Annotated in this window: 64 protein-coding genes (2 of these 64 cut by a window edge); 53 read left to right on the top strand and 11 right to left on the bottom strand. The window is 40.7% G+C overall.

Annotated features, from left to right (window positions below):
- From LF817_RS03555 to LF817_RS03475, 17 genes are all read left to right on the top strand, one after another.
- Positions 1-730, top strand: the 3' portion of a protein-coding gene (locus LF817_RS03555) for a cysteine desulfurase family protein (RefSeq protein WP_253934392.1). The gene continues 410 nt to the left of window position 1, outside the view; only the last 730 of its 1,140 coding nucleotides appear in the window; the start codon falls outside the window, past its left edge; it ends in the stop codon at positions 728-730.
- Between the two features lie 14 nt (positions 731-744).
- Positions 745-1,857, top strand: a complete 1,113-nt coding sequence (gene mnmA / locus LF817_RS03550; RefSeq protein ID WP_253934391.1) for a tRNA 2-thiouridine(34) synthase MnmA — start codon at positions 745-747, stop codon at positions 1,855-1,857.
- A gap of 60 nt (positions 1,858-1,917) precedes the next feature.
- A complete protein-coding gene (locus tag LF817_RS03545) occupies positions 1,918-2,580 on the top strand; it encodes a tetratricopeptide repeat protein (RefSeq protein WP_253934390.1) in 663 nt (220 codons plus the stop codon).
- Between the two features lie 20 nt (positions 2,581-2,600).
- Complete coding sequence (gene recD2, locus LF817_RS03540; RefSeq protein WP_253934389.1) at positions 2,601-4,931, top strand: SF1B family DNA helicase RecD2; 2,331 nt, start codon at positions 2,601-2,603, stop codon at positions 4,929-4,931.
- Between the two features lie 54 nt (positions 4,932-4,985).
- Positions 4,986-5,162 carry a hypothetical protein gene (locus LF817_RS03535; protein WP_253934388.1) on the top strand — a complete coding sequence of 59 codons (177 nt, stop codon included), beginning with the start codon at positions 4,986-4,988 and terminating at the stop codon, positions 5,160-5,162.
- Positions 5,162-6,229: an AI-2E family transporter gene (locus tag LF817_RS03530; protein WP_253934387.1), complete on the top strand. Its 1,068-nt coding sequence runs from the start codon at positions 5,162-5,164 to the stop codon at positions 6,227-6,229. The genes LF817_RS03535 and LF817_RS03530 overlap by 1 nt, the downstream gene beginning before the upstream one ends.
- 322 nt (positions 6,230-6,551) lie before the next feature.
- Entirely contained in the window at positions 6,552-9,188 is a 2,637-nt protein-coding gene (gene alaS / locus LF817_RS03525; protein ID WP_253934386.1) for an alanine--tRNA ligase, read from the top strand.
- Positions 9,189-9,253: 65 nt separating this feature from the next.
- Complete coding sequence (locus LF817_RS03520) at positions 9,254-9,523, top strand: IreB family regulatory phosphoprotein (RefSeq protein WP_253934385.1); 270 nt, start codon at positions 9,254-9,256, stop codon at positions 9,521-9,523.
- Positions 9,523-9,939 carry a Holliday junction resolvase RuvX gene (gene ruvX / locus LF817_RS03515; protein ID WP_253934384.1) on the top strand — a complete coding sequence of 139 codons (417 nt, stop codon included), beginning with the start codon at positions 9,523-9,525 and terminating at the stop codon, positions 9,937-9,939. Before LF817_RS03520 ends, ruvX begins: the two co-directional genes overlap by 1 nt.
- A 13-nt stretch (positions 9,940-9,952) precedes the next feature.
- Entirely contained in the window at positions 9,953-10,237 is a 285-nt protein-coding gene (locus tag LF817_RS03510) for a DUF1292 domain-containing protein (RefSeq protein WP_253934383.1), read from the top strand.
- A 172-nt stretch (positions 10,238-10,409) separates the two neighbouring features.
- Positions 10,410-11,555, top strand: coding sequence for an endolytic transglycosylase MltG (mltG, locus tag LF817_RS03505; RefSeq protein ID WP_253934382.1), 1,146 nt, complete (start codon positions 10,410-10,412; stop codon positions 11,553-11,555).
- Positions 11,556-11,656: 101 nt separating this feature from the next.
- Complete coding sequence (locus LF817_RS03500; protein ID WP_253934381.1) at positions 11,657-12,289, top strand: O-methyltransferase; 633 nt, start codon at positions 11,657-11,659, stop codon at positions 12,287-12,289.
- A 36-nt stretch (positions 12,290-12,325) separates the two neighbouring features.
- Complete coding sequence (gene udk, locus LF817_RS03495) at positions 12,326-12,979, top strand: uridine kinase (protein WP_253934380.1); 654 nt, start codon at positions 12,326-12,328, stop codon at positions 12,977-12,979.
- Between the two features lie 148 nt (positions 12,980-13,127).
- On the top strand, positions 13,128-13,607 hold the full coding sequence (gene greA / locus LF817_RS03490; RefSeq protein ID WP_253934379.1) for a transcription elongation factor GreA: 480 nt from the start codon (positions 13,128-13,130) through the stop codon (positions 13,605-13,607).
- Positions 13,608-13,769: 162 nt separating this feature from the next.
- Positions 13,770-14,552: a YrrS family protein gene (locus LF817_RS03485; RefSeq protein ID WP_253934378.1), complete on the top strand. Its 783-nt coding sequence runs from the start codon at positions 13,770-13,772 to the stop codon at positions 14,550-14,552.
- 19 nt (positions 14,553-14,571) lie between these two features.
- Positions 14,572-15,264, top strand: coding sequence for a 5'-methylthioadenosine/S-adenosylhomocysteine nucleosidase (gene mtnN, locus LF817_RS03480; RefSeq protein ID WP_253934377.1), 693 nt, complete (start codon positions 14,572-14,574; stop codon positions 15,262-15,264).
- Between the two features lie 66 nt (positions 15,265-15,330).
- Positions 15,331-15,558 carry a YrhC family protein gene (locus LF817_RS03475; RefSeq protein WP_253934376.1) on the top strand — a complete coding sequence of 76 codons (228 nt, stop codon included), beginning with the start codon at positions 15,331-15,333 and terminating at the stop codon, positions 15,556-15,558.
- 238 nt (positions 15,559-15,796) lie between these two features.
- On the opposite strand, the gene sigK is transcribed toward LF817_RS03475, so the two are convergent.
- From sigK to sda, 8 genes are all read right to left on the bottom strand, one after another.
- Positions 15,797-16,510 carry an RNA polymerase sporulation sigma factor SigK gene (gene sigK / locus LF817_RS03470; RefSeq protein WP_253934375.1) on the bottom strand — a complete coding sequence of 238 codons (714 nt, stop codon included), beginning with the start codon at positions 16,508-16,510 and terminating at the stop codon, positions 15,797-15,799.
- 127 nt (positions 16,511-16,637) lie between these two features.
- Positions 16,638-16,988 carry a monovalent cation/H(+) antiporter subunit G gene (gene mnhG, locus LF817_RS03465; RefSeq protein WP_253934374.1) on the bottom strand — a complete coding sequence of 117 codons (351 nt, stop codon included), beginning with the start codon at positions 16,986-16,988 and terminating at the stop codon, positions 16,638-16,640.
- Entirely contained in the window at positions 16,969-17,280 is a 312-nt protein-coding gene (locus tag LF817_RS03460) for a monovalent cation/H+ antiporter complex subunit F (protein WP_253934373.1), read from the bottom strand. The genes mnhG and LF817_RS03460 overlap by 20 nt, the downstream gene beginning before the upstream one ends.
- Entirely contained in the window at positions 17,280-17,756 is a 477-nt protein-coding gene (locus LF817_RS03455) for a Na+/H+ antiporter subunit E (RefSeq protein ID WP_253934372.1), read from the bottom strand. The genes LF817_RS03460 and LF817_RS03455 overlap by 1 nt, the downstream gene beginning before the upstream one ends.
- Positions 17,757-17,763: 7 nt before the next feature.
- On the bottom strand, positions 17,764-19,251 hold the full coding sequence (locus LF817_RS03450) for a Na+/H+ antiporter subunit D (RefSeq protein ID WP_253934371.1): 1,488 nt from the start codon (positions 19,249-19,251) through the stop codon (positions 17,764-17,766).
- A complete protein-coding gene (locus LF817_RS03445; RefSeq protein WP_253934370.1) occupies positions 19,244-19,582 on the bottom strand; it encodes a Na(+)/H(+) antiporter subunit C in 339 nt (112 codons plus the stop codon). Before LF817_RS03445 ends, LF817_RS03450 begins: the two co-directional genes overlap by 8 nt.
- Before the next feature lie 3 nt (positions 19,583-19,585).
- Positions 19,586-21,919 carry a Na+/H+ antiporter subunit A gene (locus LF817_RS03440; protein WP_256558175.1) on the bottom strand — a complete coding sequence of 778 codons (2,334 nt, stop codon included), beginning with the start codon at positions 21,917-21,919 and terminating at the stop codon, positions 19,586-19,588.
- A 242-nt stretch (positions 21,920-22,161) separates the two neighbouring features.
- Positions 22,162-22,314 carry a sporulation histidine kinase inhibitor Sda gene (gene sda / locus LF817_RS03435; RefSeq protein ID WP_253934557.1) on the bottom strand — a complete coding sequence of 51 codons (153 nt, stop codon included), beginning with the start codon at positions 22,312-22,314 and terminating at the stop codon, positions 22,162-22,164.
- 334 nt (positions 22,315-22,648) lie between these two features.
- Between sda and LF817_RS03430 the strand changes: the two genes are divergently transcribed.
- From LF817_RS03430 to LF817_RS03395, 8 genes are read left to right on the top strand one after another with little or no spacing between them, the layout of a single operon-like run.
- Complete coding sequence (locus LF817_RS03430) at positions 22,649-23,185, top strand: YqeG family HAD IIIA-type phosphatase (RefSeq protein WP_253934369.1); 537 nt, start codon at positions 22,649-22,651, stop codon at positions 23,183-23,185.
- On the top strand, positions 23,172-24,272 hold the full coding sequence (gene yqeH / locus LF817_RS03425; RefSeq protein WP_253934368.1) for a ribosome biogenesis GTPase YqeH: 1,101 nt from the start codon (positions 23,172-23,174) through the stop codon (positions 24,270-24,272). Before LF817_RS03430 ends, yqeH begins: the two co-directional genes overlap by 14 nt.
- Positions 24,273-24,282: 10 nt before the next feature.
- Positions 24,283-25,119 (top strand): shikimate dehydrogenase, encoded by an 837-nt coding sequence (aroE, locus tag LF817_RS03420; protein WP_253934367.1) that lies wholly within the window; start codon positions 24,283-24,285, stop codon positions 25,117-25,119.
- Position 25,120: 1 nt separating this feature from the next.
- Positions 25,121-25,411: a ribosome assembly RNA-binding protein YhbY gene (yhbY, locus tag LF817_RS03415; RefSeq protein WP_253934366.1), complete on the top strand. Its 291-nt coding sequence runs from the start codon at positions 25,121-25,123 to the stop codon at positions 25,409-25,411.
- A gap of 12 nt (positions 25,412-25,423) precedes the next feature.
- Positions 25,424-25,996: a nicotinate-nucleotide adenylyltransferase gene (locus LF817_RS03410; RefSeq protein WP_253934365.1), complete on the top strand. Its 573-nt coding sequence runs from the start codon at positions 25,424-25,426 to the stop codon at positions 25,994-25,996.
- Positions 25,980-26,540 carry a bis(5'-nucleosyl)-tetraphosphatase (symmetrical) YqeK gene (yqeK, locus tag LF817_RS03405; protein ID WP_253934364.1) on the top strand — a complete coding sequence of 187 codons (561 nt, stop codon included), beginning with the start codon at positions 25,980-25,982 and terminating at the stop codon, positions 26,538-26,540. Before LF817_RS03410 ends, yqeK begins: the two co-directional genes overlap by 17 nt.
- A 40-nt stretch (positions 26,541-26,580) precedes the next feature.
- Complete coding sequence (gene rsfS, locus LF817_RS03400; protein WP_253934363.1) at positions 26,581-26,934, top strand: ribosome silencing factor; 354 nt, start codon at positions 26,581-26,583, stop codon at positions 26,932-26,934.
- The gene (locus tag LF817_RS03395) at positions 26,931-27,674 is read left to right on the top strand and encodes a class I SAM-dependent DNA methyltransferase (RefSeq protein WP_253934362.1); all 744 of its coding nucleotides are present in this window, start codon (positions 26,931-26,933) and stop codon (positions 27,672-27,674) included. The genes rsfS and LF817_RS03395 overlap by 4 nt, the downstream gene beginning before the upstream one ends.
- A gap of 47 nt (positions 27,675-27,721) precedes the next feature.
- On the opposite strand, the gene comER is transcribed toward LF817_RS03395, so the two are convergent.
- A complete protein-coding gene (gene comER / locus LF817_RS03390) occupies positions 27,722-28,525 on the bottom strand; it encodes a late competence protein ComER (protein ID WP_253934361.1) in 804 nt (267 codons plus the stop codon).
- A gap of 75 nt (positions 28,526-28,600) precedes the next feature.
- On the opposite strand from comER, the gene LF817_RS03385 reads away from it, so the two are divergent.
- The 3 genes from LF817_RS03385 to LF817_RS03375 all read left to right on the top strand — a co-directional run bounded on the left by LF817_RS03385 (position 28,601) and on the right by LF817_RS03375 (position 32,113).
- Positions 28,601-29,215 carry a helix-hairpin-helix domain-containing protein gene (locus LF817_RS03385; protein WP_253934360.1) on the top strand — a complete coding sequence of 205 codons (615 nt, stop codon included), beginning with the start codon at positions 28,601-28,603 and terminating at the stop codon, positions 29,213-29,215.
- 68 nt (positions 29,216-29,283) lie between these two features.
- On the top strand, positions 29,284-29,868 hold the full coding sequence (locus LF817_RS03380; protein WP_253934359.1) for a ComE operon protein 2: 585 nt from the start codon (positions 29,284-29,286) through the stop codon (positions 29,866-29,868).
- Positions 29,858-32,113, top strand: coding sequence for a DNA internalization-related competence protein ComEC/Rec2 (locus tag LF817_RS03375; protein WP_371924991.1), 2,256 nt, complete (start codon positions 29,858-29,860; stop codon positions 32,111-32,113). The genes LF817_RS03380 and LF817_RS03375 overlap by 11 nt, the downstream gene beginning before the upstream one ends.
- A 41-nt stretch (positions 32,114-32,154) precedes the next feature.
- Here the strand turns inward: LF817_RS03375 and LF817_RS03370 are convergent, their stop codons facing one another.
- A complete protein-coding gene (locus tag LF817_RS03370; RefSeq protein ID WP_253934358.1) occupies positions 32,155-32,289 on the bottom strand; it encodes a YqzM family protein in 135 nt (44 codons plus the stop codon).
- A 334-nt stretch (positions 32,290-32,623) separates the two neighbouring features.
- Here LF817_RS03370 and holA point away from each other — a divergent pair, with 334 nt between their 5' ends.
- Positions 32,624-33,634, top strand: coding sequence for a DNA polymerase III subunit delta (holA, locus tag LF817_RS03365; protein ID WP_253934357.1), 1,011 nt, complete (start codon positions 32,624-32,626; stop codon positions 33,632-33,634).
- A 193-nt stretch (positions 33,635-33,827) separates the two neighbouring features.
- On the opposite strand, the gene rpsT is transcribed toward holA, so the two are convergent.
- The gene (rpsT, locus tag LF817_RS03360) at positions 33,828-34,088 is read right to left on the bottom strand and encodes a 30S ribosomal protein S20 (RefSeq protein WP_253934356.1); all 261 of its coding nucleotides are present in this window, start codon (positions 34,086-34,088) and stop codon (positions 33,828-33,830) included.
- 154 nt (positions 34,089-34,242) lie between these two features.
- On the opposite strand from rpsT, the gene gpr reads away from it, so the two are divergent.
- The 24 genes from gpr to era form a co-directional block, all read left to right on the top strand.
- A complete protein-coding gene (gpr, locus tag LF817_RS03355) occupies positions 34,243-35,340 on the top strand; it encodes a GPR endopeptidase (RefSeq protein WP_253934355.1) in 1,098 nt (365 codons plus the stop codon).
- Between the two features lie 81 nt (positions 35,341-35,421).
- Positions 35,422-36,582, top strand: a complete 1,161-nt coding sequence (spoIIP, locus tag LF817_RS03350) for a stage II sporulation protein P (protein WP_253934354.1) — start codon at positions 35,422-35,424, stop codon at positions 36,580-36,582.
- Positions 36,583-36,594: 12 nt separating this feature from the next.
- A complete protein-coding gene (locus LF817_RS03345; RefSeq protein WP_253934353.1) occupies positions 36,595-36,843 on the top strand; it encodes a hypothetical protein in 249 nt (82 codons plus the stop codon).
- A gap of 95 nt (positions 36,844-36,938) precedes the next feature.
- Positions 36,939-38,753, top strand: coding sequence for a translation elongation factor 4 (gene lepA, locus LF817_RS03340; RefSeq protein WP_253934352.1), 1,815 nt, complete (start codon positions 36,939-36,941; stop codon positions 38,751-38,753).
- Between the two features lie 63 nt (positions 38,754-38,816).
- Positions 38,817-39,953, top strand: coding sequence for a radical SAM family heme chaperone HemW (hemW, locus tag LF817_RS03335; RefSeq protein ID WP_253934351.1), 1,137 nt, complete (start codon positions 38,817-38,819; stop codon positions 39,951-39,953).
- A gap of 101 nt (positions 39,954-40,054) precedes the next feature.
- Positions 40,055-41,077 (top strand): heat-inducible transcriptional repressor HrcA, encoded by a 1,023-nt coding sequence (gene hrcA / locus LF817_RS03330; RefSeq protein ID WP_253934350.1) that lies wholly within the window; start codon positions 40,055-40,057, stop codon positions 41,075-41,077.
- A gap of 129 nt (positions 41,078-41,206) precedes the next feature.
- Complete coding sequence (gene grpE, locus LF817_RS03325; RefSeq protein WP_253934349.1) at positions 41,207-41,761, top strand: nucleotide exchange factor GrpE; 555 nt, start codon at positions 41,207-41,209, stop codon at positions 41,759-41,761.
- A gap of 36 nt (positions 41,762-41,797) precedes the next feature.
- Positions 41,798-43,627: a molecular chaperone DnaK gene (dnaK, locus tag LF817_RS03320; protein WP_253934348.1), complete on the top strand. Its 1,830-nt coding sequence runs from the start codon at positions 41,798-41,800 to the stop codon at positions 43,625-43,627.
- Between the two features lie 151 nt (positions 43,628-43,778).
- The gene (gene dnaJ / locus LF817_RS03315) at positions 43,779-44,906 is read left to right on the top strand and encodes a molecular chaperone DnaJ (RefSeq protein WP_253934347.1); all 1,128 of its coding nucleotides are present in this window, start codon (positions 43,779-43,781) and stop codon (positions 44,904-44,906) included.
- A 109-nt stretch (positions 44,907-45,015) separates the two neighbouring features.
- Entirely contained in the window at positions 45,016-45,948 is a 933-nt protein-coding gene (prmA, locus tag LF817_RS03310; protein WP_253934346.1) for a 50S ribosomal protein L11 methyltransferase, read from the top strand.
- A gap of 13 nt (positions 45,949-45,961) precedes the next feature.
- Positions 45,962-46,714, top strand: coding sequence for a 16S rRNA (uracil(1498)-N(3))-methyltransferase (locus LF817_RS03305; RefSeq protein WP_253934345.1), 753 nt, complete (start codon positions 45,962-45,964; stop codon positions 46,712-46,714).
- A gap of 137 nt (positions 46,715-46,851) precedes the next feature.
- Positions 46,852-47,523 (top strand): deoxyribose-phosphate aldolase, encoded by a 672-nt coding sequence (gene deoC / locus LF817_RS03300; protein ID WP_253934344.1) that lies wholly within the window; start codon positions 46,852-46,854, stop codon positions 47,521-47,523.
- Positions 47,524-47,658: 135 nt separating this feature from the next.
- Positions 47,659-47,832, top strand: a complete 174-nt coding sequence (gene rpsU / locus LF817_RS03295; protein WP_079530318.1) for a 30S ribosomal protein S21 — start codon at positions 47,659-47,661, stop codon at positions 47,830-47,832.
- A gap of 20 nt (positions 47,833-47,852) precedes the next feature.
- Positions 47,853-48,299 (top strand): GatB/YqeY domain-containing protein, encoded by a 447-nt coding sequence (locus LF817_RS03290; protein ID WP_253934343.1) that lies wholly within the window; start codon positions 47,853-47,855, stop codon positions 48,297-48,299.
- 155 nt (positions 48,300-48,454) lie between these two features.
- Positions 48,455-49,765, top strand: coding sequence for an NfeD family protein (locus LF817_RS03285; RefSeq protein ID WP_253934555.1), 1,311 nt, complete (start codon positions 48,455-48,457; stop codon positions 49,763-49,765).
- A gap of 4 nt (positions 49,766-49,769) precedes the next feature.
- The gene (gene floA / locus LF817_RS03280; RefSeq protein ID WP_253934342.1) at positions 49,770-50,759 is read left to right on the top strand and encodes a flotillin-like protein FloA; all 990 of its coding nucleotides are present in this window, start codon (positions 49,770-49,772) and stop codon (positions 50,757-50,759) included.
- Positions 50,760-50,789: 30 nt separating this feature from the next.
- Positions 50,790-51,293, top strand: a complete 504-nt coding sequence (locus LF817_RS03275) for a hypothetical protein (protein WP_253934341.1) — start codon at positions 50,790-50,792, stop codon at positions 51,291-51,293.
- A gap of 69 nt (positions 51,294-51,362) precedes the next feature.
- Positions 51,363-51,662, top strand: coding sequence for a sporulation protein YqfC (yqfC, locus tag LF817_RS03270; protein ID WP_253934340.1), 300 nt, complete (start codon positions 51,363-51,365; stop codon positions 51,660-51,662).
- Positions 51,662-52,843, top strand: a complete 1,182-nt coding sequence (gene yqfD, locus LF817_RS03265) for a sporulation protein YqfD (RefSeq protein ID WP_253934339.1) — start codon at positions 51,662-51,664, stop codon at positions 52,841-52,843. The genes yqfC and yqfD overlap by 1 nt, the downstream gene beginning before the upstream one ends.
- A gap of 2 nt (positions 52,844-52,845) precedes the next feature.
- On the top strand, positions 52,846-53,805 hold the full coding sequence (locus LF817_RS03260; RefSeq protein ID WP_253934338.1) for a PhoH family protein: 960 nt from the start codon (positions 52,846-52,848) through the stop codon (positions 53,803-53,805).
- Positions 53,806-53,876: 71 nt separating this feature from the next.
- The gene (locus LF817_RS03255) at positions 53,877-55,997 is read left to right on the top strand and encodes an HD family phosphohydrolase (protein WP_253934337.1); all 2,121 of its coding nucleotides are present in this window, start codon (positions 53,877-53,879) and stop codon (positions 55,995-55,997) included.
- A 2-nt stretch (positions 55,998-55,999) separates the two neighbouring features.
- Positions 56,000-56,464, top strand: coding sequence for an rRNA maturation RNase YbeY (gene ybeY / locus LF817_RS03250; protein WP_253934554.1), 465 nt, complete (start codon positions 56,000-56,002; stop codon positions 56,462-56,464).
- Entirely contained in the window at positions 56,439-56,813 is a 375-nt protein-coding gene (locus LF817_RS03245; protein ID WP_253934336.1) for a diacylglycerol kinase family protein, read from the top strand. Before ybeY ends, LF817_RS03245 begins: the two co-directional genes overlap by 26 nt.
- A gap of 29 nt (positions 56,814-56,842) precedes the next feature.
- Positions 56,843-57,671, top strand: partial view of a GTPase Era gene (gene era / locus LF817_RS03240; RefSeq protein WP_253934335.1) — the 5' portion only. 77 nt of this gene lie beyond the right edge of the window; 829 of the gene's 906 nt are visible here — the first part of the coding sequence; it begins with the start codon at positions 56,843-56,845; its stop codon lies off the right edge, out of view.

Raw genomic sequence — 57,671 nt, 5'->3', positions numbered from 1 at the left:
AAGAGAAGATACGATTTTAGTGACGATCATGATGGTGAATAATGAAACAGGTGTCGTTCAGCCTATTCGTGAATTAAGCGACGCTCTCAAAGATCATCAAGCTTACTTTCATTCAGATATTGTACAGGCTTATGGTTTGATTTCCATCGATGTCAGGGAACTTCCTGTTGATTTACTGACTGTGTCCAGTCATAAAATCAACGGACCTAAAGGGGGCGGCTTTCTCTATGTGAGAGAAGGTACGAACTTAAATTCCCAGCATTTTGGCGGAGAACAAGAAAGAAAAAGGAGAGCTGGCACAGAAAATCTTCCAGCCATCGTCGGATTTCAGAAAGCAGTTCAACTGGCTGACGAATTTCGTTCATCCAGAAGAACTGAATACGCTCGTTATAAACAATTATTCCTGGAGACACTGGAAAAGGAACATGTCGATTTTAAAATAAATGGTTCAGTCGAGCATCAGGTAGAAACGATCGTGAACCTTAGTTTTCCCGGAATGAATGTGGAAACTTTATTAACTAATTTTGATTTGTCTGGTCTAGCCGCCTCAAGCGGCAGTGCCTGTACGGCTGGTTCAGTTGAACCTTCACACGTACTGTCCGCAATGTACGGGGGAAATGACCCGAGAACGATTAACTCGATTCGATTTAGTTTTGGAATGGCCAACACCGAGGAAAATATCGTTGCGGCCGCAAAGCGCATCAGCCAAATCATCGAAAGGCTGAGTTAGGAGGTAAAAATACGATGAAAGAGAATAAAGATACAAGAGTTGTCGTCGGTATGAGCGGGGGAGTCGATTCATCCGTATCTGCCCTGCTGCTAAAAGAGCAAGGGTATGATGTCGTTGGTATCTTCATGAAGAACTGGGATGATACCGACGAAAACGGTGTATGCACCGCGACAGAAGATTATGAAGATGTTATACATGTATGTAATCAGCTGGATATTCCCTATTACGCCGTGAATTTTGAAAAGCAGTACTGGGATAAAGTGTTCACTTACTTTTTAGACGAATATAAAGCTGGCCGAACCCCGAACCCTGATGTCATGTGTAACAAAGAAATCAAATTCAAAGCTTTCCTGGATCACGCGTTAGCTCTAGGTGCTGATTATCTCGCTACGGGACATTATGCTCAAGTACGTGAGGTCGATGGAACTTACGAAATGCTTAGAGGGGTCGATCAAAATAAAGATCAAACCTACTTCTTGAATCAGCTGTCACAGGAAGTTCTTTCTAAAGTTATGTTTCCTCTAGGTCATATAGATAAAAAAGAAGTACGTAAAATTGCGGAGGATCATGAGCTTGCAACCGCTAAGAAAAAAGATTCCACAGGCATATGCTTCATTGGAGAACGTAATTTCAAAGAATTTTTAAGTGAGTACATCCCTGCCCAGCCAGGAGAGATGCAGACTTTAGACGGTGAAGTAAAAGGTCAGCATGATGGTTTGATGTACTACACATTAGGTCAGCGCCAGGGGCTTGGTATTGGTGGAGCAGGTGAACCGTGGTTTGTGGTTGGTAAAAATGTAACAGACAATATCCTTTATGTTGGTCAAGGCTACCATCATGAAGCGCTGTACTCTGATGGTCTAATTGCAGTAGATGCAAATTGGACGAGTAATGACCCTCCTTTAGAACCATTTGAATGTACGGCTAAATTCCGATATCGTCAAGAAGATAGCCCTGTCACTGTCATCCCTAAAGAGGGCGGAACCTATGTTGTGAAATTCCATGAACGTGAACGAGCTGTCACTCCCGGTCAGGCTGTTGTCCTTTATAAAGGTGAAGTTTGTTTAGGCGGTGCAACGATTGACCAAGTAGTGAAAGAGAATGAATCATTGACTTACGTTGGATGAAAAACAAGCCATGTCCATTTGCTTTTGGGCATGGCTATTTTTAAGCAGGAGGTATGAAAAATGGATAAATTGAATCAAGCGATCGAACATATGAAGAAGCAAAACTTCGAGGAAGCTACTAAACTTTTCACGGAAACGATAGAAGAGAATCCTGACGATCCTGTAGGTTACATTAATTTCGGGAATTTATTAGTTCATGTGAACGAATGGGAACGAGCTGAACGATTTTTTAATCGGGCTATTGAGCTTGACGAGCAGGCTGCCACTGCTTATTACGGTTTAGGCAACGTTTACTATGAGCAAGAAAACTATACAAAAGCACAAAACCAGTTCCTATTAGCCATTGAAAAAGGCTTAGAAGAGGCTGATGTTCACTTTATGCTTGGGATGACGTTAGTTCATCAGGAGTATATGAAGCTGGCTCTTCCTTATTTGCTGAGAGCTTCTGAACTTGAACCGAAGGATATCGATATTCAATTTCAATACGGTTTATGTTTAGCTCAAACCGGTCAAATAGAAGAAGCTGAAGAAACGATGAAAACTGTGCTACAATTAGAAGAAAATCACAGTGATGCTCATTATAATTTAGGGGTTGTCGCTCTTCATAAAGAAGATGCAGGTCTAGCCCTTGAACACTTTAACAAAGCTTTAGAGTGTAATGGTGATCATACGTTAGCGGCCCATGCAAAGGCACAAATCGAACAAGCTTTAAGTGGAGAATAATCTAAAGGGGAAAGATGATCATGGAAGAACATACACTTTTTTCTGAATCAACAGAAGAAAAACGTCCTTATATTATTGGTGAATTGAACCGGATGATTTTTCATAAAGAATCCGAGCACTTTTCGATTGCCAGCATAAACGTGACGGATACGAATGAAGACTTCTCAGAAAAAAGTTTAGTCATTAAAGGATATTTCCCTCCTTTAGAAGAAGGAGAATCCTACGTTTTCCATGGTGAATTTCAAGAACATAAAAAATTCGGACGCCAATACCAAGTGGATTTTTATAAACGTGTCATGCCTGAAACGAAAGATGGGTTAATCGTTTATTTAGCGAGCGATCTATTCCATGGGATCGGGCAAAAGACGGCAGAGAGGATTGTCGATGAGCTTGGCGAACAGGCTATCTCAATGATTCTTCAAAACCCGGATGTACTTGACCGAGTGCCGAAACTGGCTAAGGAAAAGAAGAAGCAATTACATGAAGCTCTAAAGGAGCATCAAGGTTTTGAACACGTGATGATCCATCTTAACCAGTACGGATTCGGACTGAAAATGTCACAAAAAATATATGAAGCTTTCAAAGATCAGACCCTATCGATCATAGAGGAAGACCCTTATCAGCTGGTGTTTGAAGTTGAAGGGTTTGGTTTCCACCGGGCCGATGAGATTGCAAAAATGCAGGAGCTCCCGGATGACCATCCGACAAGAGTACGGGCGGCTTGCCTATATATCATGCAGCAAAGCCTATCATCTGGTCATGTGTATCTTCCGACTGAATTATGTCTTTCCCAGGTGGAAAATCTTTTGAACAATGGAAATATGAACGCAGTAACCTTTGAGCAATTATCGGAACAAATCGTCCATTTGGCAGAAAATCGTTATGTTTTCATAGAAGAGGATCATGTCTATCTGCCTTCGCTTTTTCATGCTGAAAATGGGCTCTGCCATCAATTGGAGCGCATCACGGAAGAAAGCTTGGACATCGAACATACACAGGCGGATTTAATGAAAATCATAGGTGATGTGGAAGAGAAAGAAGCCATGAGTTATGGCGAAGACCAATTCCAGGCGATTGAGAAAGCTCTTCATTCCAAGGCTATGATATTGACCGGCGGTCCAGGTACGGGGAAAACGACTGTGATAAAAGGGATCATACAATCCTATTCGAAACTTAATGATGTATCGATTGACCCAGGTGACTATGGCAGTGGAGATCCGTTTCCTTTTATTTTGACAGCTCCTACAGGAAGAGCTGCAAAAAGAATGACAGAATCGACAGGATTGCCTGCTAGAACCATTCACCGTTTATTAGGCTGGGATGGCCACAATAGTTTTGAAAAAAATCAGGATAACCAGTTGGAAGGCAATGTGCTGATTATTGATGAATTTTCTATGGTTGATATATGGCTGGCCAACCAATTGTTTCGAGCGATTCCCTCAGGCATGCAAGTATTGATTGTCGGAGATGAAGACCAGCTTCCATCGGTTGGACCCGGTCAAGTATTAGCTGACCTATTGCGTTCGGACTATATACCTTCTATTCAATTAACAGAAGTCTACCGACAAAAAGAAGGATCAAAAATCATCCAGCTGGCCCATGAAATAAAAAATGACCAGTGTACATCAAAATCATTAGAAAAAGACCATGATTTCAATTTTATACCTGCCGGAGAGCACCAAATAAAAGAGTTGGTCACGAATATTGTAAAAAAAGCGATCGATAAGGGGATTGAACTGCGTGAAGTTCAAGTACTCGCCCCGATGTACCGCTCGGAAACGGGAATCCATAAGCTTAACGAAGAGATCCAGCAGGTCGTTAACCCGAAAAGTAAACAAAAAAGGGACTTGACCTTTAAAGAAGTGACCTATCGAAAAGGAGATAAAGTCATTCAATTGGTCAACCAGCCTGAAGACGGTGTATATAACGGAGACATAGGAGAAATCGCAGCAATCTTCCGTGCTGAAGAAAACGTGGATCAAATCGAACAGGTGGTTGTGGAATATGACAGCAAAGAAGTGGTTTATCCAAAGAAAGACCTGAACAACATCATGCACGCGTATTGTACATCGATCCATAAATCCCAAGGTAGTGAATTCTCTATTGTCATTCTTCCAATTGTAAGAGGCTACCGAAGAATGCTTAGGAAGAATTTGATTTATACAGCGATTACCAGGTCGAAACAATCGCTGATCATTTGTGGGGATCAGCAAGCATTTTTAGAAGGAATCCAGACGAGAGACACGAATTTAAGGTATACTGGTCTGGCTGAAAAGCTTCAAGAACATCGTATCCCTGCAATAGAGGAAGAAGCGGAAGAGGAAGGTCTATCACCTTATGACTTTATGTAAGGTATAAATTGTAAAATCAAGGGGCAAACTAGCAGTAAAAAGGAGTTTGCCCTTATGAAATGTCCGAACTGTAATGGCAAGAACTTGGGACGGATAGGCAATGAACAATACTATTGCTGGAACTGCTGTTTAGAACTTTCTGTAGAAAAAGGCATAGTCAATGTCCATCAAATCGAAGAAGATGGCAGTTTAAGTTCCTTGAATGATTTATTCTATCAATCAGGTTCCTAATGGATAAAAAACTGATAAAATGGACGGTCCGTCTGTCCATCTTTTTCATTGTTCTATTACTTCTTCTTTTTCTTGCCTGGTTATTTCCACATTATGATCATGTAGTTATTTTACTAGGGAGAATCGTACTTCCTTTTTTAATTGCAATTATTTTGGCGATGCTGCTACATCCTTTGGTCAAATATTTAGAGGAAGTGGGTTTAAAGCGCTCAATAGCTATATTACTCATATTTCTCGTGTTCTTTTCTTTAGCGGGGTATGGGGTTTATCGTGGATATCCTCATTTAATAGATCAAATTAAAATGCTTAATGAGCAGCTTCCTCATTTAATAGAGGCGTATCAGAAGTGGACGAAGCAAATGTATGAACAGACCGAGCGGTTTCCAGACGGAATTCATGAGAGGCTGGAGCAAAGTTTCAGCAGATTGGAATCATGGATGGATGAGCGAATGATGGCAGTTGTTTCAGGTATGAGCGGTCTTTTCAATGTGATTGTACTCATTGCAGTCATACCTGTCATGACGTTTTATTTTTTGAAAGACCATCATTACATTATGAATGCTCTGCTTTTTTTAGTTCCAAGGAAGTGGAAAAGAGAGGCCGTCCATTTGACGAAAGAGTTAAGCCATTCCCTGGGCGGATATATTAGAGGTCAACTGTTAATCAGTCTGTTTGTAGGAGTTTTGGCTGGCATAGGTTTCTGGATCGCAGGGCTTCCTTATCCATTGGTGCTCGGTGTTGTGGCAGGGATTACGAATATCATTCCTTATTTCGGTCCGCTGTTCGGTGCTGTACCCGCATTGATTGTGGCTTTGACTATTTCTGTGAAAACTTTGGTTATTGCGGTGGTCGTCATCGTCATCATACAAATCATTGAGGGTAACTTCCTTTCACCTTATATTATGGGGAAAAGCATTCATATCCACCCTTTGCTTATTATCTTCGCTTTGCTAGCCGGAGGTGAACTTGCAGGAATCGCAGGGATGGTGTTAGCTGTACCTGTACTCACCTGCTTGAAAGTCATTTCAGAAGAAGTTTACCGATCGCGTATGAACGTTGACAGATAAGCACAAATTATCTATAATTGCGCTATCTATTACTATATGAACGCATAACACTTTGAAGAAAAAGAGTAAACAGACAGCCGGTCATAAGAGAGGTACCTCCCCGGGCTGAAAGAGGAACTAACCTGGCGCTGTTGAAAGCTATTTCTGAGTGCGGCTAATACCCGCCGGTTTCACGTACCGTTACAAGCGTCCAAGGTGATAGGCTGATCAGTCTATAATCAGGGTGGTACCGCGGATTATAATCCCGTCCCTGCCAGAGTGCAGGGGCGGGATTTTTATGTTCATATAGCGAAATACATGAAATTAACAGGAGGCACGTAGCATGAAATCATTAACTTCAGCAGAGGTCCGACAAATGTTTTTAAATTTCTTTACAGAAAAAAGTCATACAGTGGAGCCGAGCGCATCGCTTGTTCCCCATGAAGATCCTTCCCTTTTATGGATCAACAGTGGAGTGGCTACACTGAAAAAATATTTTGATGGACGCGTGGTTCCGGATAACCCGAGAATTGTAAACGCTCAAAAATCTATCCGTACGAACGATATAGAAAATGTTGGGTTCACTGCGCGTCACCATACATTTTTTGAAATGCTGGGTAACTTTTCCATTGGCGACTATTTTAAAGAAGAAGCGATCGCCTGGGGATGGGAGTTTCTTACGAGCAAGGATTGGATTGGATTCGATCCTGAGAAATTATCAGTAACCGTGCATCCCGAAGATGATGAAGCTTATGAAATTTGGCGGGATAAAATCGGTGTGAATGAAGAGCGGATCATACGCTTGGAAGAGAATTTCTGGGATATCGGAGAAGGCCCAAGCGGTCCGAATACGGAAATCTTCTATGATCGCGGAGCTAAGTATGGAGCGGATTCTTCTGACCCGGAGCTATATCCAGGTGGAGAAAATGAACGCTATTTAGAAATCTGGAATCTTGTGTTCTCCCAGTTCAATCACAATCCTGATGATACGTATACGCCGCTTCCTAAGAAGAACATTGATACAGGAATGGGTTTGGAGCGGATGGTGTGTGTCATTCAAGATACACCTACTAATTTTGAAACAGATTTGTTTTTACCGATCATCAAATCGACAGAAAAGATATCAGGGCGCACTTACGGCGATACAGTCGACCAGGATGCTGCTTTTAAAGTTATTGCGGATCATATGCGTACAGTAAGCTTTGCTGTAAGTGATGGAGCCCTTCCTTCTAACGAAGGTCGAGGATACGTTCTAAGACGCCTCCTGCGCCGTGCAGTGCGTTTTGCCAAGCAAATAGGTATAGACGAACCATTCATGTATAAACTAGTGCCAGTAGTCGCTGAGATCATGAATGATTTCTATCCTGAAGTCAGTAAAAAACAAGACTTTATTCAAAACGTAATCAAAACGGAAGAAGAACGTTTCCATGAAACATTGAATGACGGGCTATCCATCCTTAATAAGATCATGAATCAGGAATCAGAAAAAGGCAGCAATGTATTTCCTGGGGTAGAAGTGTTCAGATTGTATGATACATTTGGTTTTCCAAAAGAACTGACAGAAGAATATGTTTCTGAAGCTGGCTTCTCTATTGATGAGGAAGGGTTCCAGCAGGAAATGAAAAAGCAAAGAGAACGTGCAAGAAGTGCCCGCCAGAAATCTGACAGTATGCAAATCCAAGATGGTGTACTCGGGGACGTTCAAGTTGCCAGTGAATTTGTAGGGTACGACCAATTGAAGGCTGATGGTGAAATCGTCGAATTGATTAAAGGAAATCAATTTGCAGAAGAAGCGAATGAAGGAGATACTGTGTATTTCTTCCTCGACCGCACTCCTTTTTATGCGGAAAGCGGAGGACAAATCGCTGATAAAGGATTAGTGAAAAGCAATGAAGCTGTTTTAAATGTGAGCAATGTCCAAAAAGCACCGAATGGACAGCATATGCATGAAGCGGTCGTAACTAAGGGTACGATACAAAAAGGTGATAAAGTCGTTGCGGAAGTAAACAAAGAGACGAGATCGTATATCGTTAAAAATCATACGGCTACTCACTTGCTGCATCAGGCTCTTAAAGATGTTCTTGGTGATCATGTCAATCAAGCTGGATCTATGGTTTCTCCTGATCGGCTGCGTTTCGATTTCTCTCACTTCGGATCGGTGACTGAAGCAGAATTTGAACAAATTGAAAAAATCGTCAATGAAAAGATATGGAATTCGATTCCTGTCAGCATAGAGTATCATTCTCTCGAGCAGGCAAAGGAGAAAGGAGCTATGGCTCTTTTCGGTGAAAAATACGGCTCTGAAGTTCGGGTTGTTGAAGTCGGAGATTACAGTATGGAATTATGCGGAGGTTGTCACGTAGGAAATACTGCTGAAATCGGAATGTTCAAAATTATAACCGAGACAGGTATTGGTGCTGGTACGAGAAGAATGGAAGCTGTTACTGCAAGAGGCGCTTACGAGTTGATGACCAATAAAGAAATGATCCTAAAAGAATCGGCTCAATTGCTGAAAACTAAACCTGATCAAGTGCCAGAGCGTGTGCAAGTCCTTCATCAGGAATTAAAAGAATTACAGCGCGAAAACGAGTCATTATCAACCAAATTATCTAACTTGGAGGCTTCCTCCATTTTAGATGAAGTAGAGGATATCGATGGTGTTCATGTACTGGCAAAGCAAGTCGACGTCAAGGACAGTAATGCCCTACGGACCATGATGGATGACTTGAAGCAGCAAATCGGTTCGGCCATTGTCCTGCTGGCAACTACAAACGGGGATAAAGTTCAATTGATTGCGGGTGTTTCTAAAGATTTAATCGATGAAGGGTACCATGCAGGGAACTTGATTAAACAGGCGGCTGCCATATGCGGTGGAGGCGGTGGAGGCCGACCTGATATGGCTCAAGCAGGTGGTAAAGATTCTTCGAAAATATCTGAGGCTTTGAATTTCGCAAAAGATTACGCTAGAAAGACGGGTTGATTTTTACAAACTCGAAAATAAGTATATAATGGAACAAAGACTAACAATGTGCGAGGTGACAAATAATGAGTTCGATGGATAAAACGATGCGCTTCAACTTTTCGGAAGAACCGTTTGACGAGGATGTCAGAACCCTCTTGCTCTCGGTTCATAACTCCCTCCAAGAGAAAGGGTATAACCCTATCAATCAAATTGTCGGATATTTACTATCAGGGGATCCTGCTTACATTCCTCGCCATAATGATGCCAGAAATTTAATCCGTAAAATGGAACGGGACGAGCTGATTGAGGAATTAGTTAAGTACTATTTGGAAAACAATAAAGAGGACGTTTAATGAAAAAAATAGGTTTAGATGTAGGAGAAAAAACTATCGGAGTTGCCATTTCTGACGCACTGGGGTGGACAGCTCAAGGTCTCACGACACTTCATTGGGACGAAAATAATTATACGACAGCGAAAGGACCGCTTCGTGAGATGATTTCTGAACACGATGTGAGTGAAGCAGTCATCGGGTTACCTAAGAATATGAATGGAACGATTGGTCCACGTGGAGAAGCAAGTTACAGGTTTGGAAAGTGGCTAGAAAAGGAATTCAAACTAAACGTCCAATATTGGGATGAGCGCTTGACGACCATGGCGGCGGAACGAGTATTACTGGATGCTGATGTAAGTCGTCAAAAAAGAAAAAAGGTCATTGATAAAATGGCTGCGGTCATCATTTTACAAAGTTATTTGGATTCTAAACAATAAAGGAGGCAACATCATGGCATTAGAGAAAGAAGAACGAATTATCATCCCTGATGAAAACGGGGAAGAGCATTTATTCGAGGTATTATTTACGTTCGATGTGGAACAGACAGAACAATCATATATTGCAGTCGTACCTGCTGAACAAAAAGAGGGCGATGAGGTAGAAGTCTTTGCCTTTAGGTATGAAGAAAAAGGCAATGAAGAAGATGACCTAGCTTTATATCAGATAGACTCTGACGAAGAATGGGAAATGGTTGAAGAAATGTTGAATACGTTAACGGAAGAAGATCTCACGTAAGAGGGATTGAACTTGCAGGCACCCGCCTGCAAGTTTTTTTATGGTTTTTTAACAACAAAAACTGGGATATCGTCACTGGTTAATGGCGGAAGATATGAGGGCAAATGTCTAATGGCGTAGAAATAGCCAGGTAATTTGTAGTATAATGTAGCGGGTGGAAGGAGGAGTACTTTTGTCAGGTTATAAAAAAGGACATAAAGAGCGGTTGAAGAATCGCCGCAAAGAAGCGGGAACGGTGAGAAAGATCGTTATGATCGTATTAGCCGCCATAGGTATTGGATTGATTGTTTCTTTAATCGCAGGATATCTATATATTAAATCATCCATAGAACCCGTAGACCCAAATGACGAGTCAAATGTCGATGTGGATATCCCACTAGGGTCCTCTACGTCTGAAATAGCTGCTATCCTTGAGAATGAAGATGTAATAAAAAGTGCGATCATCTTCAGGTTATACACAAAATTTAATAATGAAACAGGCTTTCAAGCAGGGAGTTACAGTTTTTCTGCTTCAATGACATTGGATGAGGTCATCGAATCGCTTCAAACCGGGAAGACAAAAGGTGCGGCCGTTAGAATTACTATTCCTGAAGGGCGTAATATGGAGCAAATAGCAGAAATCTACAGTGAAAAGCTTGAATTTACAGAGGAAGAGTTTCTGAATAAAGTAAATGATGAAGATTACTTAAATGAATTGATAGAAGATCACCCATCACTTCTTACGGATGATATTTTACAAGAAGACATCCGTTATCCCCTAGAAGGTTATTTATTTGCGGGAACGTATGATTATGATGTGGAAGACCCAACAATAGAAGAAATAGTCGAGGTAATGGTTTCACGGACAGAGGGAGAAGTTATGGAATACGGTGATGAAATCGAGGACTCCGATATGAGTATCCATGAAGTAATCACGATGGCTTCGCTTGTAGAAAACGAAGCCCCCAATGAAGAGAGCCGCAGAGAAATCGCAGGGGTCTTTTATAACAGGTTGAACGAAGATATGATGTTGCAAACGGATCCCACTGTTCTCTATGCATTAGGCGAGCATAAAGACCGTGTGTTATATGAGGATCTGGAAGTAGAATCACCGTACAATACTTACCAGAATAAAGGGCTGCCCGTAGGTCCTATTTCAAGCTTCAACATCAATTCACTTCAGGCTGTTTTTAATCCGGTAGAGTCAGATTACCTTTATTTCTTAGCGAACAGTGAAGGTGAAATTTTCTATTCTGAGACTTTAGAGGAACATAATGAGTTAAAAGAAGAGCATATTTCTAGTGACGAGGGTCATAATTATATACCCGAAGATGAATGATTTATAAGGAATGCGTAATATATCTCGCATTCCTTGTTTTTTTTATGTTAAAATAATAGGGTTGTAAAAGAGAAGTTCTATAGATGAAAGGGGATTCCATCATGAAGCAGGAAGAATATCTGCATAGTTTACTTCATCCGGCCTCGAACGACGTGAGGGAACTGGAAAAGTATGCAAAGGAGCATAATGTGCCGATCATGGAACCTTTAGGTATTGAATTTCTCATGCAGTTGTTGAGAGTCCACAGACCAAACAACATTCTTGAAATAGGGGCAGCGATTGGTTATTCTGCTTTAAGAATGGTGGAAGCTTTACCTGAAAGTCAAATAGTTACGGTTGAAAGAGATGAGAAAAGGTACGAAGAAGCCAAGCAAAACATCAGGTTCTTCGGTAAAGAACAACAGATCCATTTATTAGCTGGAGATGCTCTTCATATAAAAGAACAAATAGAAGCATATGGGCCGTTCGACTTTCTATTTATAGACGCAGCTAAAGGGAAATATGAAGATTTCTTTCGTTTATATTCTCCTTTAGTGTCAGAACATGGAATCATCGTTTCAGATAATGTATTGTTTAAGGGGTATGTAGCAGATCCTTCCAAGGCGCCTGAGAGGCTTGAGAAAATGGTTTCTAAAATCATCAAATTTAATCAGCTGCTCAATGAGCATCCAGATTACAATACAACGATTGTACCCATAGGCGATGGAGTAGCTATTACAACTAGAAAATCATAGATAAATTTGGAATTGGTGAAAGGAGAACCAGAACGAATGACTGATAAACCTGTAGTAATTGGAGTAGCGGGGGGGACCGGATCGGGGAAAACGAGTGTAACCCGATCTATTATTCAACGTTTTGCGGATAAATCGATTTTGATGGTGGAACAAGACTATTATTATAAAGATCAGAGTCATCTGCCTATGGAAGAGAGACTGAAAACCAATTATGATCACCCACTCGCTTTTGATAACGATTTACTTATTGAGCATTTAAAAGAGCTGATTGCAGAGCGGTCGATCGAAAAACCAGTGTATGATTATAAAATTCATACCAGATCGGATGAAACAATTACAGTAGAGCCGAAAGAAGTCATTATTATTGAGGGAATTCTCGTTTTAGAAGATGAAAGACTTCGTGACCTTATGGATATCAAGGTTTTTGTAGATACGGATGCAGATGTGCGGATCATTCGCCGATTGATGAGAGATATAAATGAGCGGGGCCGAACTTTGGATTCAGTCATAGAACAGTATATTAATGTTGTTAGACCTATGCACCTCCAGTTTGTTGAACCGACGAAACGTTATTCAGATATAATTATTCCAGAAGGCGGGCAGAACCACGTGGCCATCGACTTAATGGCGACGAAAATTCAGACAGTTCTCCGCGAAAAAGGTCAGCTCGTAAGCAGAGAAAATAGTTGAAAAGTTTAAACAAATCTGGCATAGTTTTTGATAGAAGTTCTAGGAAACCTCACTCCGGTATACATTATATTAATAAAATGGAGTAGGATCTTCTTAGTAGTAAGAATTTTAATCGTTTATTATTGGCGGATATAAGGAGTGTATGAATATGGCAGAAGAAAAGAATTTTTACATGACCGACGAGGGAAAACGAAAACTTGAGGAAGAACTTGAATATTTAAAAAACGAACGTAGAAAAGAAGTAGTAGAACGAATTAAGATTGCTAGAGGTTTTGGTGACTTATCCGAGAACTCGGAATACGATGCGGCTAAAGATGAGCAAGCCTTCGTAGAGGCAAGAATTCAAACGGTTGAGAATATGATTCGCAATGCAGTGATTATTGAAAGTGATAACGATAATCCTGATCGCGTATCTATGGGGAAATCAGTCACTTTCCAAGAATTGCCTGATGGAGATGAAGAGACATATACAATCGTAGGCAGTGCAGAAGCCGACCCCTTTGAAGGAAAAATCTCTAATGATTCTCCGATGGCCCAGAGCCTGATCGGCCATGAAGTAGGAGATAAGGTTACTGTTGTAACCCCTGGCGGCGAGATCAACGTGAAAATAGTTACGGTTACATTATAATGGGGAAGGCAGGGAAAAACTCCCTGCCTTTTTATCTAGCTGTATATACTTATCAATCAGCGTGTAAGGTAGAAATGAATTTTTTTGTGAAACTTTTATTTCCTGTGTTTTGTAAATTATAGAAAATGTATGTCTTATATGCTTGTAAAGGAGGAACAAGGAATGTCTAAAAATAACTCTGGATTTTCCAGAGAAGGCCGTTTTGCGAAAAGAAAGAGATCAAAAATAATAGCAACGATTTTGGCTAGTGCAGCGGCTTTATTAATAATCGTTTATATAATCCTGTTCACAGCTGGCGGAGGTGTTGCGCCAGATGAGACTCAAGATTCCGAAACCCAGTCTGAATCAGCAGAACAGAATGATAGCAGTGGTGACTCAGAAGAACCAACTGAAGAATTAGAAGTGAGAGAAATAGAAGAGGAAAATGAAGACTCAGATGAGGAAAACTCCGAAAATGATTCTTCAGAAGAAGATGAAAAAGAAGAGTCAGAAGAGAGTGAAAACGAATCTTCAGAAGAAAATGAGGATGAAGAATCCGAAGAAGAGGAATCGGAAGAAGAATCTTCTGAGGAGGAGGAGTCCAGCGAAGACGAAGAAAATGATGATCGTCAAGTGGAAGAGAGTTCTGAAGAAAACGTGGATAGAGTAATCACAGGGGACTGGAGCCCTGTACAAACCGAACAAGACATATCTGGAGAACATAGAACAACTTATGATCCAAACTCCCAAGACTGGCAGGAAATCCTGCAGGCGGCAAGTAAGGCTACAGGTGTAGATGTTGGAGCTATGACGGTTTGGAGAATAGAGAATGCAGGAAATGGACAGGTTCATGCAGCGATTTCAGATGGAGGGCAAGGAAAGGTCCAGAGGGTGTTGATTGATTGGGAAGACGGAGAAGGATATCAACCACTTCAAGTAGAAGAATTAAATAACAATCCTTATTAATAAGTTAGGAGTTAGACTAATGGCAATAGGTATTATCGGCGCAATGGATGAAGAAATAGAATTACTGAAAAGTAAAATGAAAATAAGGGAAGTCCATCATGTGGCTGAAAGCACCTTTATTGAAGGTGAATTGGCCGGACATTCTGTCGTTTTATTAAAATCCGGAATAGGTAAAGTAAATGCGGCTATTGCTACTACAATTCTGCATGAACGTTTTGATATCGGTAAAGTGATCAATACAGGCTCAGCTGGCGGTTTTGCAAAAGAGTTAGAAGTTGGGGACCTGGTCATTTCAACTCTCGTGACGCATCACGATGTAGATGTAACTGCATTTAAGTATGAATATGGCCAGGTACCTGGCTTGCCAGCGATGTACCCCGCCGATGGGGAACTTATTAATAAAGCAATGGAAGCAGTTAAAAAAACAGATGCAAATGCTAAAAAAGGAATAATAGCAACAGGTGATTCCTTTATGCAGGAGGAATCACGTGTAAGTTTTGTACGAGGAAAATTTCCTGAGATGATAGCAGCAGAGATGGAAGCAGCAGCCATTGCCCAAGTGTGTTACAAGTATGAAACACCCTTTGTAGTCATTCGAGCTCTCTCTGATATTGCTGGGAAAGAATCTTCTATATCATTTGATCAATTTCTGCCTAAGGCTGCTGACAATGCAGCTTCCATGATCTTCTCTATGCTAGAGTCGATAGACTAGTAGAAATTACCATCTCAAGGCACCTCTAACTTATGTTACAATCATTCAAGTATAGGAGGTGGCTTGATGGACGCTAACAAGGTATTGGAAGGTAAATTAGCTGACTACAGAAGGTTCACCATGACATTGATTATACTGAGCGGTTATTTATATATCGGGGTGCTGATCAGCATATATGAGTATCATTCAACTTCATACTATTATTTGTTCGTACTCATCACTTTGCTATTATCCACCGCCTTCTATTTTGTGAAAAAATTGAAGGTGCTCCAGCAAAAATTAAGGGAAGAATAGTCAAATCCACTGTGTTTCATATACACAGTGGATTTTTTATGTTTAAACCATTTCAAATTAGTTCTAAAACAAGATAAATTGGTGTTATGCCTTCTGTATATATCTTCTTGGGCAGGGCTGGCCCCTCTTTATGGATGTGCGCTTGAATGCTAGTAAGCCTCTTTTTAGTTCTTTTTATTGCACACTCATAACGACCGGATTAACTTCAGTAGAATTTATCCTTAAACAGGGTTTATACTCAAGGAGAATTTCCATATTTACTCTGCTTATAAAATTCATGAAATATCTTCATTAAAGCTCTCTTTTCAATTCTCGATACGTAGCTTCTTGAAATGCCTAATTCTTTGGCAATTTCTCTCTGAGTTTTTTCGTCTTCATCATGTAAACCATACCTGAAAACGATTACTTCTTTTTCTCTTTCATCAAGTACCGAAATATATTGTCTAATTTGTGCTATTTCCATATGAAGTTGAATTTCTTCTACAATATCAACGACATCTGCTTGCAAAATATCGAGCAGATTAAGTTCATTACCTTCTTTATCATGACCGATGGGATCTTGCAAAGAGATGTCTTTATTCATTTTTTTCGTAGATCTCAAATGCATAAGTATTTCATTTTCAATACAACGTGCAGCATAAGTGGCGAGCTTCGTTCCTTTACCCGTGGAATAGCTTTCTATTCCTTTGATTAAACCGATTGTACCGATAGATATCAGGTCTTCAAAGTCCTCTTTTGTGTTTTCAAACTTTTTAACGATGTGAGCGACAAGCCTTAAATTATGTTCAATCAGCTTATCCCGGGCTTCTCTGTTCCCTTCCTTCATCAATTGTAGCTGCTTAGCTTCTTCTTCTTTGGATAAGGGGTTAGGAAACGCCTGATTCTTTACATATGATACAAAGAATATAGCTTCTTTGAAGAAATATAAGATGGAAGCTAACAAACTGCTCAAAAAAACACACCTCCTCGTGTATTGGGCAACTGCCTACCACAAGTGTATGTCGAAAGAAACCTGACCGTGCCTGTACTAAAGCAAATAAAAAAGCAGCCAGGAGAATGGCTGCTTTTCTGCTTCATTATTAATTTTGTTTATAATCATCCTGTATGCTCTCTTCCCATAAAGGAACGCCGCTTTTGTAAGCTGCTCTGCCGATCATGTGACCTGAAACAGGAGCAGTGAGTAGGATGAACAGAACACCCAGCAGTAGTTTACCGCTGATGATGTCATGTTCCACGTACATGAAGATGAAGGCACCTATCAATATCCCTGCGACACCTAAAGTGGCACTTTTTGTAGCCGCGTGCAGGCGGGTGTAAACATCCGGAAATCTTAACACTCCGATAGAACCGGAAATCAAGAAAAAGGTGCCTGATAATAAGAAAAAACATATGAGCAAATCAAAAACAATATTAATCCATGTCCCGCTCAATGATAACACCCTTTTCAATGAATTTCGCCAGCGCTATGGTTCCGATAAATAATAGTATACCAATCAATAAAATAACATCATTGAATTGTGTAGAAACCAGCAGGATGGCGATGATGCCTGCTAAGCCCATGATGTTCACTCCAAATATATCTAATGCGACCGCTCTATCAGGATTGGTCGGTCCTTTGATGACCCGATAAAGCAAGATCATTACAGACAAGGATACACCGATAATTGAGATAATTGCAGAGACTTGGATTAGTGATTGGGTAATTTCTAAAGTTTGCTCCATTACCGTGTCACCTCCATGATAGCTTTTTCAAACGTTTCTTTGATTTCCGTAACTGAGGCTTCAACATCTGGAATGTCCATAGCGTGGACGTAAATTTTTGAGTAATCCTCACTCACATCTAAAGAAAGAGTTCCGGGAGTCAATGAAATCAAATTGGCAAGCAAGGTGATCTCCCAATTACTTTTCAGATCAATGGGAAGTTCAAAAATTCCCGGTTTCATATCTAATTTTGGTTTGTAAACGAGTTTTACGATATCGATGTTTGAAAGTAATAGTTCTCGGACAAAGAGTAAGATCAGCTTAATTACACTGAAAACCCTCTGCATGTAAAACGTGTCAGGGATGAACCTCTGTAGTACTACCAACATCAGAATACCAATCAGGTAACCTACTAAGAAAGTAGTAAAGTTATACGTCTCACTTAGAAACATCCACATGACAGCAATGATAATGTTGAGGACAATTTGATAAGGCATTAGCTGTCTACTCCTTTATTACAGAATCAATATAGATTTGCGGGTTCATTAAATATTCTCCCATTTCTTCTACGGAAGGATAAAACCATTCAGCTCCAACACCCAGAAGAACAGTAATTGATAGCAGGACCGCGATCGGCCAAGTCATACGGCGAGCTGCTCCGCTTCTTTCAGGGTGAGGGGGAGCATCCTGCTTTTCACCCCAAAATCCACGAATAAAGATTCTGATCATAGAGAATAAAATGAGCAGGCTCGATACGAGTGAAGCGATAACTACCATTATTTCTTCTTGCGCCAACCCGCCCTGGATAAGAAGCAGCTTTCCTACAAAACCACTGAACGGTGGAATACCCGCTAAAACAAGAGTAGCGATGAAAAAGAACCATCCGAGGACTGGGTAATGGTGAATCAGTCCATTCATTTTTCTTAAGTCAGAAGTTCCCGCTACATAAGCGATGAGGCCAACGAGCAGGAAGAGTGCTGCTTTAATTACCATATCATTAATTAAATAATAAATCGTGCCGCTGAGCGCTGTTTCTGAAAATATGCCTATTCCCATCATCATAAAACCGACAGCAGGAATAATGTTATAAGCTACGATCAGTTTGATATTGTTGGTAGATAATGCGCCGATTACTCCAAAAATCATAGTAAATGCAGCTAAATATATGAAAATAGTGTGAGTAAGGTCGGTTTCGCCTACGAAGATCAAGGTGAACACTCTAAGGATCGAATAAATTCCAACCTTAGTAAGCAAGGCCCCAAAAAGGGCGGAAACGACTGGGTTCGGAACTATATAAGGCCTTGGCAGCCAATAATACAAGGGGAAAACTGCTGCTTTCGTTGCGAAAACAAAGAAGAACAGCATGGCAATTGTTGTAAGGATCCCTTGTTGTTCGACTTCCTGCACCCTCTGAGAAACCTGAGCCATATTTACCGATCCAACGACGGAATATAAAAAGGCAATGGTCGTTACAAACAGCATGGATGAGAATAAGTTAATTAGTACATATTTCAAAGATTCTCTTAGCTGCGCTTTTCCATTTCCGAGTACGATCAACCCGTATGAAGCCATGAGCAGTACTTCAAAGAATACGAAAAGGTTGAATAAGTCTCCTGTAAGAAATGCACCGCTGACTCCACTGATCAGCATGAAAAAGAAGCTGTAAAAGAAGAAAGATTCTTGCTGCTCGGTCAGTGACTTTGGTGCATAAAATACACAAGCAGCAGCCACTATATTCGTGGTCAATACTAAAGTGATAGACAGCATATCTCCAACTATCACAATGCCGAACGGAGCTTCATAGCTTCCCGTTTCAAGGATGATCGTTCCGTTTGTTGAAATCAGAAAAAGAACGACACTTACAAGAGCTAAATTGATCAGTGTAAACATTTGAGACATGACTCGAACTGTATTTTTCTTATTATTGAAAAAGGCCGTAATGATTGCTGCCAATAACGGCCATATAATTGTTAAAGCTAATAAATTACTCATAATCGTTTCCCCTCAATTGCTCCATATTGTCTGTGCCGTTAATCTTGGAGGCTCGATAAGCTAATACGAGCAGTAAGCTCGTCACCCCGAAACTAATAACGATAGAAGTCAAGATCAAGGCTTGCGGAAGCGGATCTGTATATTGGTCAATTCCATCCGTCAGAATCGGCGGCGCTCCTCTTTTAAGCTCTCCCATCGTCAAAATGAACAAGTGGGCACCGTGAGATATTAATGCGGTACCGATTACGATTCGGAGGAGCTGCTTTTGGAGGAGGTTATATACTCCTGTTGTGAATAAAGTACCGGCAAGGACTGCCATAATGATCTCCATGAGTTACTCCTCCTTATTCTTTCCGCGTAATCGAATCAATCCGAAAATAGCCATCGCAGCAATTCCTAACACAGCAATTTCAAACAACGTATCTAACCCACGGAAGTCGACAAGAATGACGTTTACTATATTATCTCCACCGCCGAGCTTATAGGAATTATCTACAAAGTAACTTGACATAGTATCGAACATCTTATGGCTGTGGGCAGAAATAGCAACCATTGTCATCAATAAGCCGTAGCCGACCGATATGATCAAATTCATCGCTTTTGTTAATGATGATTCATGGTGCGGCTCAAGATTAGGCAAGTGGTAAAACACGAGTAAGAATAGAGCTACGGTTACTGTTTCGACGATAAGTTGGGTCAAGGCCAAGTCAGGTGCTCTGTAGAGCACAAACAACATCGCTAACCCGTAACCGACAACACCTAAGATCAGAATGGCAGCAATTCTGTTTTTAGCTATGATCGTACCTATTGCAGCAATGACCATGACGACTGCGATCAGTACTTCGTGCAGGGTCACCTCTGACACGTTACCGAAATCAAGAGTAAACCCGCCTGTAAGAGCCATGGTGCCGAAAGTTACTACAACTATAGCCACTAGTATCAAACGGACATATCGCCCCAGTGAGCCGTTCATATAGCTGTTAGTAATGATAGTTGAATATCTTTCTGTGCGCTCGACAAGCCCGTCATAAAATGTGTTTAAACTTAGACGGCCTGGGACTGCGTTGTAAATGGAAGCCCACTTCGGAATAGACAGGTAAAGAATCGTTCCGAATACCAGTACAGTAATCGACATAATGAATGCCGGTGATAATCCGTGCCAGTAATATATATCTTTCACATTTTCACTTCCATAAGCCGCTGAAGCCGCATGCTCTATGAAAGGTTTGTTGATCAAATCTGGGAACAATCCGATGATGATGACGCCAAGTACTAAGATAGCTGGAGAAACCAACATTCCCGCCGGTGCCTCGTGGGGCTTCTTGGGAAGCTCATCAATGTTCGCTTTTCCTCGGAAAGTGCCGAAGAAGAAGTACATAGAATATACAAATGTGAAAATGCTTCCTAGTACGGCCAAGTAAGGGAATAAAGTCTGCAATGTTGCTGCAATGCCAGTAACAGACAAGTCCATAGTCACGGCAGCATCAAAAAACATTTCCTTACTATAGAATCCGTTAAGGAACGGAAACGGAACACCCGCCATCGAAAATGAAGCGATGACAGCTAAAGTAGCCGTAATCGGGAGGAATGTCATGAGCCCTCCTAATTTCCTAATGTCCCTCGAACCGGTTTCGTGATCTACTATTCCAGCAATCATGAACAAGCTGCCTTTAAAGGTCGCATGGTTCAAAATGTGGAAAACTGCAGCAAAAATAGCTGCTTTTGTACCGAAACCAAGCATAGCCATGATCATCCCGAGCTGACTGATTGTTGAAAAGGCAAGGATTCCTTTTAAGTCAGTCTGTCTTACAGCCATATAGGATCCCCAGCATAACGTGGCTATTCCGACTGCAGATACGATAATAAAGAACCACTCTGAAACAGAAAGCATAGGAAGAAAGCGCGCAACTAAGAAAATTCCGGCTTTAACCATAGTTGCCGAGTGTAAATACGCACTGACAGGTGTCGGCGCTTCCATTGCATCTGGAAGCCAAATGTGGAATGGGAACTGAGCAGATTTCGTAAATGCTCCTAATAGAATCAAGGTCAGGATGAGTGGGAAGAAGTCATGATTTAAAATCAATTCTTGCTGACTCATCATTTCCTGAATACTTGCAGTTCCAGTAATTCCGCTCATGAACACTAAGCCACCAAGTAGACTCAGCCCTCCAAAGACTGTAATCAGCATGGATTTCAGAGCCCCATACCGAGAACCTTCCCTGTGATTCCAAAATCCGATAAGAAGGAATGATGATAGGGAAGTGAATTCCCAGAACGTATATAAAACGTATACGTTATCAGATAATACGATTCCCAGCATGGAACCCATGAATAATAAAAAGTAAACATAAAAATGTCCCAGTTGCTCCGATTTATGTAGGTAATAGATCGAATAAAATGCAACTAGGGAGCCTATTCCACTTATAAGTAAAATGAATAGTAAGCTCAAACCATCAAGATAGAATAAAAAGTTCATATCCAATGATGGTATCCAGGAATATTCTCTTTCAACAGGCTCGAATCCCGGTCCTATAAATCGTGCAAAATAAATAAAGATCACAACAGGTACAGCAGTAACGAAAAAACCCGTGTGAAGCTTGTGTTTCCACTTACTTAAAAATGGAATGAAAATAGCGATAATAAAAGGCAATAGTACAGCCAGTAGCATCTGGTTGATCCTCCCTCGAACTAAGATCCAGCATATTGTTATAGTTGGTTCACTCAATTGTAATCAAAAAACAGTCAAAGATTCAACTGAATACTCCTATAAACCATTTTATTGTTGTCCTTTTTCTCAAAATATATAAATATGAAGAAAATCGGAAGCAGGTTATGAAAAAAAAATATTAAAAAAAAACGTCAAATCTGATTTGACGTTTTTCAACTAGGCCTATTTTCCTGATTTTGCTATCAACCAACCATTGGGTTCGTTCGGTCTAATAAATGATAGAGTTTTCTATCAATGATTTCCCTTTCTATTTGGTTAATGAAATCTTTAGAAAGATTGAGTTGTATGGCTTTGTGGTAAGATTGTAATAACAGGGTATCAGATAATTGTTTCATCTTATTCTGCCGAATGGCAGCCACCTCCTGTTTAATATAGAGCTCGGAAGTTTTACTACTTTCCAACCATATCACGAGTTAATCATAGCCACAATAACCACCTTATCAACAGTGAAATGTAGATAAGTTTTCATGTTGAAGGAGGATGTTCCTGTTCTATAGAGTGTTAGGATGTGTGGAATGTGTGCATAAAGTTATCCACAAGGTCATTTATGTCGCGAATTGTCGAACGATTCTTGTAATAAGTTAGAGAATATCAGGATTCTTTTGAAACACTGAAGGTTTTTGTATATGATAGGTAAGGGAATTTGTCGTTAAAGATGGGGTGAATAGAATGTTGAAAAATTTTCTTCCGAACGAACACGTGGATAGTGTGTATGACATTAATCCTCTCGTTTTGAAAGATAAAGGTATTAAGGGTGTCATTACAGATTTGGATAACACTCTTGTGGCTTGGGACAAGCCTGATGCTACTGAGGAGATTGTTGAATGGTTTCAACTTATGAACCGTCATGGCATTCAAGTGATCATAGCATCGAATAATAATGAAAATAGAGTCAAGTTATTTTCTGAGCCATTGGATACGACTTTTATCCATAGTGCAAGGAAGCCATTATCCAAAGCTTTTAAAAAGGCTCAGAAGGAAATGAATGTTAAAAAAGATGAACTTGTAGTAGTAGGCGATCAAATAATGACCGATGTCTTAGGCGGTAATTTGGCAGGTATTCACACGATTCTTGTTGTGCCGATCGTTGAAACCGATGGCTTTATCACAAAATTCAACCGTAAAATAGAGCGGAGAATTCTTAAATGGATGAAACGTAAAGGCAAGATTGAATGGGAGGAGAATTCTAAAGATGACAACAGTTAAATGCCAGGGGTGCGGGGCAGTCATCCAAACCAGCGATCCGAATCTTCCGGGTTATGCTCCCGAATCTGCTTTAAGCAGAGAAGACATCATTTGCAAGCGCTGCTTTCGTTTGAAGCATTACAACGAAGTACAGGATGTACCTTATCAAGATGATGAATTTCTTGAGATGCTTAATCAAATCAGCGACAGCCGGGGTTTAGTCGTTCAAATTGTAGATATATTTGATTTTAACGGCAGCTTTATACCGGGTATGAAGCGGCTGACAGGTCAAAATCCTGTCCTCCTCGTAGGTAACAAAATGGATGTGCTGCCTAACTCTGTCAATCCGAAAAAAGTTAAACAGTGGTTAAGATCAGCTGCCAAAGACCAGGGTTTGATCGTGGAGGATGTTTTTCTCATCTCTGCACAAAAAGGAGAAGGAATCGAAGCTTTATCTCTGGCAATTGAAAAGCATAGGAATGAGCAGGACGTCTACGTAGTAGGGACGACGAATGTAGGAAAATCTACATTCATAAATAAATTGATCCAGCAGACTTCCGGGGTTAAGGACGCTATTACTACCTCTTACTTCCCAGGAACTACGTTAGGTTTTATTGATATACCACTTGATGAACGCACTTCTTTATACGACACACCAGGGGTTATCCATCGACATCAGATGGCTCATTATGTTTCAGACCAGGACCTTAAAACGATAACGCCTAGAAAAGAAGTAAAGCCAAAAGTGTATCAACTTAACGAAGGACAAACATTGTACTTCGGCGGACTGGCTCGTCTTGATTTTGATTCAGGTGAACGGTCTTCGTTCATTTGTTACCTCTCCAATGAATTGGATATCCATCGGACAAAGCTAGAGAACGCGGATGAATTGTATAGAAATCACTTAGGTGGCCTTCTTTCACCTCCAGACGAGGAAACGATGAAGTCCCTTCCTGAATTGAAAGCACAAACATTCAGGTTACCTGAGGGTAAGACAGATATTGTATTTTCAGGTTTAGGATGGGCTACTGTGCCGGAGGGGAATATTACGGTTACAGCTCACGTGCCTGCAGGAGTTAAAGTATCCCTGCGCCAATCATTAATTTAGGAGGCGAAAGATGATGAAACTCGGTCTTATTGGTTATCCTATTGGCCATTCTTTATCGCCATGGATTCACAACCAGCTTTTAGAATCTCAAAATTTAGAAGGTAGTTATCAGCTTTACGAAATAGAACCTGATAAATTTGAGGAGAATATAAAAAGTTTAAAGAAAGAAAACTTAGACGGCTTCAATGTGACTGTACCTTATAAAGAACAAATCATCCCGTTTTTGGATGAAATGGATCAGGCAGCTGAATTTCTAGGGGCTGTAAATACAGTTAAAGTGGAAGACGGGAAATGGGTCGGATACAATACTGATGGAATAGGCTATTTCAGTTCAGTAACTTCCAGATTCGAAAATACGTTAAAGGATACGTCTAAGGTACTAATATTGGGCAGTGGAGGAGCAGCCCGTGGTATCTACCATGCTTTTCTTCAAAAAGGTGTGCGTCAGGTTGATATTGCGAATCGCACAGTTCAAAAAGCTGAACAGATTATAAAAGAATTGAATGGAGAAGAATTTTCTGAGCCATTAACCATTCAAGAAGCTGGTGATAGAATCAGTGAGTACGAGGTCGTCATCCAAACTACTTCAGTCGGGATGTCACCAAATGAAAATCAATCCATCATTGATTTCGACGACATAAAGGAAAATGCATTATTCAGTGACATCGTCTACCGGCCCATGAATACCAAATTTCTTAAACGAGCAGATGAGCTAGGTGCTTTTCTCCACTATGGGCATGAAATGCTGCTTCATCAAGCCATTTATGCGTTTAAGATTTGGACCGGCAGAGAACCAGAAGCTAGTGAGCTTATAGAGAAATTCGAAAACGTATTAAAAGGAGAATAGAATGTTAACAAGTAAAGGCAAGAAATATTTACGTAAGCAATCCCATGACATCCAGCCGATCTTTCAAGTAGGAAAGGCAGGAGTCAACGACAACATGACTACACAAATAAGTGAAGCTCTTGAAAAAAGGGAGCTGATCAAAGTAAGCATTCTACAAAACAATTTTGATGATAATCAAGCTGTGGCAGATGAAATCGCCAGCCAAACGGGAGCTCACATTGTACAGGTGATCGGAAATACCGTTATCCTTTATAAAGAATCTGTCAATAATAAACAAATCAATCTACCATAGAGGAGATTTAAAATGAAAAGGATTGGATTGTTAGGAGGGACTTTTGATCCGCCCCATCTAGGTCATATGATTATAGCTGAACATATCAGGGAAAATCTGGAATTAGATGAGGTCTGGTTCATTCCTTCCCATCTTCCACCCCATAAACAAGAAGCTGCGGTATCAGCTGAAGATCGCTTGCAAATGGTGAGGAAAGCCACTGAAGGAAACCCTCACTTTTTCGTTTCCGAAATTGAACTGAATCGTGAAGGCAAGTCTTATACAATTGATACGATGAAAAGTTTATTGAAAGAATACCCTTCAGACGAGTTTTGCTTTATTATCGGCGGCGATATGGTCCAGTATTTAGACCGCTGGCACAAAATAGAAGAATTAAATGAACTCGTACAGTTCGTAGGTGTCGGCCGGGAAGGGATTGCACTCGATTCTCATTTCAATGTGAAAATGGTGGAAATACCTCGTATTGATATTTCGTCCTCTATGATAAGACAAAGGTTGACCGATAAAAAATCAATACGTTACCTTATTCCTGAAGGAGTTTTTCACTTTATAAAGGAGAACGCTTTGTATGAATTTAAACCGTGATCAGCTACTGGAATTCGTAAAACCTCATTTGAAAAAGTCTCGATACGAACATACGATTAGAGTGACTGATACTGCTTTGGAACTTGCCAGGAAATATGGAGCTGATCTGGCTCGTACAGAAAAAGCTGCTATTTTACACGATTTTGCAAAAAATAAGAGTAAAGATGAGTTGAAACAATGGATTTTAAAAGACCAGCGACTTTCAAAGGACCTTTTGTATTATCATCATGAACTATGGCATGGTCCTGTAGGGGCCTTAATGCTTGAAAAGGAAATCCAGCTTAAAGATAAGGAAGTCCAATCAGCTATTGCCTGTCACACGAGTGGTAAGAAAGATATGAGCATATTAGATAAAGTCGTATTTTTAGCTGATTATATCGAGCCGGGACGTAAATTTTCAGGCGTGGAAGAAGTAAGGGAGTTAGCTGAACAAGACTTGGATAAGGCATGTCTGCAAGCTATGATCAACACGATACAATTTTTAATGAATAATAAAAGTTCAGTTTATCCAAATACGTTTCATGCATATAATCAATTAGTATAAGGATGTTTTAAAGAACCTGAATGAAAACGGGAGGAATAATATGGAAAGTAGAGAGTTAGTGACCGTCGCGGCTAAAGCATGCGATGAAAAGCGGGCACACGATATAGTAGTATTGGATATGGCTGACGTTTCATTAGTAGCTGATTACTTTTTAATTTGTGAGGGGTCTAATGAGCGTCAAGTTCAGGCTATTGCCAGAGAAGTAAAAGCGCAGGCAGAAGAAAATGGAATCGAAGTGAAACGAATGGAAGGATTTGATAAAGCTCGCTGGATCCTTGTAGATTTGAATGGTGTAGTTTGTCACATATTCCATAAAGACGAGCGACATTATTATAACTTAGAACGCTTATGGGGGGACGCTTCTACTGTAAGCTTAGAGGGTATTGAAGGTTGAGTTATCAACAAATGGCTGAAGTCTACGACCGGCTCATGCAGGATGCACCTTATGAGAATTGGGAGGCGTGGACGAAGAGAGTCATCAATTCCTATCACCCGGATACAAATCGCATTCTTGACCTTGGCTGTGGTACTGGGGAAATCACTCTCCGTCTAGCGGGTCATTATCAAATGACTGGAGTTGACCTGTCTGAGGATATGCTTGCTGTCGCTGCTTCAAAGGATAATGCGAAAACCGTTCAATGGCTTCGACAGGATATCACGCGATTAGATGGGCTCTATGACTTTGACTGCGTTTTTTCATTTTGTGACGTACTGAATTATATAACTGATGAAAAAAATGTTGAGGACGTTTTTATACGTGCGTATGATGCTTTGAAGGCGGATGGGCTGTTTTTATTTGACGTACACTCAGTTGAACATATCGTTCAGCATTTATATGGACAAACTTTTGCCGAGGTGTACGACGAAATTTCTTATATTTGGTTCTGTGATCCTGGTGAAAGTGAATATTCTCTCGTTCATGATTTGACGTTTTTCGTCCAAAATAACGAAGGTCACCATGTTAGGTTTGATGAAACTCATTTTCAACGAGGATATTCTACAGAAACATTAAAGCAGCTTCTGAATAAAACTGGCTTTGATATTGAAAGTATAACGAGTGATTTTTCTAATGAACTGAATGAAACAGGCAACAGGCTTTTCTTTGTATGCCGTAAGAAAGAGAGGGAGCTGTAATATAGCTCCCTTTTTTCATGCAGGAAAATTCGTTTCAGTGTCGAATATTATAAATTAATGGATAATTTATCGCGATAATGCTTATAATGAGTAGCTTGAAACATAGTAATGAACGTATCATCTATATTTTCTTCCAGAGCCACGAGCCCTTCTCCCGTAACTCCACCTTTAACCGTAACTTTCTCGATGAGTTCAGGAAGGCTGAATATTTTTTTATCTAAAAGCGTGCCCAGTCCGATAATCATTTCTTCGACTAATTGGGTTCCTTGATCTTTAGAAATCCCTCCTACGGTTTGAGCAGCTTCAATCATATTTTGGAGCAGAAAGCCAATAAAAGCTGGACCGCAAGAAACAATATCAGAAGCCACACGAATATTCTCTTCATCCACTTCAATCGGTTTAGAGAACTTTGAAAAAGTGTCTAACAGTTCGGCTCGATAGGTGGATTCAACGCGTTCCCCGAATGTAAATAAACTGACCCCGGCGTGGGCTCTATTCGTGATTGAGGGTACGATACGAACGATTTGGCAGTTCAGTACTTTCTCCAGTTCCTGCACAGAGACGGGACTAGTGATTGACACTATGCATTGGGAGGGGGTTGGCACAAAGTTTTGAATGACATCTTTATAGTGATGGGGTTTCACACAAATGAAAACAATATCACTGTTAGCAGCAGCCTCCGCAATATCTTCAGCAACTGTTAAGCCATTGAATACTTCCTGCAATTTTTCTGCTTTATCCTTCGTACGATTATAAATCGTAACGTGTTCTTCATTAACCGCTCCGCTGGAAATCAACGCATGAGTCAGCATACTACCCATATTACCTGTCCCTATGATCCCATAACGCATGGAAATCTCCTCCTTATCGTTTACCTAATTACTTTATTCACTGAAAAATGAATTATGAAAGGAGATTGGCTTATCTTGTTGCTATTACTAAAACGCTATGGCTGGGTTTTAATTGTTGTGCTCTTTTTTGTAATTGTGTGGCGGGTCAACCCTGAAGAAGAGGCTATGATTGTAGATGAAGCCTCAGCAGATCCAATGTTGGAGGAACAATCCACAGCAGATGAAGTTCCTGGCCAAGATGTTAAGTCAGGAGGGGTTGTCGTTGATGTTAAAGGAGAAGTCGTAAATCCTGGAATATATGAGATGGATCAAGGCACGAGAGTGAATGATGCTATAAATATGGCAGGGGGTATGACAGAGAGAGCGGATGAGACGAGCGTCAACCTCGCACTTAAGGTACAAGATGAAATGGTCATTTTAGTATCAGAGAAAGGAATAGGAACAGATGAAGAGTTGGTTGAAGGAGAAGCTTCCAGTTCTTCTAAGCCGTCAGATTCTCTTGTCAGGATTAATCAAGCTACCTCTGAAGAGATTCAAGTCTTACAAGGGATAGGACCTTCAAAAGCGGACGCCATTGTTCAATACCGTGAAGAAAATGGATGGTTTAATAATGCAGAAGACCTTCTGGAGGTTTCAGGAATAGGTGAAAAAACGTTAGAACAAATAAAAGAAAAGATACAAGTTCCATAGCGTTGATTGACGTCGATTTTCTCTAAGAGTAAACTAAATTATAAATGAACGATGGGGGCGGTAGTTTTATGGAACGTATTTCTTGGGACCATTATTTTATGGCTCAGAGCTATTTATTGAAAACTCGAAGTACTTGTGAAAGATTAGCTGTAGGAGCCGTTATTATACGAGATAAACGCATGATTGCGGGTGGATACAACGGAAGCGTCTCAGGAGGCGTTCACTGTATCGATGAAGGCTGTTATGTCATAGATGGTCATTGTGTACGCACGATCCATGCAGAGATGAATGCATTGCTTCAATGTTCCAAATTCGGTGTAGCGACAGAGGGGGCTGAAATATATGTCACTCATTTCCCTTGCTTACACTGCACAAAAGCCATAATTCAGGCGGGAATTAAAGCCGTGTATTACAGTGAAGATTACCGAAACCATCCATATGCTATCCAACTGTTTGAAGATGCCAAAGTTGCTATGATCAAGGTTGACCATAGCTTAGGAACGGCAGAAGAACTGTTGGAGAAAGGCAGCTTAGTGGATGAACTGATATCAAATTTAGAAAAGAGCGACATCGATGAGGAAAAGGTGGCTTTATTAAAAGAACGGGCCAACGATCTGTTTCACGTCCCGCTGCAAAAAAATTATGAGAGGTAACCTCCACTTAATAGTATTTGCGTTGATTATGGGCGGGTTGTTTACGATAAGCGACAGGGAAATGCAGTTCTTTTTTATAATATCTTTTACAGCATGGTTATATTACCTTATTACTGCCTGGACTTGGAGAGGGATTTTAATCTCCTTCTTCATTTTCGGCACTTTCCTTTTCACTCCTCAAGTTGGCCCGGCCTTCCCGCCAACAAACAATTTAGAAGGAACTATATCCTCTCCACTAACAGAAACCCCATCATATTTTCGAACTACCCTCTCATTAACTGATAGTCATCAAAAAGCGATTGTACAATACTACAAAAATGATGAAGCCGGCAGTGAGTATGACCAATTGCGCTCACAGCTAAGATTGGGAGCTTCATGTATAGTGTTCAGTGAATATCAAGCACCTGAGTCAGCCAGGAACCCCGGACAGTTTGATTATCAGAAGTATTTAGAGCATCAGAACATTTTCTATGAGGTTACGCTGAGTGCTTCTGATGAAATTATATGTGAAGGGTCCTCAGTGCTTCAGACTGCATATGACCTTAGACAAAAGTTAATCCAGAGAGCAGAGAGGTCAATGAATGATCAAACGTTCATGTGGGCTTCTGCACTTGTGTTTGGTGATACTACCCTTTTGCCTCCCGAGACGGTGGACTGGTTCAGGGATTTTAACGTCTCGCATTTATTGGCTATTTCGGGTCTCCACGTAGGTTTATTCATAGGGGGAATGTTCTTTTTCTTATATCGTTCAGGTTTGACCACTCTTGAACAGTCAAGGTGGCTGCTGCTCGTTATCATTCCTGTCTATGCGTTCATTGCCGGTGCCGCACCTTCAGTCCTTCGATCGTCTATAATGGCGGTAGTCATATTGTTTCTGGTTCAGATGAAGGTTCGGGTTAATATAACTGATGTTATATCTTTTGTCGCTTTAGTTCTTCTTCTTTCTTCACCGCATTACATCCATAATCTCGGTTTCCAATTTTCATTTCTGGTAACTTTCGCTCTGATTTTATCCACCTCGATTTTTAAGGAGAAGCATCCGTTAATAGTATCTGTAGAAATCAGTTTGATCAGTCAATTATGCATCCTCACTTTGCAGCTTCATCACTTCTATCAATTCAATCCTTTATCCCTCCTCGCCAACTTCATACTGGTGCCTTATTTTTCATTGCTGATTATACCGATACTAATCTTATTAGTACTTATATCCATAACCCTTCCTTTGTTAGGTGCGGAATTATCTGAAATATTTGGTTGGGTGCACAACACAATATTCGAGTTTCTCATGAATCATTCGGATTTCTTTAACATTCAATGGGTTGTAGGAGAAATAGAAGGGGTCTGGGTATGTGCGGGTTTTATCTTTTTTACACTCATGATGAAGAACTGGATTCTTACCCGTTTATCTCGTGCCTTTAGTTATGGAGTGCTATTTGTGCTGCTGCTATTCACGTATTCATTGAAGCCTTATTTCAGTAGTGAAGGGTATGTCACTATGCTGGACGTTGGACAGGGAGATGCATTTGTCATTGAATTGCCTTATCGTCGGGGAGTTATCATGATTGACGCGGCCGGCCCTTCAATTTTTTCTGGTAACCAGGATCGAATAGCGGACCAAATCATTTCTCCTTTTTTAAAAGCAAAGGGTATATCGGAATTAGATGCAATAATCATTTCGCATAAAGATCAGGATCATAGTGGCAGCGTTGAATCGTTATTAAATTCATTCGCTGTAGAAAATGTATATGTAAATCCGTATGATGAGATGGAAACGGGGCTGAAAAAAACAATCCAAGGGGGACAAAGCCTTACCTTTGGAAGTACTGTGTTTCATTTTTTACATCCGAGTAAAGACTATTCAGATCCGAACGAAAATTCGTTGGTAACTTTTGTTGAACTTGGCGGGAGGTCCTGGTTGTTTACAGGTGATATTTCTAAAAATGTGGAAATGGATATTTTAAAAAGATACCCGTCGTTATCAAGCGGAGTATTGAAGGTGGGCCACCATGGAAGCGAGACGTCGACATCAGAAGAGTGGCTGAATCGTTTAAATCCATCAGTGGCTCTGGTTTCTGCAGGAAAAGAGAATCGTTATGGTCACCCTCATGAAGAAGTTTTGAGTTTACTTGAAGATCACAACATTACCATACTCAGAACGGATACTCATGGAGCTGTCACATATAAATTCAGCGGAGAAAGTGGAACGTTTTCGACTCATTTACCGTATAATGCGAAAAGAAAATAAAAAAAGACTGCTACTAAGCAGTCCATTTCAATCAATATGTACTATTGTCCAATGATGGAAAATAATACGCCTATACCAAAAATGACGAAGAAGAAAACAAATGAAAAAACAAACCCTAATCCAGAGTCAATTACGTCATTCGTCTTAGATTGAATATCCTTTTTAAATTCATTCATTGTTACCCCTCCTATATCCACTTTCATTATAATTGATTGATCATCAAAAATCCACAAACTGAAAAGATTGAACGAATTCTTTTTCTGCCTATAAGATTGCCTCATCTAGATAAAGTTGTCAAAGATATTTCTGCTCTAAAAGGTCACACTATACACATGAGGGGGACAACATCGTTTACTTTCTAAGCATCCCGGGGCTGTGAAGGTGGCGTTTATATAGATTATTGCGGTGGTGGAATTTTGACAGAAGTGCTGAACAGCAATAAAATAAAACACGAATTCCTTTTAAAAGGGACACCACCGCAACTTTTTTACTGGAAAGGAAGGCGACAAAGTGGCCAAATCGATCTATTTATTATATGGAACTGAGAGTTTTTTAATACAGGAGCAGAAGCAGAAATTAATTGAAAAGACGCTGGCACCTGAAGACCGCGAATTTAACATTTCGCAATATGATTTAGAAGAATCACCGATTGAGGATGCCATAACGGATGCAGAAACCTTTCCTTTTCTAGGAGATAATAAAGTAGTCATCGTCTACAACCCTGTATTTCTTAAGGCCAAGCCTGACTCACTCCCATTTGAACACGATGTTGATGCACTTCTCAAATATATAGAGAATCCCGCTGATTACAGCAAACTAATCATCATCGCACCTTACGAAAAAGTGGATGAGCGGAAGAAAGTGTTTAAGCAGCTGAAAAAACATGCTGAAATAATAATGTGTCAAGCTGTAAAAGAGTGGGATATCGATAAATGGATTCAATCCATTGCTAAAGATTTACATATTACTGTGCCCGAATCCATTCATGAATTGTTCGCACAGGAAGTAGGAACGAACCTTATGGCACTGCGCCAGGAAATGGAAAAGCTTGCACTGAACTTGGAAGAGGGCGGTGTCGTTACAAGAGAGCTGGCAGAAGAGTTATTGTCACACAGCTCTGAAACTTCCGGGCTGAAAATGGTGGATGCCGTTATGGAAAGAGATTTAGGAAGGGCAGTAACCTTATTTAAAGATTTATTGAAAGCAAACGAGGAGCCGATTTCACTGGTGGCTTTATTAGCTTCACAGTTTCGCATCATCAGCCAGGTGAAAGTGCTTAAACAAAAAGGTTACGCTCAAAATCAAATGCGTGAATATGTTAAAGCTCATCCCTTTGTCATCAAAATGGCTTTGAAAAGGGAGCGTGCTTTCTCGATGAAAGAGCTGAACAGCATCATGAATGAGCTGGCGGAAACTGATTTTGTTATGAAGCAGGGAAGGATGGACAAGGTACTTGCTTTCGAAATGCTTCTATATCAATTGATCCATATTAAAAAGAGTCATGAAGTTTCTTCAGTCTGATGTAATAAAGAACTCTCCTATAAGGAAGTTGATTTGAAACTGAATGGAAATTTAACAGCACCATTGTATAAAGAAAACAGGGCTGTCCCAAAAGTCTAAGAAATAGACTTTTGTGGACAGCCCTGTTTGTTCAATAAAATACGATCCTTTGACAAGGATCGCAGGTGTGTTGGTCATAAAAAACTGATCTCAATTATAAAGCGTTAACTTTTTTTGAAAGGCGAGACTTTGTACGGTTCCCGTTGTTTTTGTGAAGGGCACCGCGTTGAACAGCTTTGTCAATTTTCTTGATAGCTGTGGAAAGTGCTTCTTTCGCTTGATCCGCTTCATTGTTAGACGCTAGCTTGTCCACACGTTTAACTGCCGTACGCATATCAGATTTGAATGCTGCGTTTAGTTCACGAGCTTCGCTATTTACACGTACACGTTTTTTAGCTGATTTAATATTAGGCATTGTTTCACCTCCTAGGTAAAAACATCAAACTCGTTCATGTCGAACAAGAGACATTTTACCAAAGCAGCGCATTGTTTTCAACAGGTTTCTATATCTTGAACTGAATAGGATGGTAAAACAAAGGAAAAATAATGGGATAAGGAGGATTAAAACGATGAACAATCAAGAGAATTTTTCAGTTCGTACGGATTTAGCATTGGAAGCTCAAGAGATGAATGTGCACCCTGAAGGAAAACAAAGCGAGAAAAACGATGGTGTTTCAGTAAGTGAAGAAACGATCGATGATATTACCCTCACTCATGTTCAGGTGGATGAAGAGGGAGCAGAAAGAATAGGTAAGAAAGCAGGACACTATATTACATTGGAATCCCTGGCTATTCGAAAACAGGACACGAATATGCAGGTTAGGTTAGCCACATGCTTATCCCATCAATTAAAAAGAGTGATGGAACTTTGCGGTATAAAGAAAATGGACAGGTGTTTGATCGTCGGTCTGGGCAATCACAATGTAACCCCTGACGCTATCGGTCCGCTTGTCATGAATGAGGTCGTAGTCACCAGTCATTTGTTCGAATTGCAGCCTGACACGGTAGCCGAGGGTTATCGGCCGGTCTCAGCCGTCTCCCCTGGAGTAATGGGAGTAACAGGAATAGAAACCAGTGACATGATCCATGGAATCATTCATGAAACCAAACCAGATTTCGTAATTGCGGTAGATGCTCTTGCGTCACGTTCAATAAACAGGATTAACGCAACTATTCAAATATCTGATACCGGCATCCATCCAGGCTCGGGAGTAGGTAATAAAAGAAAGGAAATCAGTCAGGAAACGTACGGTATGCCTGTGATTTCTATAGGCGTACCTACAGTTGTCGATGCTGTGACAATTACGAATGACAGCATTGACTACATTCTTATGCACTTTGGCAGAGAATGGGCGGATAAAGATCGTCCTGCAGGAGTGCTCTCCCCTTCAATGAATCCGTTTGAAAGAAAAACTCTGACGGAGGAAGATATGCCTAATGAAGAGCAGAAAAAAGCCGTGCTGGGGATGCTTGGCCAATTAGGATTAGAAGAGAAGAAACAATTGATCAAAGAGGTGCTGACCCCGCTTGGCCATAATTTGATGGTCACTCCAAAGGAAGTAGATTCTTTTGTGAATGACATGGCTTATGTAATCGCCTCTGGTATCAACAGTGCTCTGCATGATGCGATCGATGATGGGGAAGCATCCTCTTATACGAGAATTTAATATAAAAATGAGATCCCGCGTTCTATGATTATCCCTTCTCACATAGGATTTACTAGAGTCCATACTAGGGGGAATAGAACGATGGGATCTATTCAGAAATTTAAGAAGAAACATTCCAATCTATTTAAAAGGTGGTCTGTATTTGCAGCAGGTACTATGGCCATTCTATTACTGCTTTTTATTGGCATCGGCTTACTTACCGGAGCCAAATCTACATATAAACTTTATTCAACTACTATTCAGAATTTCACTACACAGGTCGAAGGAAGCTCTTTCCTCTATTTATTTGAAATGGAAAATCGATTATTTAAAGAAGCTCATCCAGATGGATCCAAACTTCCAGGGTTATCGTCTCTTTCATTCCAATTATTCACGAGTATAAAACCTCATGACTTACGAAGTCTTCTTGGCAGAGAAATTCCAGGTTTGTCGGCTTACAATAGTGAAATTGTAATTGCCGGAGAAGGAACAGATTATACGAACCTGCCATTTGAATCACAACCTCCATTAGATGTGGTATTAGAGGATCGGGAAGCTGTTGACGATGGAGACTCAAACGAATCAGAAAAAGAACCTGCCCCAGAGGGAGAAGGAAAAACCATTAAAGAGAATTCAGTTTTCATTTATCATACGCATAACAGGGAATCGTATTTTCCGCATTTACCTGAAGGAACTACAGATGCTTATCATGATGAAGTCAATATTACTAAAGTAGGGGATCGATTAGGAGAGGCTCTTGAACGTCACGGAATTGGTGCCCATGTGGATCATACGGATATAACGACGACCGCCCTGGAAAAAAGTATGGATTACTATGACGTCTCTAGAGGAGTCGTTCAGGAAGCAATGGCTTCAAACGATCGGATAAAATACCTTTTTGACCTGCATCGTGATAACGTTCCAAGAGATGTAACTACAAAAGAGATAAACGGCAAAACTTATGCCCGTACGATATTTGTAGTCGGTGCTAAACATCCAGATTACGAAAAGAACCTGAAGATAGCTACTGACCTTCATAAATTGTTAGAAGAGTCATATCCAGGTTTGAGCCGAGGTGTCTTAACGAAACAAGGCAGTGGTGTCGACGGGAAGTACAATCAAGATTTATCTGGAAATGCAGTGCTCATTGAATTCGGGGGAGTTTACAACGATTTGGATGAAACGTATTTGACTGCGGATGTCATTGCCGAAGTGTTCAGCGAATATTATTGGCAGGCTGAGGAAGTATCGAGTGATGAATAAAGGGGACCTAAAATGAAAGGGTTATTTATTACAATGGTTGGTTTGCTCTTATTTGTTTCAGGTTCTCTTTATGGGATCAGCCAGACTCCGACGCCGGTTGAAGAAAAAATAGTGGAAGTTTCCGATCAAGAGGCATGCCTCCCTGAAGTCAATACTGAGGAGGCGCCTTTAATTGCCAAGTTCGCTTACGGGTTGGGAGAAGGGGTAAGCCACGGATTCGATTTTATTTTAATCCTCCTTTCCGGCTTCTTCGGCGGCTAATAATGTGAGGTTGCTTGTACTTAAGATTGAATCGTAGCTCTGCTATTGCTATAATCATCCTAGATAGCTGTGCCGAAATTAGTAGGAGTGATATGATGACAACAAGATCAAATCAGGATAGAGTTCGTAACTTTTCGATTATTGCCCATATTGATCATGGGAAATCGACGTTAGCTGACCGGATCCTTGAAAAAACGAATGCACTGACTCAAAGAGAAATGAAAGAACAGTTTTTAGATGCCATGGATTTAGAACGAGAACGCGGGATCACTATAAAGTTGAACGCTGTTCAGCTTAATTATAAAGCTAATGACAATCAGGATTATACGTTTCATTTAATCGATACACCTGGGCACGTCGATTTTACATATGAAGTGTCTCGGAGTCTTGCGGCATGCGAAGGAGCTATCCTTGTGGTAGACGCTGCCCAAGGTATTGAAGCTCAAACATTGGCGAACGTTTATTTAGCATTAGAGAATGACTTGGAAATCATTCCAGTGATTAATAAGATTGATTTGCCTGGTGCAGATACAGAGAGGGTTAAGCAAGAAATTGAAGATGTCATCGGGATAGATGCATCAGATGCTATACTTGCCTCTGCTAAAGAAGGCGTCGGGATCGATGAAATTCTAGAAAGAATCGTTTCTGATATCCCAGCTCCCGACGGGAATAAGGATGAGCCTTTAAAAGCATTAATTTTTGATTCTTTATATGATTCATACCGAGGAGTTGTCGCCTATACTTGTGTAAGAGAAGGTTCAGTTAAAATAGGCGATACAATAAAAATGATGGCTACTGGAAAAGAATTCGAAGTGAATGAAGTGGGTGTTTTCAGACCCACCCCTACACCTTTAAAAGAACTGAACGTAGGAGATGTTGGCTATTTAACAGCATCCATTAAAAATATTGGTGATACTCGAGTGGGTGATACGATTACCCATGCGAAACGTCCAGCTGAAACTCCATTACCTGGTTATAAAAAAATGAACCCGATGGTGTTTTGTGGTCTGTACCCTGTAGACGCCAGTAATTATAACGACTTACGAGACGCTTTGGAGCGGCTGGAGCTCAACGATTCTTCACTGCAGTACGAGCCTGAAACTTCACAAGCTTTAGGGTTTGGCTTCCGCTGCGGATTTCTTGGCATGCTCCACATGGAAATCATACAGGAGCGTATTGAGCGCGAGTATAAAATTGACTTGATTACAACAGCCCCGAGTGTTATTTACAGCGTAAAACTGACAGACGGAAGTGAAATGACCGTCGATAACCCTTCTATGATGCCTGACAATCAGAGAGTCGAAGAAGTTCAGGAGCCATTTGTTAAAGCGACCATCATGGTTCCAAACGATTATGTTGGACCAGTAATGGAAATTTGCCAGAGAAAACGTGGTAACTTTATGGACATGCAGTACCTCGATGACAATCGGGTAAACATCGTATATGAAATTCCACTTTCAGAAATCGTCTATGACTTCTTTGACTCACTCAAGTCTCAAACTAAAGGGTATGCTTCGTTTGACTATGAATTAGTAGGGTACCGCTCTTCTAATCTTGTGAAGATGGATATTCTGCTTAACGGGGATACAATTGACGCATTATCATTTATAGTTCATCGGGATTTTGCATATGACAGAGGGAAAGTTATTGCTGAAAAGCTGAAAAAACTTATTCCTAGACAACAATTCGAGGTTCCTATTCAAGCTGCTATCGGCAATAAGATCGTGGCGCGGACTACGATTAAAGCTATGAGGAAAAACGTGCTTTCTAAATGTTATGGTGGTGACATTTCCCGTAAACGTAAATTGCTTGAAAAACAAAAAGAAGGTAAAAAACGAATGAAGATGGTAGGATCTGTAGAAGTTCCGCAAGAAGCATTTATGTCTGTATTAGAAATTGACGAAGATTAATACGTTAAGGCAAAGACCGCAGGAGCTTTTTCTTGCGGTTTTCCTTTTGAAAGGTTGAGCAGCATGAACATTTCATCAGCATATATCCATATCCCGTTTTGTCAGCAGATATGTCATTATTGTGACTTTACCAAATTCTTTTATAATGAAAGATTGGCCGATGAGTACCTGGAAGCTTTAGAAAAAGAAATTCATACGTATATTCCTCATGAAAAGGCAGAAGTGAAGACTATTTTTGTTGGTGGAGGAACACCGACTGCTTTGACAGCTGAACAACTGCATAGGCTGCTACTCATGATTGAAAACCATTTTATGATAGATCAATGTAAAGAATATACTTTTGAAGCCAATCCTGGAGACCTTGATTTAGAAAAAGTAAAATTACTGAAATCTTTCGGTGTTAATCGTATATCCCTTGGTGTTCAAGTTTTTGACGATGACATGTTAGAGAAAATCGGAAGAATTCATAAGGTGAAAGATGTTTATACAAATGTAGATCGGTTAATACAAGAAGGGTTGACGAATGTCAGCATCGATCTCATGTATGCACTTCCCGGTCAATCAGTAGGTGATTTTGAACGTACAATCGATGAAGCCATGCAGTTTGATTTACCACACTACTCTTCCTACTCTTTACAAATTGAACCGAAAACCGTGTTTTACCAGCGTTATAATAAAGGAAAACTCATCAAACCTCCGGAAGAAGATGAGGCGGAAATGTATGAGATGCTGCAAAGTAAACTGGCCAGCCGTGGTGTTAAACAATACGAAATCAGTAATTTTGCTAAGCCTGGTTATGAGAGTCAGCACAATTTGACATACTGGAATAATGAATATTATTTCGGAATAGGTGCAGGGGCCCATGGTTATCTACCAGGAAAGCGAACGATTAACATACGTCCACTGCCTGCTTATGTTAAACAAGCGATGGCTGATGGCCGTCCGATTCTTCACGAGGAACCTGTAGGGGTTAAAGAACAAATGGAGGAAGAAATGTTTCTTGGTTTGCGAAAGGCTGAGGGCGTTTCTATGGATCGTTTTGAAAGAAAGTATGGCCGTTCTATACATGATGTGTTTGGTCAAGCGATACCCGTACTTAAAGAGCGAGGATTACTCCTTGAGTCGAAACGTCATATTCTTTTATCTGAGAAAGGTAAGCTGCTGGGCAATGAAGTGTTTCAGGAATTTTTGTTGGATTAATAAAAATCAAAGTAAATTCATTGACATCCATTATCGCTTTTGATAATTTATTATTAGATTTAGCACTCACTTTATTAGAGTGCTAACAGAGGTGATTATCGATGTTAACGGATAGGCAATTATTAATTTTGCAAGTCATCATTGATGATTTTATCCTGACGGCACAGCCTGTCGGTTCCCGGTCAATATCAAAAAAAGACGAAATCACTCACAGCTCTGCTACGATCAGAAACGAGATGGCAGACTTAGAAGAATTGGGTTTTCTTGAAAAAACCCACTCTTCTTCAGGGCGTGTTCCATCAGAAAAAGGGTATCGTTTTTATGTCGATCATTTATTGTCTCCTCTTCGGTTATCTAACCAGGAATTGACGACGATTCGACAAGCCTTCAAGGATAGAATGATGGAGTTTGAACGAGTTGTGCAAAAGTCAGCAGGTATATTGTCTGAACTGACCAATTATACATCCATTATCCTAGGTCCGGAGATTTTTGAAACGAAGCTTAAGCAATTGCAAATTGTTCCCTTAAATGATCAATCCGCTATCGCTATACTCGTGACCGACACAGGGCATGTAGAGCACAGGGCATTTAACATTCCTGTTGAAATCGATCATTCTCAATTAGAAAAGATGGTTAACATTTTGAATGATCGTTTAAGAGGAGTTCCTCTGGTGAAACTGTATGAAAAACTTCAAACAGAAATTTACGATTTGATTGAGATTCATACTGACCAGCATGAACATGCTTACTCTTATTTACAAGCCGCTTTGTTGGATGAACACCAGACGAAATTGTATATTGGGGGAAAAACCAATATCCTGATGCAGCCTGAATTCAAAGACTTGGATAAAGTGCGATCTCTCTATGCAATTATTGAAAAAGAGAACGAGATGGCAGACTTGCTGAGATCTGATGAACAAGGTGTTCACGTAAGGATAGGACATGAGAACCCATTCGATGCCATGCAGAACTGTAGTCTAATTACTGCAAGATACACGCTTGGTAATGAGCAGGCGGGAACTATAGCTCTTTTAGGTCCTACAAGAATGGAATATAATCGTGTCATTTCATTAATAAATGTTTTATCCAAGCAAATGACAGAAACTTTCCGTGGCTGGTATTAACTGCGGGAAAGAAACAACATTAGATGGGGGAGCTTTAATTCCCATCGCTTCTTTTTGTTAATTGCTTTTTATAGGATATTAATTCATGTTATAGTCAATAACGTTGAAAGGGTCAAGGAGGTGTACGTCATGGAAGAAAAGAAACAAGAAGAACAAGAAATCATCGATCATTTAAACGATGAAAATGATGAAGAGCAAACTACTCATGAGAATCAGGCTGAAATTGTAGAAGAAGATAGTGAGATCGACCAGATCCGTAAGGAAAAAGAAGAAGTGCACAATCGACTTTTACGTCTCCAAGCCGATTATGATAATTTCCGCCGCAGAACTCAAAAAGAGAAAGAAGCGGATCGGAAATATAAAGCACAATCCCTTGTAGAAGAACTAATTCCTGTTCTTGATAACTTCGAACGAGCACTGCAAGTAGAAGTTGAAGGAGACGCTGCTCAAAATTTTGCTAGCGGGATGAAAATGGTTTACGACCAGTTCCAGGCAGCGTTAGACAAAGAAGGAGTCGAAGAAATTCCAGCTGAAGGAGAAGAATTCGACCCTCATTTGCACCAGGCAGTCATGCAAGTAGAAGATGAAAACTTTGAATCCAATGTAGTTGTAGAGCAGCTGCAAAAAGGGTATCGCTTGAATGATCGAGTGATCCGCCCGGCAATGGTCAAAGTGAACCAATAAAAAACTGTTAACTATAGTAGAGGAGGATTTAGATTTATGAGTAAGATAATTGGAATTGACTTAGGTACAACTAACTCTTGTGTAGCTGTAATGGAAGGTGGAGAAGCAAAGGTAATCCCTAACCCAGAGGGTAACCGTACAACCCCTTCAGCTGTTGCATTCAAAAATGGCGAGCGTCAAGTTGGCGAGGTAGCAAAGCGCCAGGCGATTACAAACCCTAATACAATCCTTTCCATTAAGCGTTATATGGGAACGGACCACAAAGTAGAAGTTGAAGGTACAGAATATACTCCACAAGAAGTTTCTGCGATTATCCTTCAGTATATCAAAGGGTATGCCGAAGACTATCTAGGCGAAACGGTAGATAAAGCTGTTATTACAGTACCTGCATACTTTAATGACGCGGAACGTCAGGCTACAAAAGATGCTGGTAAGATTGCGGGTCTTGAAGTAGAGCGAATTATTAACGAGCCTACTGCAGCGGCTCTTGCATACGGTATCGATAAAGAAGATCAAGATCAAACAATTTTAGTTTACGACTTAGGTGGAGGTACTTTTGACGTATCCATCCTTGATATCGGTGACGGTACGTTTGAAGTAGTATCTACAGCTGGTGATAACCGTCTTGGCGGTGATGACTTCGATGAAGTTATAATTGATCACATGGTTGCTGAATTTAAAAAAGAGAATGGCATCGACCTTTCTCAAGATAAAATGGCTAAACAACGTCTGAAAGATGCAGCTGAAAAAGCTAAAAAAGATCTATCTGGTGTTGCTCAAACACAGATTTCTCTTCCGTTTATCACGGCTGGAGAAGCTGGGCCGCTTCACTTGGAAATGAACTTGACACGCGCGAAGTTTGAAGAGCTTGCTTCAGACTTGATCGAGCGCTCTATGAAGCCGACTCGTCAGGCTATTAAAGATGCTGGACTAAGCACTAATGAAATTCATAAAGTGATTCTTGTTGGTGGTTCAACTCGTATTCCAGCTGTACAGGATGCAATCAAAAAAGAAGTAGGCAAAGACCCTTCAAGAGGAGTTAATCCTGATGAAGTAGTAGCATTAGGCGCATCTATTCAAGGCGGAGTCCTTCAGGGCGATGTTAAAGACGTAGTGCTTTTAGATGTAACCCCATTGTCTCTAGGTATCGAAACTATGGGCGGCGTTACTACGAAATTAATTGAGCGTAACACTACAATTCCTACAAGTCATTCTCAAGTATTCTCTACTGCAGCAGACAACCAGACAGCGGTAGACATTCATGTCCTGCAAGGTGAACGTGAAATGGCTCAGGATAACAAGACACTCGGACGTTTCCAGTTGACGGATATCCCGCCAGCACCAAGAGGAGTTCCACAGATCGAAGTGAGCTTCGACATTGATGCGAACGGTATCGTTAACGTTCGTGCGAAAGACATGGGCACTAACAAAGAACAGTCCATTACAATCAAATCTTCTTCAGGTCTTTCTGATGAAGAAGTAGAAGATATGGTTCGTCAAGCTGAAGAAAATGCGGAAGAAGATAAGAAGAAGCGTGAAGCGATCGAACTTCGTAATGAAGCTGATCAGCTGGTCTTCACTACTGACAAAACAATCAAAGATCTAGGGGATCAAGTTTCTGAAGAAGAGAAAGCAAATGCTGAATCTGCTAAAGAAGAATTGAAAACTGCGCTCGAAGGCGAAGATCTTGACGCGATCAGAGAGAAGAAAGACGCTCTTCAAGAACAGGTTCAAGCCCTTTCCGTTAAACTTTATGAGCAGGCACAACAGCAAGCTGAAGCAGCTCAAGGCGAGCAGGGCAACGCGGAAGAAGATGTTGTAGATGCAGATTATGAAGAAGTTAACGATGATGAAAATAAAAAGTAAGTGATTGAAATGAAAAAGTCAAAGTCAGGATCTTCTTGACTTTGACTTTTTTCAGGTCAAAAGATTTTCAAGCTCTATTTCGTTTGCTTGAATGAGTTAGAGAGTGTTATGATAAATTTTATGCAATAGTGCCCGGGAGAGTGATGAACAAGTGAGTAAACGAGATTATTACGATGTGCTAGGGGTTTCTAAAGATGCCTCTAAAGAAGAAATCAAAAAAGCATATCGAAAACTAGCTAGAAAATATCACCCAGACGTAAGTGAAGAGGAAAACGCTTCTGATAAGTTTAAAGAAGCGAAAGAAGCTTATGAAACACTGAGTGACCAGCAAAAGCGTGCACAATATGACCAATTTGGCCACTCTGGTCCTCAAGGCCAGGGATTCGGAGGTTTTGGCGGTGGTGCTGAAGACTTCGGTGGTTTCGGCGACATCTTTGATATGTTTTTTGGCGGCGGTGGTCGCAGAAGAGATCCTAACGCCCCAAGAAAAGGTGCAGACCTTCAATATTCTATGACGCTGACATTTGAGGAAGCTATCTTCGGAAAAAGCACAGATGTGGAAATTCCGACGGAAGAAGAATGTGATACATGTGATGGTTCAGGAGCTAAACCAGGTACTTCTCCAGAAACATGTACACACTGTAACGGAAGTGGTCAAATTAATCAGGAACAAAACACTCCGTTCGGTCGTGTCGTGAACCGCCGTGTCTGTCATCACTGTCAGGGCAGCGGCCAAATGGTCAAAGAAAAATGTAATACATGCGGAGGAGATGGCCGCGTCACTAATCGCAAGAAGATTCATCTCGATATTCCAGCCGGAATCGATGAAGGCCAGCAGATCCGCGTGCCAGGTAAAGGCGAAGATGGTGCTAACGGCGGACCTGCAGGCGATTTATTCGTAGTCATTCGTGTGCAGCCTCACGAATTCTTTGAACGTGAAGGGGATCATATTTTCTGTGATATGCCTCTAACCTTCGCACAAGCTGCATTAGGTGATGAAATTGAGGTGCCGACAGTTCATGGAAAAGTGAAACTTAAAATTCCTGGTGGTACCCAAACAGGCAAAACGTTCCGATTGAAAGACAAAGGTGCGCCGAATGTTCATGGACGTGGTCAAGGAGATCAGCATGTCAAAATTAAAGTAATTACTCCGAAGAATCTAACGGATCGTCAAAAAGAGTTGATAAGAGAATTTAATGAAATCAGTGGAAATGAAGCTACAGAAGAACAGCATGGTAACTTTTTTGAAAGAATGAAGCGCGCTTTCAAAGGTGAATGATCGTTTATTAGAGTGTCTGGAGGTATAGGTGTTTCGGGTAGTCCCGCAGCTTGAATCTAGACACTCTTTTAATCTTTATACCTACTTAAGAAAAGTGAGTTGATCCTGAATGAAGTGGTCAGAAATTTGTATTCACACGACAAATGAAGCAATTGAACCGGTCTCCAATATTTTACATGAAGCGGGTGCCAGTGGAGTTGTAATTGAAGATCCTAGAGATATGATTAAAGAGGAAAACTCGTTCGGAGAAATATATGAGCTCAATCCTGAAGATTACCCAAAAGAAGGGGTATACGTTAAAGCGTATTTGCAGATGAATAGTTTTTTAGGTGAGACAGTGGATTCGATTAAACAGTCTGTTACAAATCTTACGCTTTATAACATAGATATTGGCCGCAATTCCGTCTCATTGAGTGAAATACATGAAGAGGACTGGGCTACGGCCTGGAAAAAATACTACAAACCTGTAAAGATATCTGAACGGATTACGATCATTCCTACCTGGGAGGAATATGAACCTGTTTCAAGTGATGAACTCATCATAGAAATGGACCCAGGTATGGCATTTGGTACGGGAACTCATCCTACTACAGTGTTAAGTATGCAGGCACTTGAACAATATTTGAAGCCCGAGGATCTTGTACTCGATGTTGGGGCTGGTTCAGGAATACTCAGTGTTGCTTCTATTCTTCTCGGTGCTGAACATGTACACGCTTTTGACTTGGATGAGGTGGCCGTAAAAAGTACTTTCAATAATGCAGAATTGAACCACGTACAGAATCAGATCACTTCAACCAAGAACGACCTGCTTAAAGGTGTAGAAATACAGCCGGATCTAATTGTATCTAACATTCTTGCTGAAATCATAGTTCAATTCGTGGACGATGCTTATAGGTTGTTGAAAGATGATGGGTACTTCATCACCTCAGGGATCATCTCTGGGAAAAAAGACCACGTCTTAGACCGCTTAAAGCAAGCTGGTTTTGAAATAGTAGAAACGAATATGATGGAAGACTGGGTTCTAATTATCGCTAAGAAATAAGGTGTGACTTATTGTGCAACGTTATTTTGTAGACAGTTCCAACTGGAATCAAACGCAAGTGACTATTTCAGGTGACGATGTACATCATATTTCAAATGTGATGCGTATGACTGAAGGGCAGACGATTGTATGTGTTCATCCAGATTTTGGAGCGGCGGTTTGCTCTATTGAGAAGATGGAGGTTCCAGAACAGATTATATGTAAAGTCGATGAATGGATAAAAAAGAACACAGAATTACCTGTAAATGTAACGATTGTCCAAAGCCTCGGTAAGGGAGATAAAATGGAGCAGGTTGTACAAAAAGCTACGGAGCTTGGTGCTGATTCTTTTATTCCTTATCAAGCTGAACGGTCAGTTGCGAAATGGGACAAGAAAAAAACAGATAAAAAAATTATGCGGCTTAAAAAAATCGCAAAAGAAGCAAGTGAACAGTCAGAGCGAGTCAAGGTTCCAGAAATTCATGACCTTTTAGAGTTGAATGAACTGCTGCGAATGGATTCTTTTGATGTGAAATTATTAGCCTTTGAAGATGAAGCTCGCAAAGATACTTACAGCTCTTTGCGGTTAGAATTAGAGAAAGTGAATGAAGGGGATTCCCTGCTGGTCATTTTTGGACCTGAAGGCGGTTTTTCTTCAAGAGAGTCCAATGCTTTAGTGAACAGTGGTTTTCATTCTATCCGCTTAGGGCCGCGGATTTTAAGAATGGAAACAGCGCCACTTTATTTCTTATCTGCTGTTTCTTATCATTTTGAAGAAAATGAATAACCGCTATGGCATTCATAGCGGTTATTTTATATGTGAACAAAGTCTTTTTGGTATTTCTAACGTCTGCTCGCATTTCTCATCGGGTCATGCTATGATACAATAGATGTACGAACAACTAATGGAAGGGAAGTATTATGATGGAGCAAAATCTAGCCAAGATGATTGATCATACACAATTGAAACCCGATACAACAAAAGAAAAAATTGAGCAAATATGCAAAGAAGCCCGAGACAATAACTTCATGTCCGTTTGTGTGAACCCTTATTGGGTCAGCTATTGTAAAGATCTTTTAGAAGGAACGGATGTAAAGGTCTGTACAGTCATCGGTTTTCCGTTAGGGGCAACTACGACGGAAACAAAAGTCTTTGAAACTCGCCAGGCTATAGAAAATGGTGCTGAAGAAGTAGATATGGTGATCAATGTCGGGGAACTTAAGTCCGGCAATAAAGATGTCGTACAGAAAGATATTGAAGCCGTCGTGAAAGAAGCAGAAGGGAAAGCTTTAGTCAAAGTAATCATCGAAACTTCCTTACTATCAGAAGAGGAAAAAGTTACAGCTTCTGAATTGACTAAAACAGGCGGAGCAGATTTCGTGAAGACTTCCACTGGTTTCTCAGGTGGAGGAGCTACGGTGGAAGATATCAGTTTAATGCGTAAAACGGTAGGCCCTGACCTAGGTGTAAAGGCTTCGGGCGGGGTGCGCGATTATGAAGGTGCTAAAGCAGTCATTGAGGCTGGCGCTACTCGCATCGGGGCAAGCGCAGGCATTGCTATAGTTCATGGAGGAAAGGGAACCTCGGACTACTAATAAATTGATTATAAATGATTATTATTTCGAAAAAAGTTGACCATATTCCTCCAATATAATATAATTGTCGAAGGTATGGGAGTTCTCTCATACATTAGAGAAACAGTTTTTTTGCTTCGGAGGGAGGGAAATAGCATGTCAAAAACAACTCGCGTTCGTAAAAACGAGTCACTTGAAGATGCTCTTCGTCGCTTCAAGCGCGATGTATCGAAAAGCGGTGCATTATCAGAATATCGTAAGCGTGAATATTACGATAAGCCTAGCGTTCGCCGCAAGAAAAAGTCTGAGGCCGCTAGAAAGCGCAAGTGATCTAAAGAGGGTGTTAATAGATGTCAATTACTGAACGTCTAAACCAAGATATGAAAACAGCGATGAAAGCCAGAGAGAAAAAAACTCTGACTGTCATCCGTATGGTGAAAGCTTCGATGCAGAACGAAGCGATTAAACTAGGTAAAGATGAACTTTCTGAAGAAGAAGAACTTACTGTTTTATCCCGCGAGGTAAAGCAGAGAAAAGATTCCCTCCACGAGTTTAAAGAAGCTGGACGCGAAGATCTTGTAGAAGAACTTATTCAAGAAATTGGGATTTTACAAGCATATATGCCGGAGCAGCTTTCTGAGCAAGAACTTGATCAGATTGTTCAGAATACCATTGAAGAAGTAGGAGCATCATCTAAAGCCGACATGGGAAAAGTCATGAACGCGGTTATGCCTAAAGTAAAAGGCAAAGCCGACGGTTCTAAGGTGAATCAGCTCGTATTAAAGCAATTATCATAATTGTTAAAGGTCTCTCTTTTTTAAAAAAGAGAGACCTTTTTAATTTTTTTTGAAACTTATTTAATCATAAAAACGTATAGACTAGTATTCAACAGATAAGATAGAATGAGGGGGGTGGATCTATGAAAACTTTTCGAATAACCGTACTTAGTATCATGTTGCTGGTGGCGGCAGGTTTGTCCGTTTTCCAATTAACTCATAAAGTTAGTGCAGATGGTGAAGGCAAGCAAGTGTATGTCATTCCTGTGGAGAGTACAGTTGAACGCGGGATGACAGCCTTCTTAGAACGTACAACTAGTGAAGCCATTGAAAATGGAGCGGACCATATCATATTTGAAATCGATACACCGGGAGGCAGAGTTGATGCTGCGGGCGCTATAGGAGAATTGCTTCAAGATCTTGAGGTGCCGAATACTGCTTATATTACGAGCCAAGCCTACTCGGCAGGGTCGTACATTGCTTTGAACGCTGATCAGATCTATATGAAACAGCAAGCGACGATCGGGGCTTCTGGTGTCATAAATTCTGATGGTACAGCGGCGGATAAAAAAGCACAGTCAGCGTGGGTTTCCTCTATGGTAGCAGCTGCAGAGTCCAATGGGAGAGACCCGATCTATGCACGCGCTATGGCTGATAGCAGTGTAGACTTACCTGAATATGGAGCTGCTGAAGGTGAATTTTTGACTCTGGGTCCGAATGAAGCGGTCGAAGTAGGGTATGCAGAAGGAGTCATACAGGACAGAGTAGAACTCCTTAACGAGTTAGAGCTTTCTGGTGCTGAAGTTGTGGAGAATAATCCTACTCCTGCAGAAAATTTTGCTCGTTTTCTCACCGATCCTGTGGTCATCCCTATTCTATTATCTGTCGCTAGTTTAGGACTGATTGTTGAATTATACTCGCCAGGCTTTGGAATCCCTGGAATTATGGGAGTGGTTTCACTTGTCCTGTTCTTTTATGGACACATCGTAGCCGGTTTGGCTGGATATGAAGCCATCATTCTGCTCATACTGGGAATAGGACTGATTGTAACTGAGTTCTTCGTGACGAGTGGGTTCTTAGGTATAATTGGAGTCGTTGCTGTCGTTACATCCTTGATGATGTCTTCTGCTGACATGGGACAGATGGCTCTCAGTATAGGAATTGCTTTAGTAGTAACGATAGTCGTTTCCATCATTCTATTTAGAACCATCGGAATGGAGCGAGGGTTTTTCAAACATGTCATTCTCAGGGATTCCACCTCATCCGAGAAAGGCTATGTATCATCTGTGACCCGCTTAGAACTGATAGGTCTAGTAGGAGAAACTGTTACACCACTTAGGCCGGCAGGTACCGCCGTCTTTGACGAAGAAAGGCTTGACGTCGTGACAGAAGGTAATTTCATTGGAGCAAATCAGCGTGTGAAGATTGTGAAAACAGAAGGATCCAGAATCGTCGTACGCTTGTTAAAAAATTTAGAGGAGGAATAATTTAATGACAATTCAAGAACTGATGCCTATTATTATTATTGGTATTATCATCATCGTAGTTGCTGTACTATTCACGTTTATTCCGGTCATGCTATGGATTAGCGCGTTAGCGGCTGGAGTGAAAATCAGCATCCTTACACTAATCGGAATGAGATTGAGAAGGGTAATCCCATCACGAGTCATCAATCCATTGATCAAAGCCCACAAAGCGGGTGTCAATGTAGACACCAACCAGCTGGAAAGCCATTACTTAGCTGGAGGGAACGTCGACAGAGTCGTCAATGCTTTAATTGCTGCACAGCGAGCGAATATTGAATTGAGTTTTGAAAGAGCTGCGGCAATTGATTTAGCAGGACGTGACGTTCTAGAAGCGGTTCAAATGAGTGTAAATCCTAAAGTTATTGAAACTCCTTTCATCGCAGGTGTTGCTATGGATGGGATCGAAGTTAAGGCTAAAGCAAGAATTACTGTACGTGCCAATATTGACCGACTCGTCGGTGGTGCGGGTGAAGAAACGGTTATCGCTCGTGTTGGCGAAGGGATCGTATCAACAATCGGTTCCAGTCAAAATCATAGCAAAGTTTTGGAAAATCCAGACATGATCTCCCAAAACGTGTTAGGAAAAGGGCTGGATGCAGGTACGGCTTTTGAAATTCTTTCGATTGATATTGCCGACATCGACATCGGTAAAAACATCGGTGCGATTTTACAGACTGACCAGGCAGAGGCAGATAAAAATATCGCCCAAGCGAAAGCTGAAGAGCGTCGTGCTATGGCAATTGCTCAAGAGCAGGAAATGCGTGCACGTGTTCAGGAAATGCAAGCTAAAGTTGTGGAAGCTGAAGCAGAAGTGCCACAAGCTCTTGCTGAGGCTCTTCGTTCAGGGAAAATGGGTGTTATGGACTACATGAATTATCAAAACATCAATGCTGATACAGATATGAGGCAGACACTTGGTGATATGTCCGAGGACAAGGATAAGGATGATCAATAATTTTCCTACCCTCATAAAAGGAGCATGGATATGACTGATCTAATTGAGATGATTACGAGCAATATTTTAATTGTCGCTGCAATCATCGGAGGACTGATTAGCTGGTTCTCAGGTATGAGTAAAGAGGATGAGAATCAGAAGAAACGGGCACCTAAGCAGCCGAGGCCGACGATGACACCTTCAGGTCCAGCTGAGAGAAGCGCCCAAAAGGAAACACGGACGCAAGTTGAGGATGCCGTGAAGGAATCTAAAGGCCGGGTCGAAAGCTACTATGAAGAAAAACAAAAGAGGTTGGAAGAGGCTGCTGATTATCAAAATGATCGCAACCGACAATCTTTGTCCTTCGATCAAAGAACTTTAGACGGTGATAACTTAGAAGTTTATATTGAGAAAGGTAAAGAGACAAAAAAACCGAATTTGAAGTATTCATCCAGGTGGAGTAGAAACAAGTTAGCTGAAGGCATAATAATGGCAGAAATTCTGGGTCAGCCCAGAGCTTACAAGCCTCATAGCTCTCATCCAAGAAAAAGATAATGAAACGCACGGATTGTAGTGAATACAATCCGTGCGTTTTTCGTATGTATAAGGTAAGGGGGGAGCTGCATGTCAAAATGGCAAAATCAACTGCGCAATTGGGTGAGTCAGTATTTTGACCTGCCAGCTGATGTAATGCTTGATCTTCCAAGGATTACAACCATCGGCTCTATCCATGCTTACATAGAAAATTGTACAGGGCTTCTTCATTTTTCCGATCACGAGATAAGAATATCTCATCGAAGAGGTGAATTATCCATCAAAGGTAAGGATTTAAGAATTAAAATGATGCTGAAAGAGGAGCTATTACTGGAAGGGAAATTATTATCCATTGATTTCATTGATGAATCTAAAGGAGGGGGTGACTGATGTCAAAGAACCTGCCTGTCTTTCAAGGACGGATAACGATCAAAGTGAAAGGGGGGAGCATCGAGTCATTTATGCAAGCTTGTGTAAGTGAGGGATGTGTGCTTTCTCAAATTAAACACCTTGATGATTCCACTGTACTTATGACTATCCGAGTGCAGGACTGGCCTACTTTTAAAAAATATCGCAAACGTCATAGATGCCGTATACAGTTTGTATCAACGGAAGGCCTTCCCTTTTTTTACAACGCACAAAAAAAGAAAAAAGCTTTATGGCTCGCGATCGTTTGCAGCTGTCTTGCAGTATTTTTACTGGCTAACACGTTATGGTCGATCAAAGTTGAAGGTTTGGAACCTGAGCTGGAGGCCGCAGTTAAAAGTCAGTTAGATTCATACGGAATCAAACCCGGCTCACTCAGTATTTCGATGAAGCAGCCTAGAGAAGTTCAAAGGTTATTATTAGAAGACATACCCGATCTTCTATGGGTAGGGGTGAAAAAGCAAGGGACAAGCTATCAATTGTATGGAGTAAAGCAAACCAACTATGATGAACCCGAGGCACCTAGACCTTCAAATATTGTTGCCTCAAAAAAAGGCATGATTACTAAAATGTTTATTTCTAAAGGAAGACCATTAGTAGAAGTTAACGATGTAGTTAAAAAAGGTAAAATGCTGGCAACCGGTGAGTTGAAAGAAGATAGCGGGAAATATGTAGAAGCAGTTGGAGAGGTTCTTGCAGAGACATGGTACCGAGTAGAGATAGACCAGCCTGAACAAATAGAGCAAACCCTGACGGACGGAAATTCCAGCACAGTTTATTCGATTGCAATTGGTAAAGTTTCGATACCAGTTTGGGGCTTTTGGCGAAAGAATGACGAGGAGGATCGTGAGGAAAGATATGAGCAGACTTTTGAGTTGTTCGGTTGGGAACTTCCTGTTCGTATTGGTCATAATACTACGTATGAAAATGAGTTTTCAGCACAACAACCTTCAAAGGAGCAATCGGTCAAAGAAGCTTTGAAAAACGGGCGGAATTCCTTACTTGTCAATTTAAATGAAGACGCAGAAATATTAGATGAAAAAATTTTGCACCAGGGTGTGGACCGTGGTAAAGTAAAATTAATCCTATTATTTAAAGTTGAAGAAAATATAGCTGAAACCAAGTATGTTTCCCAAGGAGATTGAGTATGCAAGGAGAATTGAAAACAATCGATATACAATTAAATAATCCGACTGAAGCACTATCGTTGTTTGGCACAGAAGACCGTCACTTAAAACGAATAGAAGAGCAGTTGAAAGTAACGATCATTTCACGAGGGGAACACGTCAATGTTTCGGGACAGGCTGAGCACGTTCAGCTTGTGGAAGACGTGCTGCTTTCCGTACTCGAAATCATTAGAAAAGGATTGTCTATTACTGAAAGAGATGTCGTATACGCCGTTGAATTGGCTAAAAATGGTAAGATGAATCAATTCGAAGCACTGTTCGAAGATGAAATTACGAGAAATGCCAAAGGTAAATCAGTGCGAGTAAAAACCTTAGGACAAAGAAAATACGTATCTGCGATTAAAAATCACGATCTTGTATTTGGAATAGGGCCCGCAGGAACTGGAAAAACATACCTTGCGGTTATTATGGCAGTCAATGCTTTGAAAAACGGAGAAGTGAAAAAAATAATTCTTACTCGTCCGGCTGTCGAAGCTGGTGAAAGCCTTGGATTCCTTCCTGGTGATCTTAAGGAAAAAGTGGATCCTTATTTAAGACCACTATATGACTCTTTACACGATGTTTTCGGTGCAGAGCATACCACTCGGCTAATTGACAGGGGAACAATAGAAATTGCTCCTCTGGCTTATATGAGAGGCCGGACACTGGACGATGCATTTGCTATACTGGATGAAGCGCAAAATACCACTCCAGAACAAATGAAGATGTTTTTAACTCGACTAGGTTTTGGTTCAAAGATGATCATAACAGGCGACATTACTCAAGTTGATCTTCCTAAAGGAATGACTTCAGGCTTAAAAGTTGCTGAACAAAAACTTAATCATGTGAAGGGATCTGCTTTCATCCACCTTGACCAGACTGATGTAGTTCGTCACCCACTCGTCCAGCGTGTTATTGATGCTTATGAGCAAAATCCATAATAATAAAGGCCCGCAGGAGGGCCTTTATTATTATGATTATTTGGAATTATATGTAAGGGGGTGAGGATGTATTGAAAGGTGTAAGACAAATGATTAAACACTTATTTAATGGTAAAAATTCCTGGTTGAGATTAAGTATTCCATCCTTTCTGCTTGCCCTCTTTTTTCTCCTTTTGAGTTTTTCAAATGTACATACAGAAACCTACAATCTTGAAAAATTCAGCGTTGCTCATGAAACGATCCGGTCACCAGTTACAATTGAAAATGAAAGAAAAACAGAACAACGGGTAAGAGAAGCAACGCTTGACGTAGAAGATCGATATCAGCTTTCTATGGAAGTAGCTGAAGAAAGGCTGGCATATATCGAGGAAGTATTTGAAGCGGTAGGTGAAGTGAACCAATCTGAGTCAGGAAGGCTTTCTACAGAAGAGAAATTGAATCAGCTTAATTCATTATTGTCATCAGCCATAACAGACGAGCTGCCAATGGAAATTTTTCGTCCGTTTTTGAATGCCTCTGAAAACGACCTTAACGAAACAAAAGAATTGTTAATATCCTCTGCTGAATCCTATTTCAACGAAGGTATCAGAACGACTGATTTAGAAGGTACAGTAGATACACTGAAGTTGAAAATCAGATATTCTTCCATTCCAGAAGATTTAAAAGATGAATCATCCGAATTGGGCAGCTTTGCACTAGTAGAAAATGCGATGTTTGACCCTCAGGCAACAGACGAAGCAAGAAAAGAGGCGGCCGCCCAAGTTCAGCCCGCCATGATTCAAGCAGGTGAAGTGATCGTTACAGAAGGTGCGACGATTACGAATGACATTTATGACGAACTTGAGATTACAGGCCTTTTGAACCAAGAAAGAAATGTAATGCCTTACCTGGGATTGACGTTGTTTTCTTTACTACTTGGAGCCGCTATTCTTTATCATTTCAGGAAAATGATCATTGAAGAGGGGTTAACGTATCGGCATATTTCTGTCGTTGTCCTCGTATCAGCCATTTCAATGAGCTTGATGAAAGGGTTCAGTGTCTTTGATTTTTCCAATGATTTTCTGTATTATTTAATGCCTGCGGCGATGGGCGCCATATTGATCAAGCTGTTATGTAATGAGCGTTTTGCCGTTTTTATGAGCGTGATTTTTTCTCTTATGGCTGTCGTATTATTCAATGGGGAAGTTCCCGGAGCGCTGAACGCCCATATGGGAATATACGTGTTACTGTCTCAGCTCGCGGGTATAATCTTTTTATGGAATACTAGTGATCGCTTGTTCATCGCAAAGACAGGCGTAGGTATTGCCTTAGTTAATTGTATGACGATCAGCTTTACTGTATTCCTTTCCTTTGAAAAATACAGCTGGTTCGATTGGGGGCTGTTCGCAGGATATGGCTTGATTAGCGCTGTATTATCAGTTATTCTGACGTTTGGCTTACTTCCGATTATCGAGTCGACGTTTGATATTCTATCGGATAGTAAGCTTATCGCGCTGGCAAATCCTAATCATAGGTTGTTAAGGAAAATTTTGATGGAGACCCCTGGTACTTATCACCACAGCGTTATGGTAGCTAATTTGAGCGAAGCGGCCTGTGAATCAATTGGTGCTAGAGGGCTTTTAGCAAGAGTAGCCGCTTATTATCACGATTTAGGGAAGACAATGCGACCTCACTATTTTATCGAAAACCAAATGGGGATGAAGAACCCGCACGATTATATTAAACCTGAACAAAGTGCAGCTATCATCATCAGTCATCCTTATGATGGTGCAAAGCTTCTTGAGAAGGAGAAACTCCCTAAAGAAATAATTGATATTGCTAAGCAGCATCATGGAACTACACTATTGAAATATTTTTATTACAAGGCTAAAGAGAAAGAGTCCTCTGTAAATGAAAGTATGTTCAGATATCCAGGGCCTAAGCCTCAAACGAAAGAAGCGGCTATTGTTTGTATCTGTGACTCAGTAGAAGCGGCTGTACGTTCACTCGATCAGCCTACCCAGGAGAAGATTGATTCAATTGTGCATGCTATTATAGAAGATCGTATATTAGATGGGCAATTGGTTGATTGTAATCTAACTTTTAAAGAATTGAACAAACTGGAATTAGCAATTTGTGAAACACTTCAAGGGATTTTCCATTCGCGAATTCAATATCCCAATCAGAACAATCTTGTAAAGGAGGCAAAATAATGATTCAGATTGACTTTCATGACGCTACAAATTCGGTGGATGAAGCGTTCATTGACTTAGTGGAACGTATCATCCAATTTTCAGCTAAAAAAGAAGAGGTGGCGGAATCGGAGATTTCTATTTCCTTTGTGGACAATAAAGAGATACAGGAATTGAACCGTAATTACCGTCAAATTGATTCGCCTACGGATGTCATTTCATTCCCTATGCAGGAACTGGGAGATGGTGAGGTAGAGGTCCAAAATGAAGATCTTCCTGTTCTCTTAGGCGATATTGTCATCTCTGTAGACAAGGCTAATGAGCAGGCGAAAGAGTATGACCATTCTTTAGAGCGTGAGTTCGGCTTTTTAGCGTTACACGGTTTTCTTCACTTGCTTGGTTACGACCATAAAACTGAAGAAGATGAGAAAAAGATGTTCGCTCGTCAAGAGGAAATTTTACATGAGTATGGATTACAAAGGTCGTAAGCTGATTGGATTAAGACACGCACTTCGTGGAATACAGCAAGTGTTTCGTAAGGAAAGGAACCTTAAAATCCACTTGATAATAAGTGTCGTTGTTATCTTTTTCGCTGCATTTCTTGACGTTTCATTAATGGAATGGGCGGTGCTTTTCGGTATAATTGCGCTAGTGATTTCATTAGAAATGATAAACTCCTCCATCGAGAGGGTCATGGATTACCTGGCTCCTGAATGGCACGCTTCCGTAGGAGAAATTAAAGATATAGCAGCTGGAGCTGTGTTGGTCGCAGCAATAAGTTCAATCATCATAGGATGTATCATTTTCTTACCTAAATTGATGGACATCATGTTTTAAACAAAAGGATTAATGGAGGCAATAGGCATATGGAAGAAACGTTTAAATCCGGGTTTGTAGCTATAATAGGCCGCCCGAATGTAGGAAAATCAACTTTTATGAACCGGGTAATTGGTGAAAAAATCGCCATTATGAGTGATAAACCTCAGACCACTAGAAATAAAATCTCAGGTGTCCTTACAGAAAAAGACGCTCAAATGATATTTATTGATACACCAGGCATCCACAAGCCGAAACATAAATTAGGCGATTATATGGTCAACGTGGCAGAGAATACGCTGAACGAAGTCGATGCCATTATGTTTATGATCAATGCGGAAGAAGGATATGGACGCGGCGACCAATTCATACTCGATCGTTTACAAAAAATCAACCAGCCCGTTTTTTTGATCGTAAATAAAATTGACAAAGTCCATCCTGATCAGCTATTGCCTTTGATTGAAGAATATAGGTCAAAGTTAGATTTTGAAGAGATCGTTCCTATTTCAGCATTAGAAGGGAACAATGTCGATCACTTGCTTGGTGTATTAAAAAGCCATTTGCCGGAAGGTCCTCAATTTTATCCCGAGGATCAAATCACAGATCATCCTGAACGGTTCATTGTAAGTGAATTCATCCGTGAAAAGGTTCTGCAGTTGACTCGTGAAGAAATTCCTCACTCTATTGCTGTAGTTATTGAAACTATGAAGAAAAGGGACGATTCAAACGCCGTTTTCATTCAGGCTGTCATCATCGTGGAGCGTAACTCACAAAAAGGAATCATTATCGGTAAGCAAGGAAGCATGTTGAAAGAAGTGGGGCAGAGAGCCAGAAAAGATATAGAACTGCTTCTTGGAAGTAAAGTTTATTTAGAATTGT

The sequence above is a fragment of the Halobacillus sp. A1 genome (genome assembly GCF_024189295.1).
GTDB lineage: Bacteria > Bacillota > Bacilli > Bacillales > Halobacillaceae > Halobacillus_A.
This window is presented reverse-complemented; position numbering and strand designations above follow the sequence as displayed.

Excerpts from the sequence above, each read along its gene's own strand:
- prmA (WP_253934346.1), top strand. The coding sequence starts at position 45,016 with ATGAAGTGGTCAGAAATTTGTATTCACACGACAAATGAAGCAATTGAA.
- sda (WP_253934557.1), bottom strand. The coding sequence starts at position 22,314 with ATGAAACAATTATCTGATACCCTGTTATTACAATCTTACCACAAAGCC.
- LF817_RS03445 (WP_253934370.1), bottom strand. The coding sequence starts at position 19,582 with ATGGAGATCATTATGGCAGTCCTTGCCGGTACTTTATTCACAACAGGA.
- hemW (WP_253934351.1), top strand. The coding sequence starts at position 38,817 with ATGAACATTTCATCAGCATATATCCATATCCCGTTTTGTCAGCAGATA.
- LF817_RS03545 (WP_253934390.1), top strand. The coding sequence starts at position 1,918 with ATGGATAAATTGAATCAAGCGATCGAACATATGAAGAAGCAAAACTTC.
- LF817_RS03370 (WP_253934358.1), bottom strand. The coding sequence starts at position 32,289 with ATGAATGAATTTAAAAAGGATATTCAATCTAAGACGAATGACGTAATT.
- alaS (WP_253934386.1), top strand. The coding sequence starts at position 6,552 with ATGAAATCATTAACTTCAGCAGAGGTCCGACAAATGTTTTTAAATTTC.
- LF817_RS03535 (WP_253934388.1), top strand. The coding sequence starts at position 4,986 with ATGAAATGTCCGAACTGTAATGGCAAGAACTTGGGACGGATAGGCAAT.
- yqeK (WP_253934364.1), top strand. The coding sequence starts at position 25,980 with ATGAATTTAAACCGTGATCAGCTACTGGAATTCGTAAAACCTCATTTG.
- LF817_RS03510 (WP_253934383.1), top strand. The coding sequence starts at position 9,953 with ATGGCATTAGAGAAAGAAGAACGAATTATCATCCCTGATGAAAACGGG.
- LF817_RS03460 (WP_253934373.1), bottom strand. The coding sequence starts at position 17,280 with ATGGAGCAAACTTTAGAAATTACCCAATCACTAATCCAAGTCTCTGCA.
- yqeH (WP_253934368.1), top strand. The coding sequence starts at position 23,172 with ATGACAACAGTTAAATGCCAGGGGTGCGGGGCAGTCATCCAAACCAGC.
- LF817_RS03245 (WP_253934336.1), top strand. The coding sequence starts at position 56,439 with ATGAGTATGGATTACAAAGGTCGTAAGCTGATTGGATTAAGACACGCA.
- comER (WP_253934361.1), bottom strand. The coding sequence starts at position 28,525 with ATGCGTTATGGGATCATAGGGACAGGTAATATGGGTAGTATGCTGACT.
- yhbY (WP_253934366.1), top strand. The coding sequence starts at position 25,121 with ATGTTAACAAGTAAAGGCAAGAAATATTTACGTAAGCAATCCCATGAC.
- LF817_RS03450 (WP_253934371.1), bottom strand. The coding sequence starts at position 19,251 with ATGAGTAATTTATTAGCTTTAACAATTATATGGCCGTTATTGGCAGCA.
- hrcA (WP_253934350.1), top strand. The coding sequence starts at position 40,055 with ATGTTAACGGATAGGCAATTATTAATTTTGCAAGTCATCATTGATGAT.
- LF817_RS03530 (WP_253934387.1), top strand. The coding sequence starts at position 5,162 with ATGGATAAAAAACTGATAAAATGGACGGTCCGTCTGTCCATCTTTTTC.
- LF817_RS03410 (WP_253934365.1), top strand. The coding sequence starts at position 25,424 with ATGAAAAGGATTGGATTGTTAGGAGGGACTTTTGATCCGCCCCATCTA.
- LF817_RS03485 (WP_253934378.1), top strand. The coding sequence starts at position 13,770 with ATGTCTAAAAATAACTCTGGATTTTCCAGAGAAGGCCGTTTTGCGAAA.
- deoC (WP_253934344.1), top strand. The coding sequence starts at position 46,852 with ATGGAGCAAAATCTAGCCAAGATGATTGATCATACACAATTGAAACCC.
- gpr (WP_253934355.1), top strand. The coding sequence starts at position 34,243 with ATGAACAATCAAGAGAATTTTTCAGTTCGTACGGATTTAGCATTGGAA.
- LF817_RS03520 (WP_253934385.1), top strand. The coding sequence starts at position 9,254 with ATGAGTTCGATGGATAAAACGATGCGCTTCAACTTTTCGGAAGAACCG.
- LF817_RS03380 (WP_253934359.1), top strand. The coding sequence starts at position 29,284 with ATGGAACGTATTTCTTGGGACCATTATTTTATGGCTCAGAGCTATTTA.
- LF817_RS03260 (WP_253934338.1), top strand. The coding sequence starts at position 52,846 with ATGCAAGGAGAATTGAAAACAATCGATATACAATTAAATAATCCGACT.
- LF817_RS03345 (WP_253934353.1), top strand. The coding sequence starts at position 36,595 with ATGAAAGGGTTATTTATTACAATGGTTGGTTTGCTCTTATTTGTTTCA.
- dnaK (WP_253934348.1), top strand. The coding sequence starts at position 41,798 with ATGAGTAAGATAATTGGAATTGACTTAGGTACAACTAACTCTTGTGTA.
- LF817_RS03430 (WP_253934369.1), top strand. The coding sequence starts at position 22,649 with ATGTTGAAAAATTTTCTTCCGAACGAACACGTGGATAGTGTGTATGAC.
- LF817_RS03375 (WP_371924991.1), top strand. The coding sequence starts at position 29,858 with ATGAGAGGTAACCTCCACTTAATAGTATTTGCGTTGATTATGGGCGGG.
- rpsT (WP_253934356.1), bottom strand. The coding sequence starts at position 34,088 with ATGCCTAATATTAAATCAGCTAAAAAACGTGTACGTGTAAATAGCGAA.
- aroE (WP_253934367.1), top strand. The coding sequence starts at position 24,283 with ATGATGAAACTCGGTCTTATTGGTTATCCTATTGGCCATTCTTTATCG.
- LF817_RS03285 (WP_253934555.1), top strand. The coding sequence starts at position 48,455 with ATGTTGCTGGTGGCGGCAGGTTTGTCCGTTTTCCAATTAACTCATAAA.
- grpE (WP_253934349.1), top strand. The coding sequence starts at position 41,207 with ATGGAAGAAAAGAAACAAGAAGAACAAGAAATCATCGATCATTTAAAC.
- rsfS (WP_253934363.1), top strand. The coding sequence starts at position 26,581 with ATGGAAAGTAGAGAGTTAGTGACCGTCGCGGCTAAAGCATGCGATGAA.
- recD2 (WP_253934389.1), top strand. The coding sequence starts at position 2,601 with ATGGAAGAACATACACTTTTTTCTGAATCAACAGAAGAAAAACGTCCT.
- lepA (WP_253934352.1), top strand. The coding sequence starts at position 36,939 with ATGACAACAAGATCAAATCAGGATAGAGTTCGTAACTTTTCGATTATT.
- LF817_RS03455 (WP_253934372.1), bottom strand. The coding sequence starts at position 17,756 with ATGCCTTATCAAATTGTCCTCAACATTATCATTGCTGTCATGTGGATG.
- mnmA (WP_253934391.1), top strand. The coding sequence starts at position 745 with ATGAAAGAGAATAAAGATACAAGAGTTGTCGTCGGTATGAGCGGGGGA.
- LF817_RS03290 (WP_253934343.1), top strand. The coding sequence starts at position 47,853 with ATGTCAATTACTGAACGTCTAAACCAAGATATGAAAACAGCGATGAAA.
- LF817_RS03440 (WP_256558175.1), bottom strand. The coding sequence starts at position 21,919 with ATGCTACTGGCTGTACTATTGCCTTTTATTATCGCTATTTTCATTCCA.
- yqfD (WP_253934339.1), top strand. The coding sequence starts at position 51,662 with ATGTCAAAGAACCTGCCTGTCTTTCAAGGACGGATAACGATCAAAGTG.
- mtnN (WP_253934377.1), top strand. The coding sequence starts at position 14,572 with ATGGCAATAGGTATTATCGGCGCAATGGATGAAGAAATAGAATTACTG.
- spoIIP (WP_253934354.1), top strand. The coding sequence starts at position 35,422 with ATGGGATCTATTCAGAAATTTAAGAAGAAACATTCCAATCTATTTAAA.
- ruvX (WP_253934384.1), top strand. The coding sequence starts at position 9,523 with ATGAAAAAAATAGGTTTAGATGTAGGAGAAAAAACTATCGGAGTTGCC.
- LF817_RS03275 (WP_253934341.1), top strand. The coding sequence starts at position 50,790 with ATGACTGATCTAATTGAGATGATTACGAGCAATATTTTAATTGTCGCT.
- udk (WP_253934380.1), top strand. The coding sequence starts at position 12,326 with ATGACTGATAAACCTGTAGTAATTGGAGTAGCGGGGGGGACCGGATCG.
- floA (WP_253934342.1), top strand. The coding sequence starts at position 49,770 with ATGACAATTCAAGAACTGATGCCTATTATTATTATTGGTATTATCATC.
- LF817_RS03500 (WP_253934381.1), top strand. The coding sequence starts at position 11,657 with ATGAAGCAGGAAGAATATCTGCATAGTTTACTTCATCCGGCCTCGAAC.
- rpsU (WP_079530318.1), top strand. The coding sequence starts at position 47,659 with ATGTCAAAAACAACTCGCGTTCGTAAAAACGAGTCACTTGAAGATGCT.
- greA (WP_253934379.1), top strand. The coding sequence starts at position 13,128 with ATGGCAGAAGAAAAGAATTTTTACATGACCGACGAGGGAAAACGAAAA.
- yqfC (WP_253934340.1), top strand. The coding sequence starts at position 51,363 with ATGTCAAAATGGCAAAATCAACTGCGCAATTGGGTGAGTCAGTATTTT.
- LF817_RS03475 (WP_253934376.1), top strand. The coding sequence starts at position 15,331 with ATGGACGCTAACAAGGTATTGGAAGGTAAATTAGCTGACTACAGAAGG.